The organism is Burkholderia sp. D-99 (genome assembly GCF_011605345.1).
In the GTDB taxonomy this organism is placed as follows: Bacteria; Pseudomonadota; Gammaproteobacteria; order Burkholderiales; family Burkholderiaceae; genus Burkholderia.
In genome coordinates, this window is sequence record NZ_JAAOXM010000003.1 from 171998 (window position 1) to 229668 (window position 57671).

General features: G+C 64.9%; 50 protein-coding genes (1 of these 50 cut by a window edge). 37 read left to right on the top strand and 13 right to left on the bottom strand.

The features are described from left to right. The first annotated feature begins 121 nt into the window (after positions 1 to 121). The 7 genes from HAV18_RS14735 (at position 122) to HAV18_RS14765 (ending at position 6790) form a co-directional block, all read left to right on the top strand. A complete protein-coding gene (locus HAV18_RS14735; protein WP_166957051.1) occupies positions 122 to 3175 on the top strand; it encodes a hypothetical protein in 3054 nt (1017 codons plus the stop codon). A gap of 284 nt (positions 3176 to 3459) precedes the next feature. Then, a complete protein-coding gene (locus tag HAV18_RS14740; protein WP_166957053.1) occupies positions 3460 to 3819 on the top strand; it encodes a hypothetical protein in 360 nt (119 codons plus the stop codon). A gap of 27 nt (positions 3820 to 3846) precedes the next feature. Then, a complete protein-coding gene (locus HAV18_RS14745) occupies positions 3847 to 4362 on the top strand; it encodes a sigma-70 family RNA polymerase sigma factor (protein WP_048242823.1) in 516 nt (171 codons plus the stop codon). Beyond that, positions 4359 to 5141, top strand: coding sequence for an anti-sigma factor (locus HAV18_RS14750; RefSeq protein ID WP_166957055.1), 783 nt, complete (start codon positions 4359 to 4361; stop codon positions 5139 to 5141). Before HAV18_RS14745 ends, HAV18_RS14750 begins: the two co-directional genes overlap by 4 nt. Positions 5142 to 5181: 40 nt before the next feature. Next, positions 5182 to 5601, top strand: coding sequence for a quinol oxidase (locus tag HAV18_RS14755; protein ID WP_166957057.1), 420 nt, complete (start codon positions 5182 to 5184; stop codon positions 5599 to 5601). Further along, positions 5598 to 6230, top strand: a complete 633-nt coding sequence (locus HAV18_RS14760; RefSeq protein ID WP_166957059.1) for a DUF1571 domain-containing protein — start codon at positions 5598 to 5600, stop codon at positions 6228 to 6230. Before HAV18_RS14755 ends, HAV18_RS14760 begins: the two co-directional genes overlap by 4 nt. Positions 6231 to 6274: 44 nt before the next feature. Further along, the gene (locus HAV18_RS14765) at positions 6275 to 6790 is read left to right on the top strand and encodes an SRPBCC family protein (RefSeq protein ID WP_166957061.1); all 516 of its coding nucleotides are present in this window, start codon (positions 6275 to 6277) and stop codon (positions 6788 to 6790) included. Positions 6791 to 6943: 153 nt separating this feature from the next. Here HAV18_RS14765 and HAV18_RS14770 read toward each other — a convergent pair whose 3' ends face one another. The 6 genes from HAV18_RS14770 to HAV18_RS14795 form a co-directional block, all read right to left on the bottom strand. Then, on the bottom strand, positions 6944 to 7993 hold the full coding sequence (locus HAV18_RS14770) for an ABC transporter ATP-binding protein (protein ID WP_166957063.1): 1050 nt from the start codon (positions 7991 to 7993) through the stop codon (positions 6944 to 6946). 28 nt (positions 7994 to 8021) lie between these two features. After that, entirely contained in the window at positions 8022 to 9620 is a 1599-nt protein-coding gene (locus tag HAV18_RS14775) for an iron ABC transporter permease (protein WP_166957065.1), read from the bottom strand. A gap of 2 nt (positions 9621 to 9622) precedes the next feature. Further along, positions 9623 to 10657, bottom strand: coding sequence for an iron ABC transporter substrate-binding protein (locus HAV18_RS14780; protein WP_166957067.1), 1035 nt, complete (start codon positions 10655 to 10657; stop codon positions 9623 to 9625). A gap of 65 nt (positions 10658 to 10722) precedes the next feature. Next, a complete protein-coding gene (gene efeB / locus HAV18_RS14785) occupies positions 10723 to 12021 on the bottom strand; it encodes an iron uptake transporter deferrochelatase/peroxidase subunit (protein ID WP_166957069.1) in 1299 nt (432 codons plus the stop codon). Positions 12022 to 12032: 11 nt separating this feature from the next. Then, the gene (locus HAV18_RS14790; RefSeq protein WP_166957071.1) at positions 12033 to 13166 is read right to left on the bottom strand and encodes a hypothetical protein; all 1134 of its coding nucleotides are present in this window, start codon (positions 13164 to 13166) and stop codon (positions 12033 to 12035) included. 67 nt (positions 13167 to 13233) lie between these two features. Next, positions 13234 to 14700 carry a carbohydrate porin gene (locus HAV18_RS14795; RefSeq protein WP_166957073.1) on the bottom strand — a complete coding sequence of 489 codons (1467 nt, stop codon included), beginning with the start codon at positions 14698 to 14700 and terminating at the stop codon, positions 13234 to 13236. A 1185-nt stretch (positions 14701 to 15885) separates the two neighbouring features. Between HAV18_RS14795 and HAV18_RS14800 the strand changes: the two genes are divergently transcribed. Both HAV18_RS14800 and HAV18_RS14805 read left to right on the top strand, forming a co-directional pair. Beyond that, the gene (locus HAV18_RS14800) at positions 15886 to 16023 is read left to right on the top strand and encodes a hypothetical protein (protein ID WP_166957075.1); all 138 of its coding nucleotides are present in this window, start codon (positions 15886 to 15888) and stop codon (positions 16021 to 16023) included. 2 nt (positions 16024 to 16025) lie between these two features. Continuing rightward, positions 16026 to 16190, top strand: coding sequence for a hypothetical protein (locus HAV18_RS14805; protein ID WP_166957077.1), 165 nt, complete (start codon positions 16026 to 16028; stop codon positions 16188 to 16190). A gap of 293 nt (positions 16191 to 16483) precedes the next feature. Here the strand turns inward: HAV18_RS14805 and HAV18_RS14810 are convergent, their stop codons facing one another. Then, on the bottom strand, positions 16484 to 17194 hold the full coding sequence (locus HAV18_RS14810; protein ID WP_166957079.1) for a response regulator transcription factor: 711 nt from the start codon (positions 17192 to 17194) through the stop codon (positions 16484 to 16486). A gap of 478 nt (positions 17195 to 17672) precedes the next feature. On the opposite strand from HAV18_RS14810, the gene HAV18_RS14815 reads away from it, so the two are divergent. The 3 genes from HAV18_RS14815 (at position 17673) to HAV18_RS14825 (ending at position 26169) form a co-directional block, all read left to right on the top strand. After that, positions 17673 to 17981: an H-NS family nucleoid-associated regulatory protein gene (locus HAV18_RS14815; protein WP_166957081.1), complete on the top strand. Its 309-nt coding sequence runs from the start codon at positions 17673 to 17675 to the stop codon at positions 17979 to 17981. 819 nt (positions 17982 to 18800) lie between these two features. After that, positions 18801 to 25253, top strand: a complete 6453-nt coding sequence (locus HAV18_RS14820; protein WP_166957871.1) for an ESPR-type extended signal peptide-containing protein — start codon at positions 18801 to 18803, stop codon at positions 25251 to 25253. Between the two features lie 64 nt (positions 25254 to 25317). Beyond that, positions 25318 to 26169, top strand: coding sequence for an EAL domain-containing protein (locus HAV18_RS14825; RefSeq protein WP_166957083.1), 852 nt, complete (start codon positions 25318 to 25320; stop codon positions 26167 to 26169). A gap of 167 nt (positions 26170 to 26336) precedes the next feature. On the opposite strand, the gene HAV18_RS14830 is transcribed toward HAV18_RS14825, so the two are convergent. Continuing rightward, the gene (locus tag HAV18_RS14830; protein WP_166957085.1) at positions 26337 to 27020 is read right to left on the bottom strand and encodes a GntR family transcriptional regulator; all 684 of its coding nucleotides are present in this window, start codon (positions 27018 to 27020) and stop codon (positions 26337 to 26339) included. Positions 27021 to 27780: 760 nt separating this feature from the next. On the opposite strand from HAV18_RS14830, the gene HAV18_RS14835 reads away from it, so the two are divergent. The 3 genes from HAV18_RS14835 (at position 27781) to groL (ending at position 31541) form a co-directional block, all read left to right on the top strand. Beyond that, positions 27781 to 28587, top strand: coding sequence for a response regulator transcription factor (locus HAV18_RS14835; protein ID WP_243771670.1), 807 nt, complete (start codon positions 27781 to 27783; stop codon positions 28585 to 28587). Between the two features lie 973 nt (positions 28588 to 29560). Continuing rightward, complete coding sequence (groES, locus tag HAV18_RS14840; RefSeq protein ID WP_166957875.1) at positions 29561 to 29854, top strand: co-chaperone GroES; 294 nt, start codon at positions 29561 to 29563, stop codon at positions 29852 to 29854. Between the two features lie 46 nt (positions 29855 to 29900). Next, complete coding sequence (groL, locus tag HAV18_RS14845; protein WP_128843851.1) at positions 29901 to 31541, top strand: chaperonin GroEL; 1641 nt, start codon at positions 29901 to 29903, stop codon at positions 31539 to 31541. A gap of 109 nt (positions 31542 to 31650) precedes the next feature. Here the strand turns inward: groL and HAV18_RS14850 are convergent, their stop codons facing one another. From HAV18_RS14850 to HAV18_RS14865, 4 genes are all read right to left on the bottom strand, one after another. Continuing rightward, the gene (locus HAV18_RS14850) at positions 31651 to 32100 is read right to left on the bottom strand and encodes a hypothetical protein (protein WP_166957087.1); all 450 of its coding nucleotides are present in this window, start codon (positions 32098 to 32100) and stop codon (positions 31651 to 31653) included. Between the two features lie 4 nt (positions 32101 to 32104). Next, positions 32105 to 32719, bottom strand: coding sequence for a peptidoglycan recognition family protein (locus HAV18_RS14855; protein WP_166957089.1), 615 nt, complete (start codon positions 32717 to 32719; stop codon positions 32105 to 32107). Between the two features lie 15 nt (positions 32720 to 32734). After that, a complete protein-coding gene (locus HAV18_RS14860; RefSeq protein ID WP_166957091.1) occupies positions 32735 to 33217 on the bottom strand; it encodes a type VI secretion system tube protein Hcp in 483 nt (160 codons plus the stop codon). 400 nt (positions 33218 to 33617) lie between these two features. Next, positions 33618 to 34484 carry a hydroxymethylpyrimidine/phosphomethylpyrimidine kinase gene (locus HAV18_RS14865; RefSeq protein ID WP_166957093.1) on the bottom strand — a complete coding sequence of 289 codons (867 nt, stop codon included), beginning with the start codon at positions 34482 to 34484 and terminating at the stop codon, positions 33618 to 33620. Between the two features lie 254 nt (positions 34485 to 34738). Here HAV18_RS14865 and HAV18_RS14870 point away from each other — a divergent pair, with 254 nt between their 5' ends. The 8 genes from HAV18_RS14870 (at position 34739) to HAV18_RS14905 (ending at position 41333) form a co-directional block, all read left to right on the top strand. After that, entirely contained in the window at positions 34739 to 34909 is a 171-nt protein-coding gene (locus HAV18_RS14870; RefSeq protein WP_004186709.1) for a rubredoxin, read from the top strand. A gap of 104 nt (positions 34910 to 35013) precedes the next feature. Next, a complete protein-coding gene (locus HAV18_RS14875) occupies positions 35014 to 36315 on the top strand; it encodes a hypothetical protein (protein WP_166957095.1) in 1302 nt (433 codons plus the stop codon). A gap of 182 nt (positions 36316 to 36497) precedes the next feature. Then, complete coding sequence (locus HAV18_RS14880) at positions 36498 to 37076, top strand: YqgE/AlgH family protein (protein ID WP_011351143.1); 579 nt, start codon at positions 36498 to 36500, stop codon at positions 37074 to 37076. Next, positions 37073 to 37522 (top strand): Holliday junction resolvase RuvX, encoded by a 450-nt coding sequence (ruvX, locus tag HAV18_RS14885; protein WP_166957097.1) that lies wholly within the window; start codon positions 37073 to 37075, stop codon positions 37520 to 37522. The genes HAV18_RS14880 and ruvX overlap by 4 nt, the downstream gene beginning before the upstream one ends. Further along, complete coding sequence (pyrR, locus tag HAV18_RS14890; RefSeq protein ID WP_011351145.1) at positions 37509 to 38021, top strand: bifunctional pyr operon transcriptional regulator/uracil phosphoribosyltransferase PyrR; 513 nt, start codon at positions 37509 to 37511, stop codon at positions 38019 to 38021. Before ruvX ends, pyrR begins: the two co-directional genes overlap by 14 nt. Positions 38022 to 38094: 73 nt before the next feature. Beyond that, a complete protein-coding gene (locus tag HAV18_RS14895; protein WP_006476735.1) occupies positions 38095 to 39126 on the top strand; it encodes an aspartate carbamoyltransferase catalytic subunit in 1032 nt (343 codons plus the stop codon). A 52-nt stretch (positions 39127 to 39178) separates the two neighbouring features. Beyond that, positions 39179 to 40456 (top strand): dihydroorotase, encoded by a 1278-nt coding sequence (locus HAV18_RS14900; RefSeq protein ID WP_166957099.1) that lies wholly within the window; start codon positions 39179 to 39181, stop codon positions 40454 to 40456. Between the two features lie 19 nt (positions 40457 to 40475). Then, complete coding sequence (locus HAV18_RS14905; protein WP_166957101.1) at positions 40476 to 41333, top strand: 1-acyl-sn-glycerol-3-phosphate acyltransferase; 858 nt, start codon at positions 40476 to 40478, stop codon at positions 41331 to 41333. 47 nt (positions 41334 to 41380) lie between these two features. On the opposite strand, the gene HAV18_RS14910 is transcribed toward HAV18_RS14905, so the two are convergent. After that, complete coding sequence (locus HAV18_RS14910) at positions 41381 to 42220, bottom strand: symmetrical bis(5'-nucleosyl)-tetraphosphatase (RefSeq protein WP_166957103.1); 840 nt, start codon at positions 42218 to 42220, stop codon at positions 41381 to 41383. A gap of 350 nt (positions 42221 to 42570) precedes the next feature. On the opposite strand from HAV18_RS14910, the gene rfbB reads away from it, so the two are divergent. The 14 genes from rfbB to HAV18_RS14980 form a co-directional block, all read left to right on the top strand. Further along, positions 42571 to 43632 carry a dTDP-glucose 4,6-dehydratase gene (gene rfbB, locus HAV18_RS14915; protein ID WP_166957105.1) on the top strand — a complete coding sequence of 354 codons (1062 nt, stop codon included), beginning with the start codon at positions 42571 to 42573 and terminating at the stop codon, positions 43630 to 43632. 11 nt (positions 43633 to 43643) lie between these two features. Next, positions 43644 to 44537, top strand: a complete 894-nt coding sequence (rfbA, locus tag HAV18_RS14920; protein ID WP_166957107.1) for a glucose-1-phosphate thymidylyltransferase RfbA — start codon at positions 43644 to 43646, stop codon at positions 44535 to 44537. Then, complete coding sequence (rfbC, locus tag HAV18_RS14925) at positions 44522 to 45073, top strand: dTDP-4-dehydrorhamnose 3,5-epimerase (RefSeq protein WP_166957109.1); 552 nt, start codon at positions 44522 to 44524, stop codon at positions 45071 to 45073. The genes rfbA and rfbC overlap by 16 nt, the downstream gene beginning before the upstream one ends. After that, positions 45066 to 45965 carry a dTDP-4-dehydrorhamnose reductase gene (gene rfbD / locus HAV18_RS14930; protein WP_166957111.1) on the top strand — a complete coding sequence of 300 codons (900 nt, stop codon included), beginning with the start codon at positions 45066 to 45068 and terminating at the stop codon, positions 45963 to 45965. The genes rfbC and rfbD overlap by 8 nt, the downstream gene beginning before the upstream one ends. A gap of 136 nt (positions 45966 to 46101) precedes the next feature. Further along, entirely contained in the window at positions 46102 to 47517 is a 1416-nt protein-coding gene (locus tag HAV18_RS14935) for a mannose-1-phosphate guanylyltransferase/mannose-6-phosphate isomerase (RefSeq protein WP_166957113.1), read from the top strand. A gap of 1 nt (position 47518) precedes the next feature. After that, positions 47519 to 48337 carry an ABC transporter permease gene (locus HAV18_RS14940; RefSeq protein WP_166957115.1) on the top strand — a complete coding sequence of 273 codons (819 nt, stop codon included), beginning with the start codon at positions 47519 to 47521 and terminating at the stop codon, positions 48335 to 48337. A gap of 5 nt (positions 48338 to 48342) precedes the next feature. Continuing rightward, positions 48343 to 49137, top strand: coding sequence for an ABC transporter ATP-binding protein (locus HAV18_RS14945; RefSeq protein ID WP_166957117.1), 795 nt, complete (start codon positions 48343 to 48345; stop codon positions 49135 to 49137). Between the two features lie 122 nt (positions 49138 to 49259). Continuing rightward, the gene (locus tag HAV18_RS14950) at positions 49260 to 50645 is read left to right on the top strand and encodes a phenylacetate--CoA ligase family protein (protein ID WP_166957119.1); all 1386 of its coding nucleotides are present in this window, start codon (positions 49260 to 49262) and stop codon (positions 50643 to 50645) included. Continuing rightward, entirely contained in the window at positions 50642 to 52216 is a 1575-nt protein-coding gene (locus HAV18_RS14955; RefSeq protein ID WP_166957121.1) for a polysaccharide deacetylase family protein, read from the top strand. Before HAV18_RS14950 ends, HAV18_RS14955 begins: the two co-directional genes overlap by 4 nt. After that, the gene (wecB, locus tag HAV18_RS14960) at positions 52213 to 53334 is read left to right on the top strand and encodes a non-hydrolyzing UDP-N-acetylglucosamine 2-epimerase (RefSeq protein WP_166957123.1); all 1122 of its coding nucleotides are present in this window, start codon (positions 52213 to 52215) and stop codon (positions 53332 to 53334) included. The genes HAV18_RS14955 and wecB overlap by 4 nt, the downstream gene beginning before the upstream one ends. Before the next feature lie 19 nt (positions 53335 to 53353). Next, on the top strand, positions 53354 to 54577 hold the full coding sequence (locus HAV18_RS14965; protein ID WP_166957125.1) for a glycosyltransferase: 1224 nt from the start codon (positions 53354 to 53356) through the stop codon (positions 54575 to 54577). Further along, complete coding sequence (locus HAV18_RS14970; protein WP_166957127.1) at positions 54574 to 55701, top strand: glycosyltransferase; 1128 nt, start codon at positions 54574 to 54576, stop codon at positions 55699 to 55701. The genes HAV18_RS14965 and HAV18_RS14970 overlap by 4 nt, the downstream gene beginning before the upstream one ends. A 123-nt stretch (positions 55702 to 55824) precedes the next feature. Then, positions 55825 to 56802, top strand: coding sequence for a glycosyltransferase family 4 protein (locus HAV18_RS14975; protein WP_166957129.1), 978 nt, complete (start codon positions 55825 to 55827; stop codon positions 56800 to 56802). Then, positions 56693 to 57671, top strand: partial view of a glycosyltransferase family 4 protein gene (locus tag HAV18_RS14980; RefSeq protein WP_243771650.1) — the 5' portion only. 431 nt of this gene lie beyond the right edge of the window; only the first 979 of its 1410 coding nucleotides appear in the window; the start codon lies at positions 56693 to 56695; the stop codon falls past the right edge of the window. The genes HAV18_RS14975 and HAV18_RS14980 overlap by 110 nt, the downstream gene beginning before the upstream one ends.

Sequence of the window (57671 nt, forward strand, 5' to 3'; positions counted from 1 at the left end):
AAATCGTTATTGCAGGTCAATAGGCAGACGAATCAATACGGTTCTTTGAATTGGCACACTTCGTGCAATCCGTCCCCATGCTTTATCAACGTTGTGCCAACCGAGATGGGGAAAAACAAAGATGGGACACAATCTTAAATTGACGGGTGTGGCGCTGTCGGTCGCGACGGTGTTCGGGGTACTGGCTTCGGGTTCCGCGGTGGCGGGGGCCCTTGATGTGCTGCCGATCCCGCAAGTGATCGTCAACCCGCCGACGAACAGCGTCTCGGTCGGGCTGGTCGCGACGGGTACGTCGCCGCTGGGCTCGGTCACCGTGGCGGCGGGCGGGGCGGGCGCGATCCAGACGTCCCTTGGCGATCCCGGTCAGGTGCTGTCGGGCGCCGTGGGGGCGGTGACGGGCGCACTCGGTGGTGGCGGCGGCACGGTGCAGCCGCTCGCGCCGGTTCAGGGTGTGGTGAATCAGGTGACGGGCGCGCTGAGCGGCGGCAACCCGGCTGGTGCGCTGACGGGTGCGCTGAATACGGCGACGGGTGCGTTGAGCAATGCGGTTGGCACGGTAACGGGGGCACTGGGCAATGTCGGCGGTGGGTCGAACCCGCTGGCGCCGGTGCAGGGTGTGGTGAATCAGGTGACGGGTGCGCTCGGTGGCGGTAACCCGGCTGGCGCGTTGACGGGGGCGCTCGGCACGGTGACCGGTGCGCTGGGTAATGTCGGCGGCGGGTCGAATCCGCTGGCGCCGGTTCAAGGTGTCGTCAATCAAGTAACGGGCGCGCTCGGTGGCGGCAACCCGGCCGGCGCGTTGACCGGTGCACTCGGCACGGTGACCGGTGCGCTGGGTAATGTCGGCGGCGGCGCGAATCCGCTGGCGCCGGTTCAAGGCGTCGTCAATCAAGTGACGGGCGCGTTGAGCGGCGGCAACCCGGCAGGTGCGTTGACGGGTGCGCTCGGCACGGTGACTGGTGCGCTGGGTAATGTCGGTGGCGGGTCGAATCCGCTGGCGCCGGTTCAAGGCGTCGTCAATCAAGTGACAGGCGCACTCGGTGGTGGCAACCCGGCTGGCGCTTTGACGGGAGCCCTCGGTACGGTGACCGGTGCGCTGGGTAATGTCGGCGGCGGTGCGAATCCGCTGGCGCCGGTTCAAGGTGTCGTCAATCAAGTGACAGGCGCACTCGGTGGTGGCAACCCGGCTGGCGCGTTGACGGGTGCACTCGGCACGGTGACCGGCGCGCTGGGCAATGTCGGTGGCGGCGCGAATCCGTTGGCGCCGGTTCAAGGTGTCGTCAATCAACTAACGGGCGCGCTCGGTAGCGGCAACCCGGCAAGTGCGCTGACCGGTGCACTCGGCACGGTCACGGGTGCACTGGGCGGTATCGGCGGCGGTTCGTACCCGTTGGGGGCGGTTCAAGGTGTCGTCAACCAAGTAACGACGGCGCTCAATAACGGCAATCCGGCTAGTGCATTGACGGGTGCACTCGGTACGGTGGCGGGTGAGCTCGGTGCTGGCAATCCGGCAGGCACGGTGACTGGTGCGATCGGCAACGTGACGGGGGCACTGGGTGCATTGGGCGCTATCGGCGGCGGCGCGGATCCGCTGGCGCCGGTCCAGGGCGTCGTGAATCAAGTGACGGGCGCCCTGAGCGGCGGCAATCCGGCAGGTGCACTGACTGGCGCGCTGAACACGGCGACCGGGACGCTGAGCAACGCACTCGGTACCGCAACGGGCGCGCTGGGCGGTATCGGTGGCGGCTCGAGCCCGCTGGCACCGGTGCAAGGCGTGGTCAATCAGGTTACGGGAGCGCTCGGCGGCGGCAACCCAGCAGGTGCGCTGACCGGCGCACTCGGCACGGTCACGGGCGCACTGGGCGGTATCGGTGGTGGTTCGAACCCGCTCGCACCGGTGCAAGGCGTGGTGAACCAGGTCACAGGCGCGCTCGGTGGCGGCAACCCGGCAGGCGCGCTGACCGGCGCACTCGGCACGGTCACGGGCGCACTGGGCGGCATCGGTGGCGGTTCGAACCCGCTGGCACCGATCCAGAACGTCGTCGACCAGGTCACGGGTACGCTCGGCAGCGGCAACCCGGCCGGCGCGCTGGGCAACGCGGTCAACACGATCACGGGCACGCTCGGCAACGTCGGCGGCGCGGGGAGCCCGCTGGCGCCGGTGCAAGGCGTCGTCACGCAGCTCGCGGGCACGCTCGGCAACGATCCGGCCGCTGGGCTGACGAACGCGCTGAACTCGGTGACGGGTGCGCTCGGCGGCTCGAATCCGCTGGCGCCGGTGCAAGGTGTCGTGAACCAGGTCGTCGGCACGCTGTCTGGCGCCGGTGGCGGCAGCCCGATCACGCCGATCACGAACCTCGTCAACGGCCTGCAGAACGCGCTGCCGACGGGCGGCAACGCGGCCGGTGCGCTGACCGGCGCGCTGGGCTCGGTGACGGGCGCACTCGGCAGCCTCGGCAACCTCGGCGGCTCGAACCCGCTGGCACCGGTGCAGGGCGTCGTGAACCAGGTCGTCGGCACCCTGGGCAACAGCAATGCGGTCGGCACGGCCACGAACGCACTGGGTAACGCGGTCGGCTCCGTCGTGGGCGCACTCGGCAACCTCGGCGGCACGAGCCCGCTGGCGCCGGTGCAGGGTGTCGTGAACCAGGTGGTCGGCACGCTCGGCAACCTCGGCGGGTCGAACCCGCTGGCACCGGTGCAAGGCGTCGTGAACCAGGTCGTCGGCACGTTGTCGGGCGCGGCGGGCAACAACCCGATCGCACCGATCACGAACCTCGTGAGCGGCCTGACGGGCGGCAGCAACCCGGCCGGCGCATTGACCGGCGCGCTCGGTTCGGTGACGGGCGCACTCGCGAACGGTCCGGTGGCGCTCGGGCAGGCGGCCGGCGCGCTGTCGGGCGCGGCCGGTTCGACGGCAGCGGCGGGCGGCAGCCTGCTTGGCTCGGGCGCGAACGCGGCCGGCGGCACGGCGGGTGCAGTGGGCTCGCTGCTGACGACGGGCGCCAACGCGACGGCGACGGTCGTCAATGCGGTCGGCACGACGGTGGGCACGGCACTCGGCTCCGCGCCGGGCCTGTCGGTCACGCCGCATTCGGGCAACAGCGCGCCGGGCAACCCGCTCGCACCGGTGACGTCGCTGCTCCAGTCGCTGACGGGCGCACTGCCGAAGTAACCGGCCGGACACGCACGGCGCCGCCGGATCGGCCGCCGTGCGCAACGGGTCGCGCAACGCGGCATGACAGGGATGTCATGCCGCGTTGTCTTTTGGGGCCCGCTTGCTTTCGTCGCATGAATGGCTGCTGCCGGCGCGCGTCGGCCGACATGGAATAACCGGCCGCTTTCGTCCGTTTACATACCGAATCCCGGCAGCGCCGGCCGGCGGGATAATGGTCATGACGAAGCCGATCGTCCCGGCCGGTTCCGCCGTGTCGCGATGCCGTGCCAAGGAGAAAGGGCATGAAACGGATACTCGTCGCCGCCGCGCTGACGGCGGCAATCGTGCGGCCGGCCGGCGCGGAACCGCCCCGGGCCGGCGACGGAAAACTGGTCGATGAAGATCGCATGACGCTGTACGTGTTCGATCGCGATGCGCCCGGCAAGAGCGCGTGCGACAGCGCGTGCGCGGCCAACTGGCCGCCCGCGCTCGCCGACGCGTACGACAAGGCAGCCGGCGCGCTGAGTCTCGTCGCGCGCGACGACGGCCGCAAGCAATGGGCGTATCGCGGGCGCCCGCTGTATCGCTGGAAGCAGGATCGCAAGCCCGGCGACGCGGGCGGCGACGGGATCGGCGGCATGTGGCACGTTGCGCGTCCGTGACCGTACGGCGGTGTACGAGGCATCCTGATGAGCTACGAATCGGATCTGCTGGTGTGGTTGCCGCATCTCACGCGCTATGCGCGTGCGCTGACGGGCGACCGGGCCTGGGCGGACGATCTCGTGCAGGACACGCTCGAGCGTGCGCTGAACCGCCCGCCGCGCGATGGCGGCAACCTGCGCGCGTGGCTGCTGACGCTGCTGCGGCACCGCTTCATCGACCAGTTGCGCGCGCGGCACGAGATCGCGGTCGACGACGCGACGGCACCGTGGCAGACGATGGCCGCGCCGGCCGGCGAAATCGGCGGGCTGGTGCTGCGCGACGTGCAGCGCGCGCTGTACCGGCTGCCGGTCGAACAGCGCGAGGTGCTGCTGCTGGTCGCGCTCGAGGAATTGAGCTATCGCGATGCCGCACAGGTGCTCGGCGTCCCGGTGGGAACGGTGATGTCGCGGCTCGCACGGGCGCGCGGGCAGATGCGGGCGCTGCTGTCGGACGAGCCGTCGGCGCACGGCACGGCCGCGTTACGGGTGATCGGGAAGACATGATGGATGAATCGCGCAAGCCTTCGAACGAGCGGGACGACGATGCGTCGGCACAACTGCTGTCCGCGTTGCTGGACGGCGAGCTGTCCGGGCACGAGCGAAACGAGGTGCTCGAGCGCGTGCAGGCCGATCCGGAGGAAGCCGAACGATTCGCGCATTACCGTGCGCAGCGTGACGCACTGCAGGCGCTGTTCCCGCTGCCGGGTGCCGCGCCCGCGCTGTTCGTGCAGCGCCGCGCGCCGCGTCGGCGCGGGATCGCCTATGCGCTCGCCGGGCTCGCGGCCGGGCTGCTGATCGGCGTCGCGCTGCATGCGGGCTGGGTAGCGCTCGGCAGCGAACCGGTGTTCGCCGCGCGCGCGGATATCGCGTACGCGACGTACGTGGCCGACCGCGAACATCCGGTCGAAGTCGGTGCGGGCAACCCAGAACGGCTGGTCGGGTGGTTGTCCAAGCGCCTCGGGCGGCCAGTGCGTGCGCCGTCGCTTGATGAATACGGCTACGAGCTGCTCGGCGGCCGGCTGCTCCCCGGCGAGGCGGGGCCGGCCGCGCAGCTCATGTACCAGCGCGCGGACGGCGAGCGCGTGACGCTGTACATGACGGCTTACGATGCACGGCGCCTCGCGCCGCGCTCGATGTCTGCCGGCGACCGCTACACGTATTTCTGGTCGGATCGCGGGATGGGCTACGCATTGTCCGGCCAGGGCGATGAACGGCGCCTGCGCGAACTCGCGATCGAAGCGTGCGGCGAGCTCGGCGGCCAGACCGACGCGTGGAAGGGATGATGCGCGCGGCGCCGGTACGGAGCAGGCGACGAAGATGACGATGATGAAGAGGCTCGTGCTGATCCCGTTGCTGGCGGCGCTCGCCGCGGGCGCCGCGCTTGCGCGGGCCGAGGGTGACGCACCCGTGCGTGTGCCCGTCGACGCCGACGGCGTGCAGCGGGTGGCGATCGTCGGCGGCAGCTATTTCTTCCGACCGAACCACGTGATCGTGCGGGCGCACGTGCCGGTCGAGCTGACCGTGTCGGCCGAGCCCGGCCTGGTGCCGCACAGCTTCGAAATCGATGCGCCGCAGGCCGGTATCGCGGTGCACACCGAGCTCGGCACGACGCCGAGGACGTTTCGCTTCACGCCGGCGCAGCCGGGCCGGTTCGCCTACTATTGCACGCATCGGCTGCTGTTTTTCAGGAGCCATCGCGAGCGCGGGATGGAAGGCGTGCTCGATGTCGAGGCGGCGCCGTGATCGCCGCGTTGCTGGCCGCGAGCCTGATAGGAGCGAGCATGACCGCCGATCCCGTGACCGTCGCGCAGGCGCATTTCGACCATGTCCGCTCGTACCGCGCGACGATCCGGTCGTCCGCGCGCGGCGGCGAGCACACCGAAATCCGCTACGCGTACCTGAAACCGGGCTTCGTCCGGATGGATTTCGTGTCGCCGCATCACGGCGCGGTGCTCGCGTACGATCCCGGCGACGGCAAGGTGCGGCTGCGCCCGTTCGGCGCGCATGCGCCGCCCGCGCTGACGCTGTCGCCGTCCAATCCGCTCGTGCGCGACCGCAGCGGCCACCGGGTCGACCGGTCGGACGTCGGCGAACTGCTGCGCAACGTTCATGCGCTGCAGGAGGGCGGTGCGACGGTGACCGAAGGCGAGGAGGCCGTCGGTGGCCGCACCGCGCTGCGCGTGTCGGTCACGGGCGCGCCCGCGCACGCGGTCGACGGCGTGCATCGCTACCGGCTGTGGCTGGATACCGAGGACGGTTTTCCGCTGAAGGTCGTCAGCTTCGCGGACGATGACGACGTGCCGCTCGAAACCGTGACGCTCGACGACGTCGAGATCGACGTCGCATTTCCCGACCGCTTCTTCGCGCCCTGAGCGGTGCGCTGACTCATGCCCCCGACGGGCATGCCGGAGGCTGCATGGCGGAATACCGGTTCTCGACGACCTGGCGCGTGGACGCGCCGCTCGCGGCGGTGTGGGACGCGATCTACCAGGTCGACCGCTGGCCCGACTGGTGGAAGGGCGCCGTGCGCACCGTCGAGATCGAGCCGGGCGACGCACGCGGTGTCGGCGCGCTGCACCGGTATACGTGGAAGGGTGCGCTGCCGTACCGGCTGACCTTCGACATGCGCGTGCGACGCGTCGAGCCGCCGCATGCGCTCGAAGGCCGCGCGAGCGGCGCGATCGAAGGTGACGGATGCTGGTCGTTCGCCGCCGACGGTGCCCGCACGATCGTGCGCTACGACTGGCACATCCGCACACACGTGCGCTGGATGAACCGGCTGGAGCCGCTCGGTCGGCCGCTGTTCCGATGGAATCACGACGTCGTGATGCGCGAAGGGGCGAAGGGGCTCGCGCGGCTGCTGGGCGCGGCCGTCGAGACGGAGGGCCGGACTTTCCGGCCGCTGCCGGATGCGGACTGCGCCGATGCCTGAGGGCGCGTGAACGCGTGTAAAAGCGCCGAACGCCGAACGCCGAACGCCGAACGCCGAACGCCGACCGCCGACCGCCGACCGCCAACCGCCAACCGCCAACCGCCAACCGCCAACCGCCAACCGCCAACCGCCAACCGCCAACCGCCGCGCGGCTCAGCGCGCGTACGCCATCACCGCACCATCCACCACCAGTGCGACGCGTTCGCCGACGGCCGGACACCGGTGTCCCGGCACGCGTGCGCGCACGAGCACGTCGGGATCGGCATCGAGGCGCATGACCACGTCGGCGTCCTGGCCCGCGAATTGCGCGGCTTCGACGCGCGCCGTATGGCCGCGCGCGGCGTCAGCCTGCGTGACCGGCACAATGCCGATCTGCTCGGGACGCAGCATCGCGTCGGCCGGCCCGTCGGGCAGCGGCGCAACGAGCGGCAGTTCGCCGAGCGCGCAGGCGATGCGCATGTTGCGCACGCGGCCGGCGAGCAACACGGCCTGCCCGACGAACGACGCGACGTCGCGCGTGACCGGCTGCCGGTACAGCATCTGCGGCGCGGCCGTCTGGACGAGCCGGCCGTGCCACATCACCGCCACTTCGTCGCCGAGCGTCATCGCCTCGGGCTGGTCGTGCGTGACGAGCACCGATGTCGCGCCCGCCGCGGCGAGCGCATCCGCAACCGCGCTGCGCGTTTCGTGGCGAAGCGACGTGTCGAGCGCGGAGAACGGTTCGTCGAGGATCACGAGCGACGGCTCGGGCGCGAGCGCGCGAGCGAGCGCGACGCGCTGCTGCTGCCCGCCGGACAGTTGCTGCGGCGCGCGGCTCGCATACGACGCGGGCAGTCCGACCATCTCGAGCAGTTCGTCGACGCGATGATGGCGCCGCCGCGCCGCGCGCGGCAGCCCGAACGCGATGTTGTCTGCCACCGACAGATGCGGAAACAGCGCGCCTTCCTGCGGCACGTAGCCGATCCGGCGCGCCTCGGGCGGCAGGTGCACGTCGGGCGCGGCCACACGGCGCCCGTCGATTTCGACGGTGCCGCGCTCGGCGCGCTCGAAGCCGCACAGCACGCGCAGCAGGGTGGTCTTGCCGCTGCCGGACGGGCCGAGCAGCGCGAGGCGCGAACCGCGCCGCACCGTCAGGTCGATGTCGTGCAGGACGGTATGCGATCCGAACGATTTGGACAGGCCGTGGATGCGTAGTTCGCTCATGGGCGGTTCCGGGGAAAAAGGGCGGCGCTCAGTCGCGCACCGACGCGCGGCCGAGCAGCAGGAACAGCAGTCCCGATGCGCCGAGCGACAGCGCGACGAGCAGCGCCGCATAGGGCGCCGCGGCGGCGAACGCGAGCGTTGCCGTATCGCTCCACACCTGCGTCGCGAGCGTGCGGGTGCCGATAGGCGACAGCAGCAGCGTCGCGTTGAGTTCCGTTACGACCGAAATGAACACCATCGTCGCGGCCGCGCCGAGGCCGGGTGCCGCGAGCGGCAGCACCACGCGCGTGAGCGTCGCGCGCCAGCCGAGACCGAGCGAGCGCGCGGTTTCCTCGAGCCGGACCTGCACGTGCGACAGCGCGGCACGCACGCTGACGACCGCGAGCGGCAGGAACAGGATCGCGTATGCGGCGACGAGCGCCGGCGCGCTCTGATAGAGCGGCTGCAACAGCCGCACCGTGATCGACACGATCGCCAGCGCGACGACGATGCCGGGCACGCCCTGCACGGTCATCGCCGTGCGCTCGAGGAGGGTGGCGACGCGGCCCGGAAAACGGACCAGCAGGAACGCGAGCGGCAGCGCGAGCAGCGTCGTGACGGCCGCCGCCATCAGGCCGTAGCCGGACGACGCGAGGGTGGCCTGCCACAGCAGCTCGGGCGACACGTCGGCCGGCGTGACGGCGGCGGCACCCTGTTGCGTGAGCCAGTAGCCGATCATCGCGAGCGGCACGCCGAGCGTCGCGGCCGCGATTGCGGCGAAGGCGACGGTGACGGGGCCGCGCAGGTAGCCGAGCGGATAACGCATCGCGACGCGGCGCGCGGCGCGGTGCGTATGACCGTAGCGCGCATGGCCGCGTGCGCGTGCCTCGATCGCGAGGCACAGCAGGCACAGCGCGATCAGCACGCAGCCGAGCAGCGAGGCGCCGCCGCCGTCGAACGCGGTGCGGTATTCCGCATAGATCTCGGTCGTGAACGTACGAAAGCGCAGCAACTGGAATGCGCCGAACTCGGACAGCACGCCGAGCGCGACGAGCAGCATCCCGCCGCACAGCGCGGGGCGCAACTGCGGCAGCACGACGCGGAAGAAGGTATGCCATGGCGAGCAGCCGAGCGTGCGCGCGCTTTCCTCCAGCGCGGGGTCGAGCTCGCGCAGTGCGGCGGCCACCGGCAGGTAGACGAGCGGGAAGTACGCGGAGGTCAGCACGATCAGCGCGCCGAGGAAATCCTGCAGGTCGAGGCTCAGTGACACCCACGCGTAACTCGTGATGAACGGCGGCACCGCGAGCGGCGCGGCCGCCAGCGCGGTCCACAGCGGCCGGGCCGGCAGGTCGGTGCGCTCGATGAACCACGCGAGCGCCGTGCCGAGCAGCGCGCACGTGAGGGTTGCGGCGAGCGTGATCGACAGCGTGTTGACGAGCAGTTCGCCGACGAGCGGTCGCCACAGCAGCTCGATCGCATCGTCGACGCCGAAGGTGGCCGCGCGGTACAGCGTGAAGCCGAGCGGCAGCAGGATCGCGAGCGGCCCGCACGCGGCCGCGGCGACGAGCGCGCGCGACGGGCGCCGCCGTGTCGCGGTGCGCTCGCCGTCGCGCGCGGTGCGCGCCGTGCGGGACACGGCGTCGCTCATGGTCAGAGGAGACCGGCCTGGCGCAGCAGCTTGCCGGCCTGGCTGTCGTCGCCGAGCTGTTCGAACGTCAGTGCCGGCGGGCTCAGTTCGTTGAACGGCTTCAGGATCGGATCGGGAGCGACGCCCGGATGCAGCGGATACTCGAAGCTGATATGGCCACCCGCCATCAGCTTCTGCGCTCGCTCGCTGACGAGATACGCGACGAACTTCTGCGCTTCCGGCTGGTGCTTCGATGCTTTCAGCACCGCGGCGCCGGACACGTTGACGGCACCGCCGACGTCGCCGTGGCCGAAGTGGTGGATCGCGCTGCGGGTCGACTTGTCGCCGAGTTCGGCGTGCAGGCGGTCCCAGTAGTAGTTGTTGATGATGCCGGTCAGCACGCCGCCGCGGTTGACGGCCGCCGTCACGCCTTCGTCGTCGTCGAAGATCTGCGCGTTGGCCTTCAGGCCCTTCAGCCATTGCAGCGTTGCGGCTTCGCCGTGCAGTGCGAGCACCGCGCTCACGAGCGGCAGGAAGTCCGCGTCGCTCGGCGCGACGCCGACCTTGCCCTTCCATTCGGGCTTCGCGAGATCGAGCAGCGAAGCGGGCAGCTGCTGCGGCTGGATTTTCGCGGTGTTGTAGACGAGCACGTTCTCGCGCGCGAGCACGCCGACCCAGTTGCCGTCGGCCGGGTTGAAGCGCGCCGGCACCGACTGCAGCGTGGCGCCGTCGGTCTTCGCGAACAGGCCCTTGCGGTCGAGCAGCACGAGCTCCGGCGAGTTTTCGGTGAAGTACACGTCGGCCGGCGTGCGGTCGCCTTCAGCGACGATCTGCGCGGCGAGCGCGGGGCCTTCGCCCGAGCGCACCTTCACGGTGATGCCGCTCTGCGCTTCGAAGTCCTTGACGAGCTGGTTGACGACTTGCTCGTGCTGCGCGTTGTACAGCGTGAGCGTCGCGGCATGCGCGCGCGCGGCGTGCAGCGCGCCGGTCAGCATCAGTGCGGCAGCCGCCGCGGAAATCAGGTGCCGCAGCGGGCGGCTAACGGGTGAAGTGTTCATGTCGTTTTTAGCAGGTTGCATCCGGCCGGGCCGGGAAGGAGTGCCTTGGCTTGCGTGGCGCGCCGTCATGCCTCGAACAGCACGGCGCCGATGTACGAACCAGGTTGCGCGCCCGGCGGGCACGCGAAGATCGCGCTGCCGACGTGCGTGGTGAACTGGTTCATGATGTCCAGCTTCGAGAGCTTCTCGTTGATCGGGATGAAGCCCTTGCGCGGGTCGCGCTGGTGCGCGACGAACATCAGCCCCGCGTCGTACTCGGTCTGCTGGCGCCACGGCGGCCAGCGCTCGATGTAGAAGCTCGTGCTGTCGTTGTACGAGTACGCGCGGCGCAGGATCTGCGCGCCGTTGTTGAGCTGCGGCGATGCGAGGCGCGCGTGCGCGTTGTCGGGGATCACCGGGTTGCCGTCCTTGTCGGCCGCGTCGAGGTCGAGCGCCTCGAACTCGTGCTTCTGGCCGAGCGGCGCGCCGCTGTATTTCTGGCGGCCGACCACCTGCTCCTGGAAGCCGAGCTCCGTGTTGTCCCAGTGCTCGAGCGTGATGCGGATCCGGCGCACGACCGTGTACGTGCCGCCGTTCATCCATGCCGGGCCTTCGCTGCCGGCCCACACGAATTCATTCATCGCGGCCGGATCGGACATCGGCGGATTCATCGTGCCGTCCTTGAAGCCCATCAGGTTGCGCGGCGTCTCGCCGGGCTTGCCCGACGTGAAGCCGGCCTGGCCCCAGCGCATCTGCGTCGCCTTCGCGCCGAGGCGCACGAGCTGGCGCACGGCGTGGAACGCGACCTGTGCGTCGTCCGCGCACGCCTGGATGAACAGGTCGCCGCCGGTCTTCTCGGGCAGCAACTGGTCGCCGTTGAAACGCGGCAGGTCGACGAGCGCGGCGGGGCGATGCTTCGCGAGGCCGTAGCGGTCCTTGCCCGCGAGCGCGAACAGGCCGGGCCCGAAGCCGAACGTGATGGTCAGGCGCGCGGGGCCGAGGCCGAGCGCGTCGCCCCCGTCGGCCGGCGCGACTTCGTCGCTGCCCGTCGCGGCGAGCGGTTGCGCGGTGTCGCCGCGCGCCATCCGCGCGGCGGCGTCGGTCCAGGTCTTCAGCAGCGCGATGACGTCCGCGCGCTGCGCCGTCGTCAGGTCGAGCGCCGCGAAATACGCATGGCGCTGCTGCGGCGTCGCGATGCCGCCCTGGTGCTGGCCGTAGAACGGCTCGACGCCGTCGTGTGCGGAAGCGGCGGCGGCGGCGGGTGCATCCGCCGCCTTCGCGGCCGGCATCGACGCCGCCGCGAGGCCGGCGGCCACCGCGGCGCCGCCCGCCTTCAGGAAGCCGCGCCGCGCGGGGCGGGGTGGCTGGTTGTGATCGTCTGCCATGGTCGGTTCCGTTACTTCGCGAGCAACAGCGTGTTGACGTCGTCCGCGACGTAGTAGAAGCCGTCGCCCTCAGGCGTCATCGCGATGCCGAACAGGTTGCCGTTGCCGGGGGGCGTCTGTGCCTTGTCGGTATTGATCCAGCGCGCGTAGATCTGCTTGCCGGCGACCGGGTCGATCTCGACGACCTGGCCGTTCTGCGCGTTGGTCGCGAGCAGGTGGCCGTTCGGTGCGGTTGCGAGCGCGAGCGGGCGGCGCAGGAAGCCGTCGGCGGTGATCTGGCGGCCGACGCCCGCGCTGGTGTCGCGCGTGAGCGGGTCGTCGATCTCGACGATCCGGTTGCCGATCGCGTCCGACACGTACAGCTTCTTCTGGTCGCCGGACAACGCGAGGCCCGTCGGGCCGACCAGGAATACGCCCTTGTCGGCCTGCGCGCCGAGGCCGCTCGCGACGACCGTTTCCTGCTTGATGACCGGCGGCTTGCCGGCCGGCACGTCGAGGTCGAGACGCAGCACCGTCGCCTGCTTGTAGACGGGCGGGTTGCCGTCCGCGCCGCCCACGCCGAAGCCGGCCATGCTGATGAACAGCGTCGCGCTGTCGCCGCGGTCGACCACCGCCATGTTGCCCCACGGGTCGTTGATGTTCGGGGTCGACCACGTCGATGCGATCTTGCCCTGCGGATCGAGCACGATCAGGCAGCCGGCGCCCTTGGTGTTCGTCGTGCCGTCGTTGCTCGGCGTGCTGCCGACGATCACCCAGCCGGATTTCAGCATCGTCATCGCCGTCGACAGGCCGACGCCGCCCGGGCACGCCTTCAGGTCGCGCGGGATCGACGCGAACAGGCTCATCTGCTTCGTCGACGGGCGGTAGTTGACGATCGTGCTGCCGGTGCCCTGCAGGTTCGCCGAGTTGTTGAAGTTGTCGACGAGCACGTCGCCTGCCTGGATCGTGCCGGCCGACACCGGTGCGACCGCGATCGCGTACGGGTTCTGGTCGCCGTTGTCCGGCACCGTGTTGACGAGCGTCGTGTGGCGATGCAGCGTCTCGAGGAAACCTTGCGGCTCGGCGAGTGCGCCGGCGGCGGCCGTCAGCGCGGCGGCGGCCAGCGCGCCCGTCGCGAGGCGGCGAAGCGGGGCGGATGGAATCATTTCGGTCTCTCCTGGGGGGCGTGCCGCCGGGGCGGCGCGCGAAAAACGGGTAGCGTGGGCGTGGCGATCAGAACGTGATGGTCGTACGCGCGCCGAGCACGAACGTGTTGCGCAGCGGCTGGGTCGCGTCGCTCGGGTTCTGGCCGGCGCCGGCATTGAACGTGTACTGCGCGTCGGCCTGGACGATCCACCACGGGTTGACCTGGTACTGGTAGGTCGCTTCGAGCGTCGTCTCGCGCGTGCGCACGCCGTACGGCCCGGTCGCGAACGACTGCGCGGTCTGGTCGAGGTCGGTCACGTGGCTGCCGACCTGGATGTACGTGACACCGAGGCCGACGCTGTCGTTGTCGCGGCCTTCGAACGGCGCCTTCAGCACGATGCCGGCATTGGCCGACAGGCTGACGAGGTTGCGGTCGCCCGGTGCGCCCATCACGCGTGCGAACACGCCGAGGCTGCGCGGGCCGGTCGGGTCGGGACGCCAGATCATCTGGTCGGCCACCGCGTAGAAGCTGTAGTCGCCGTGGTGTTGCTGCGCGGTGCCGTTCGACGCGGGATCGGAGAGCGACAGCCCGTCGGTGCCCACGTTCTGGTCCGCGAAGCGGCCGTTGTGATACCAGACGCCGATTTTGTACGTGCCCGGCAGCCCGTTCGAGCGGCCGGTGTCCATTTCACCGTCGGACGGCTGGTTCAGCGCGTACTGCAGCTCGCCGATATAGAGCGCGCCGTTGTGCAGGTTGAAGTTGGTGCCGCTGAGGTTGTTCGGGTTGTTACCGAGCGGATCGCCGTCGAACACGCCCGCGAGTGCGGTGACCTTCGGCGTGATCTGCGCGCGCACGCGCACGCCGAGGCCGGCGAGCGGATAGGCGGGGCCGCCGTTGGGCATGTCGTACGAAGGCAGCGCGGGCCAGCCGAACATCGTGTTGACGAACGTGTTCGCATACGTGCTGACCATGAATTCCTGGTCCAGGCTCTGCTGGCCGATCTTCACGTCGACGCGCTTGTCGAGGAACGACTGCTGGTACCACAGCTCCCACAAGCGTGTGGTGCCCTGCGCCTCGATGCCGCTCGCGGTGTTGAGCGTGCCGAGGTTGCGCGCGCTCAGGTTGGTGCCGTGGATCTGCAGCGCGCTGACGTTGAACGTGCCGCCTGGCAGGCCGATCGCCTTCTGCGTGTCGACCGTCAACGTGGCCGTCGTCAGCCCGTCGTAGGCGCCGCCGCGGTTCAGGCCGCCGCGCAGGTTCGCGAGGTATTCGCTGGTTTCGGTGATCTGCAGCGTCGCGCCGTACTTGCCGAGCCACGGGCGGATGCCGCCCATGTCGCCGAGCAGGTTCTGGCGAGTCCAGATGCCGGTCCACATGTTGGTCGGCTTCGCCTGGATCGCCAGGTCGGCCTCGGGCGCTTCGGGTTGTGCGTCGACCGGCACGTCGGCGAAAGCAGCGCCGCTCGCGAACGACGCGCATGCGAGGACGGCCGCGCAGGCGGCGGGGCGCATCCGGGCGCGGACGCTGTCTCCCTGGAACGACGCAAACTTCATATCAAATCCCTGGTTCTAATTAGTGTGGAGTCCTGCTTGTCGGTCGCTGTCCGGACACTCGGCACCGATTGGCCAGGGCGCGAAGAAAAGCGCAACGCGGCGCATCGTAGGAGCGTTAAATGGGAAAGTCAATGTAAACGAGAATGATTCGCATTAAATTACTGATTGTAATGAAATACCTTACGGATCTGGCTTCGCACGTATTCAGCGAATGAGATAACCGTAAATATCGTTGTAATGAAAATGAATGATTCGATGTGCGCCGATGCGCTCGCCGGGTCGGGTGGCACGTGGCTGACTTGCCTGCGTCAGGTACGCGGAATCGACTCCCTCGCAGGCATTTTCACGCAATGGCGTGTGGCGGGAATTGGGTGCTTACCCGGTATTCGAACGGGACGATTCCCATGGGTGCCGCCGGCCCCTCGGCCGCACCGGGCCAGAATTCATGGAGACGTGCGTTGAAAGCATTTCTTGTGACTTTTGGGTACTCACCGTTGTCGAAAGTCGCTTGCGCATAACGCTGCGCGATAGGGTTGTAGCGTTTCGGCGAACAGTGGCTCGCTGGGCGCGGAGCTTGTCGCGTATTTTTCCGATATGACCCTGGGGCGATGTGCGTCGCTGTTCCGTTCATTTCGTCCTTGATGAATGACATCGGCTCGGCCGATGTGTCCGGAAGGACGCGGGGAAGACCAACCTGCGCATTCGTGCGACGAATCGCGGCCACGGAGGTTGCGTCAATTCACGGATGTCGAAAGTCGGCAATTCGCGATATTCCCGAAAAGTGACAATCGTTCAAATCCTGTTCCATTTGGACGGGTACCATCGCGTTGCTCCTTCAGTAGAGCACATCCCCTCGGATTTGACGCCAGGCTCGCACCTGGCTTTTTTTTCTTGAAACGAGTGAGAAAACCACGCACATCCTTAAGGAATACAGATCGATATGGCGTGCGATCGAGACACGAAAGGGTTCGCGACTGGTAGGTCATGCGGTGTCCGAGGCAACGTGCTTGCGATTGGCCGCAGCCGGGCTCGACGCGGCCGTGACAAACACGCGTGGGGTAGCCGGCTATTCAGCGATTCAGTTGCCTCGGGTTTTCCAGGCATCCTTCTCCTGCCAGTGGGCACCTCCTCGTCGAAGTGGATCGATCGGCGCACTCTGGCTGACGATGTCGTGGTGACGTCGAAATGAATAAAGCGATGCTGAGCATGTTCGGTCTGCTGATCGGCGGACTCGTTGTGACGCTGGTGGTAGTCCTGGACACCACGCCGACACCGCAGGAAAGGGCCGCACACGTCGCGGCAAAACCGACGAAGGTGAAGTGACGATGCGTGTTTTGTTGACGCTATGGGGGAGTGCGATCGCACTGACCATCTGCGTGGCCTGGCTTGCCGATCGGCCCATGCATGGCCAGCCCGTGCCGCTTGCCGCTCGACTGATTCAGCGCTCGATGAAGCCGATCGCCGGGCCGCAGCGCGAGCCGGTGCGGTAACGCGCGGTTCGTGCACCTTGTGGTGTTGGTCGTGCTCGCGCGGATGCGGGATCTGAAAGACGGGTTCACGCACGCATGGTTGACGAATGCGCGGGCAAAGGTTCGCCGCGATAAACGTGTCGCGCGGCTTGTCGTCGCGGCTTTGGACCAACCGGTCCTGCGACGGCGCGCCGGAGGCGAAGACGAAAAGGCCGAGCGCGGCATCGTGCGACCGGCGCCTGGTTTGCGTGGCGGTCGGTTCCGGGCGATGACAGCCTGCTGCACGATCGCATGCTTACAGTGCGGCGATCCGGCTATTCGGCGTCGTTCGTGTGATTTGAATCGACCAGTTCCAGGCGGTAGCCGTGATTGTAGACAGCGCGAAGTCGAACACCGTTTTCGGGGCCGATACGCAGCTTGGACCGCACGCGATAGATATGCGTGTCGAGCGTCCGGGAAATGTGGTCGCTATGGCGTCCCCATATCGACTTGATCAGCGCATCTCGCGGCATTGCGCGACCGCAATTTTGAAATAGTGCGACGGCAACGGTGAATTCTCTGGAGGTCAGTTTGATCGGCTCGTCGCTCAAGAACGCGGTCTCGGTCGCGAGATCCAGACGGTAACGACCGATATTGATCGATGCCGGCTTTGAATTGATCGGATAGGCCCGTCGCAGAAGAGCACGCACTCGTGCGATCAATTCATGGCGACGGATGGGTTTGACCATGTAGTCGTCGGCACCTGCCTCGAGTGCGACGACAAGCTGGTCCTCGCGCACTCGATTCGTCAGGAACAGCACGGGGAGATCTCTGCCGATGCGTGTGCGAATCCAGGCGAGGACTTCCAGTCCGGAAATATCCGGCAGGTTCCAGTCAAGCACGACCAGATCGACGATGTCGGTTTCGAGGAAACGGATGGCCTCTGCGCCCGCGGTGGCGCTCCGGACATCGAATCCCTCGGCGGTCAATGTGTCGCGAAGAAGCGCCGCCTGCGCTGGTTCGTCGTCAACGGCAAGAATTTTCATTGGCACTATTTTTCATCGTGTTGCTCGAATCCGCGCATGCCTGCTTGCATTGGAGCTGGTTGACTTTTTCAAATTAATTGAAAGGGGATTGCAATAATCTGATTAAATTCCTCGTGGCCGGGAGGCAGGTCTTATTTACGTAATAGAGTGGCATTTATCGATAGTCTTTTTGTCAACTTTTATGAACGAATTCGACCAATTGGGGTGCGATTAATATGTGACAAATGTTGTCAATCGCCGCTCGTCGCGGATATACGATGCGTCATACGGATTGTTGAAGCAGGTGTAGGGGCCGCTCCGGATGTGCTTGTGGCAGAGATTGTGCGTAGGCAGCGCCGCGAATAATCATTGGCGGTCGCCAGTGTTGCGATTCGGCTGCGGCAAGTAGGGATAAATTGAATGGGTTGCGTGATGTTTTCGGGTTGTCGACTCGATCGACATCTTTTTTGATGACGAATGGCGGTTTGTAATTATCTAAATGAGCAAACTGGAGTCGTATCGACAGTATCTGGATGCAAAATCGAAGCTGGAGTCTCGGATTGCCGAGGAGCGGCGAATTGCCATGGAAGCGATTCTGCTCGAGATCAAGTATTGCGTTCGAGAATTTGGTTTTGCTCCGGAGGATATTTTTACTGTCGATGTCCTGCGTCACGCGACCAAGCGGCGGCCGCGCTACTTTGATCCTGTCAGCGGAGCGACATGGTCTGGGGTAGGGCGTGCGCCCGAGTGGATTCGTGACAAAGATCGCAAGCAGTTCGAGATATCCAGTTTTGATCGTGGGGATTGAGGCATTTGATTCTTGCAGTGAAGTGAAAGTCGGGGGTTCCGTGCCTCCAGGTGTTTGCATCGCTGTTGGGATCGACACTGGGAATCACGCGGTTTTTGCGCAAGCCGGTGTTACCGAAGACGGTCTTGCGGTCGCGACGTAGCGTGTTCATGCAGGATTGAGATGCGAGTGCGATGGTCACGGGCGTGTCATTGGTGTCGTAAGCGGTATCTGGCTGGGCGCAGTTATTGACGGCTCTTTTTTTAGAGGTGCGCTCTGGATCCTGAACGAGCGGGGCCGTGATGACAGTTGCGAACCTGGTGCCTCGATCATTCGCGATGTTGGAGCGCGTCTTCGTGACCGGAGTGGTGTGCAACGACGCTGACGCGTCGATATATTCCCGGCCGAAGTGAGATTTCCAGGTCTTGAGCCGCGAGTAGAACGATTTCGACGAATTGACTCGATTCCGTTTCATTTCATTCCCAATGCGCAGATTCCGGATATCCGGGGGCTCGTCGACGAATGGTTTGCGTCTCGGCTGCGCGAGTGTGCTTCCTCTTTCTTGTCGTCGTCAGCCAGATTGGGTTTCGATGGCTTGAGGGATATGCCAAAGGTTGAGTCGTGTCACAAAGGTTCGCAATGTGGGCCCGGGCGCCCGATAGACTCTTGGTGAGAGTAATGGCTGTTTGGAATTAAATCTTCCGGAAAATAATTTCGTAGTGGATTGCGAGGTGAATTATTTAATTCGTATTCCTTTTTATTTAAACAAAATTTGACCAATTGAGCCGGGTCATGAAATTCATGAGTGACCGGGTGAGTAAATCGGGCGGGGAGTGAGCGATGAATAGGGCGTATCGTTCGATCTGGAATGAATCACTGGGAACCTGGGTTGCTGTATCGGAGCTGGCCTCCGCCCGAGGTAAGCCAAAGAAATCAAAAGTGGCTCGGGCCGCCGCCGTGGCGGTATTGGCTTTGGGCGCGCAGGTGCATGATGCTCATGCGCAGTACGCTGCAAATGCTAACTCAGCTACGACACAAGGCGCGGCGATCGCTATCGGTAGCGCCGGGGGGGGAACTGCGTCGGCGGGTCAGCAATGGGCAATCGCGATTGGTGGTTACGCTACTGCCGGCAACACATATTCAGTGGCGCTTGGCGGATATAGTCTTGCTACCGGGAGTTCCGCTACTGCGCTCGGATGGGCGGCCAATGCCACTGGTACAGGCGCTACCGCAGTAGGACAGAGCTCCACTGCTAGCGGTAATACTAGCGTCGCTCTCGGGAGCGGTGCCATTGCTTCTGTCGGCAACGCCGTAGCGATAGGAGCGACGTCGACGGCAAATGTCACGAACTCGGTCGCACTCGGCAACGGTTCGGTGACGACCAGTGCGTTGTCAGCATCGAGTGCGGGTACCACCACGGTCAACCCCACGTCGATTGGCGGCCTGACGTTCGGTAACTTCGCCGGCGCCGGATCGGCAGGCGGTGTCGTCAGTGTCGGCCAACCGGGATCGGAACGCCGCATCCAGAACGTCGCGGCAGGCCTCGTCAGCGCGACCAGCACCGACGCCATCAACGGCAGTCAGCTCTATTCGGTTGCAAGCACCACGACGTCGAGCATCACGAGCCTGTCGACCTCGGCTTCGACCGGCCTGTCGTCGGCTAATAGTTCGATCACGTCGTTGTCGACTTCGACCTCGACTGGCCTCTCGTCGGCGAGCAGCTCGATCACTTCGCTGTCGACCTCGACTTCGACTGGCCTCTCGTCGGCGAATAGTTCGATCTCGTCGTTGTCGACTTCGACCTCGACTGGCCTCTCGTCGGCGACCAGCTCGATCACTTCGCTGTCGACCTCGACTTCGACTGGCCTCTCGTCGGCGAATAGTTCGATCACGTCGTTGTCGACCTCAACCTCGACGGGCCTGTCGTCGGCGACCAGCTCGATCACGTCGTTGTCGACCTCAACCTCGACGGGCCTGTCGTCGGCGACCAGCTCGATCACGTCGCTGTCGACTTCAGCCTCCACGGGGTTGTCGTCTGCTAACAGCTCGATCACGTCGCTGTCGACTTCGACCTCGACGGGTCTTTCGTCGGCGACCAGCTCGATCACGTCGTTGTCGACTTCGACCTCGACGGGCCTTTCGTCGGCTACCAGCTCGATCACGTCGTTGTCGACCTCGACCTCGACCGGTCTGTCGTCGGCGAATAGTTCGATCTCGTCGCTGTCGACTTCGACGTCGACCGGTTTGTCGTCGGCTAACAGCGCGATTTCCTCGTTGTCCACGTCAACTTCTACGGGTATCAGCTCACTGTCGACCGGCCTGAGTTCGACCGATAGCTCGGTGTCGTCGCTGTCGACTTCAGCATCGACGGGTCTGTCGTCGGCCAACAGTTCGATCTCCTCGTTGTCCACGTCGACTTCGACGGGTCTGTCGTCGGCTAACAGTTCGATCTCGTCGCTGTCCACGTCGACCTCGACGGGTCTTTCGTCGGCGACCAGCTCGATCACGTCGTTGTCGACTTCGACCTCGACGGGCCTTTCGTCGGCTACCAGCTCGATCACGTCGCTGTCGACTTCCACATCGACCGGCCTGTCTTCGGCTAACAGTTCGATCACGTCGCTGTCGACTTCGACGTCGACCGGGCTGTCGTCGGCCAACAGTTCGATTTCCTCGCTGTCCACGTCAACTTCTACGGGTATCAGCTCACTGTCGAGCGGCCTGAGCTCGACCGATAGCTCGGTGTCGTCGCTGTCGACTTCGACGTCGACCGGTTTGTCGTCGGCCAACAGCGCGATTTCCTCACTGTCCACGTCGACCTCGACGGGCCTGTCGTCCGCGAACAGCACGATTACGTCGCTGTCGACCTCTACGTCGACCGGCTTGTCGTCTGCGAATAGCTCGATCACGTCCCTTTCGACGTCCACATCGACCGGCCTGTCGTCGGCTAACAGCTCGATCTCCTCGCTGTCCACGTCGACTTCTACGGGGATCAGCTCACTGTCGACCGGCCTGAGCTCGACCGATAGCTCGGTGTCGTCGCTGTCGACTTCGACGTCGACCGGTTTGTCGTCGGCCAACAGCTCGATTTCCTCGTTGTCCACGTCGACTTCGACGGGCATCAGTTCGCTGTCGACCGGCCTGAGCTCGACCGATAGCTCGGTGTCGTCCCTGTCGACTTCGACGTCGACCGGTTTGTCGTCGGCTAACAGTTCGATTTCCTCGCTGTCCACGTCGACTTCGACGGGTTTGTCGTCCGCGAATAGCTCGATCACGTCGCTGTCGACCTCGACCTCGACGGGCCTGTCGTCGGCCAACAGCTCGATCTCCTCGCTGTCGACTTCCACATCGACCGGTTTGTCGTCCGCCAACAGCTCGATTTCTTCGCTGTCCACGTCGACGTCGACGGGCATCAGCTCGTTGTCCACAGGCCTGAGTTCAACCAACAGCGCGATCCTGTCGCTGTCCACCTCGACCTCGACCGGCATCGGCTCGCTGTCCACGGGCTTGAGCGCGACCAACAGTTCGGTGACGTCGCTGTCCACGTCGACTTCGACTGCGATTCAGGCGGCCAAGACACACTATTACAGTGTCAACGACAACGGTACGCCACAGGGCAACTACAACAACGACGGCGCCACCGGGGTCAACTCGCTCGCGGCCGGCATCAATGCGTCGGCGACAGGAAGCAGCGACACCGCGGTGGGCTACGGCGCTACGGCAAGCGGCGGTGCATCGCTTGCGCTGGGCCAGTCTGCCACCGCCAGCGGGGCAGGCAGCATAGCAGCCGGAAGTGGCGCGCAAGCTGTTGGTGCGGGCAGCGTGGCCGTGGGGCAGAGTGCGGGAAGCGGGGCGGCGGCCGGTAACTCGGGCAATACCGCGGTCGGCACGCTTGCCGGCCAGAATGTGACCGGCACGATCAACGCGGCATACGGCTTCAACGCGGGCAACAACGTCTATGGGCAGAACAATAGTGCCCTTGGAGCGGGTGCGGGCGACAGCGTAGGTAGTGCGTCCACAACGGCCAGTTACAACACGGCGGTTGGGACGAGCGCGGGCAACAATGTAACGAGCAATCACAACGTTGCCATCGGGGACAGCAGTGGCTCCAATGTCTCGGGCGGCGACAACAATTTCGCCGCCGGGAGCACGGCAGGAACCAATGTGGTCGGCGCGAACAACGTTGCGCTGGGTTTTCAGGCCGGACAGGGCGTGACCGGCAGCAATAACATCGCCTTCGGCCGAAAGGCGGGTAACGGTACCACTGCGAGCGATACGATTGCCCTGGGCAATTCGGCGTCGGCAACGCAGAGTACCGCGATTGCCTTGGGCCTGAATGCGCAGGCCGGCGCATCGGCTGGCGACGTCGCGCTCGGCGCCGGGTCGGTCACTGCCGCGCCCAATCCGACGCCGAGCGCCGTGATCGGCGGAACGACCTATTCGTTTGCGGGAACGAATCCGCAAAGCGTCGTCAGTGTTGGTGCGTCAGGCGCCGAACGGCAGATCACCAATGTTGCCGCCGGTCGAATCTCCGCATCCAGTACCGACGCGATCAATGGTTCTCAGTTGTATGCAACCAACACCGCGCTCAATTCGTTGTCGACGACGGTTGCGTCGTCATCGAGCGCGATTTCATCGCTGTCGACCGGCTTGAGTACGACCGTCAGTTCGGTGGCATCGTTGTCGACGTCCACGTCGACGGGGCTGTCGTCGGCCAGCAGCTCGATTACGTCGCTGTCGACTTCGACTTCGACCGGTCTGTCGTCGGCGAATAGCTCGATCGATTCGCTGTCCACGTCGACTTCGACCGGTCTGTCATCGGCGAATAGCTCGATCACGTCGCTGTCGACCTCGACCTCGACGGGCCTCTCGTCGGCGAATAGCTCGATCGATTCGCTGTCCACGTCGACTTCGACCGGTCTGTCGTCGGCGAATAGCTCGATCACGTCGCTGTCGACGTCGACCTCGACGGGCCTGTCGTCGGCCAACAGCTCGATCACGTCGCTGTCGACGTCGACTTCGACCGGTCTGTCGTCGGCGAATAGCTCGATCACGTCGCTGTCGACTTCTACGTCGACGGGCCTGTCGTCGGCCAACAGCTCGATCACGTCGCTGTCGACGTCGACTTCGACCGGTCTCTCGTCCGCGAACAGCTTGATCACTTCGCTGTCGACCTCGACCTCGACCGGTCTGTCGTCGGCGAACAGCTCGATCACGTCGCTGTCGACGTCGACTTCGACTGGCCTGTCATCGGCCAACAGCTCGATCACGTCGCTGTCCACCTCGACTTCGACGGGCATCAGCTCGTTGTCGACCGGCCTCAGCTCGACCGATAGCTCGGTGTCGTCGCTGTCGACGTCGACGTCGACTGGATTGTCGTCGGCGAACAGCTCGATCTCGTCACTGTCCACGTCGACTTCGACAGGGATCAGCTCGCTGTCGACCGGTTTAAGCTCGACCAATAGCACGGTGTCATCGCTGTCGACGTCGACGTCGACCGGGTTATCGTCGGCGAACAGCTCGATCTCCTCGCTGTCCACGTCGACCTCGACCGGCATCAACTCGCTGTCCACCGGCCTGAGCGCGACCAACAGCACGATCCTGTCGCTGTCCACCTCGACGTCGACCGGTATCGGCTCTCTGTCCACGGGCCTCAGCTCGACCAACAGTTCGATCACGTCGCTGTCCACATCGACCTCGACCGCGATCGACGCGGCGAAGACGCACTACTTCAGCGTCAACGACGGCGGTACGCAAGCGGGGAACTACGCCAATAACGGCGCGACGGGCGTCAACGCGCTCGCAGTGGGCGTCAACGCGAGCGCGGCGGGCGCGAGCGGCGTCGCGATCGGCGATGGCTCGAACAGCCAGTCGACCGGCGCGGTCGCAATCGGCCAGAACGCATCGGCAACAGGCGGCAAGGCCGTGTCGATCGGCTCCGGCAACACCGCGAGCGGCGACGGCGCGGTCGCGATCGGCGACCCGAGCGTCGCGACGGGCACCGGCGCAGTCGCGATGGGGGCGGACGACACGGCAACCGGCACCGGCGCAGTGGCGCTCGGCAATGCGAACACGGCAACCGGCAACGGCGCGCTCGCACTCGGCAGCTCGAGCCAGGCCACTGCGGACAACACGATCGCACTCGGCAACCAGGCCACGGCCAGCGCCGTCGGCGCGCAGGCCTACGGCTCAGGCGCCACGGCCAGCGCCACCAACGCGCTCGCGTTCGGCTCGAATGCCACCGCGAACGTCGCCAACTCGATCGCGCTCGGCGCGAACTCGATCACCGGAAACGCGGTCGGGGTGTCGAGCGTCACGGTCGGCGGCGTCGCTTACTCGGTCGCCGGCACCAATCCCGTGGGCGTCCTGAGCATCGGTTCGCCGGGCGCGGAACGCCAGATCACGAACGTCGCTGCCGGTCAGGTCTCGGCCACCAGCACGGACGCGATCAATGGCAGCCAGTTGAACGCGACGAACCAGGCGGTCAACAACCTGTCGACATCGACCGCGACGAACGTTGCATCGCTGTCGACGGGTATCAACTCGCTGTCGACGGGCCTGAGCTCGACCAACAGCAACGTGTCTGCGCTGTCCACATCGACGTCGACCGCAATCAACGCGCTGTCGACATCGACGGCGGCCGGCATCGGTTCCCTGTCCACCGGCCTGAGTACGACGAACAACAACGTGGCCTCGCTGTCGACCGGCGTGACGAACATCAACAACCAGTTGAGTCAGCTTTCCACGTTGATGACGACGAACACCACGAACACCGCCGGCGTCGCCGCCGACATGAACGGCACCGGCTCCGACAAGCCGACCGTCACCGCCGGCTCGAACTCGGTGGCGATCGGTGCGAACTCGACGGACGGCGGCCGCCAGAACGTGGTGTCGGTCGGCAGCGACACGCAGCAGCGCCAGATCATCAACGTGGCGCCCGGTACGCAGGGCACCGATGCCGTCAACGTGAACCAGCTCAATGCGGTGCAGTCGACGCTGTCGACGGCGCTGTCAGGCCAGCAGGCGCAGATCAACTCGCTGGGTTCGCAACTGCAGCAGACCGACCAGATGGCGAAGCAGGGTATCGCGGCCGTCGGCGCGATGGCGTCGATCCCGCAGCTCGATTGCGACGCCAACTTCGGGATGGGGGTGGGCACGTCGACCTTCCTCGGCCAGAAGGCGATGGCGGTCAACATGCAGGCGCGCATCACGGACAACCTGAAGGCGTCGATCAACGGCGGCTTCAGCGGCGGCCAGAGGGTGATCGGCGCCGGCATGCTGTATCAGTGGAAGTAGTCGCTGTTCATGCACTGGCCGACGGAAAGCCCGGGCGACAGAAAGCCCGGGTAACAATAAGGCCGTGTCAGCAGGCACTGAAGAATCTGATGTGCGTGCATTGGAGATCGCTTTGGACAATACGGCAATGCATCGCAACTATGATGATCTTGTCGACGACGCGGAGCTTGGGCTGGCCAGGAAAGAGTTCTTCTTTGTTTATCAGCCAAAGCTCCGCCTTGAGACCGGATTGCTGTCCGGGTTCGAGTCATTGATACGCTGGCATCATCCGGAATATGGTGTGTTGATGCCATCGATATTCATTGATCTTGTCGAAGCGTCGTACCTGACGAGCCAGTTCACTGATTACGTCATGACGGAGTCTGCGCGGGTGCTTGCTAGTTGGGCGGCTCTCGGATACGGTGGTTTGTCGCTGTCTGTCAATTTGCCTGCTCGTGAAATCACGCGGCCGGGAGTGGGGAAAAATTTGTCTTTTATTCTCGATTCTTATGCGGTTAGAGCCGAGAATTTTCAAATTGAGCTTACGGAATCAATCGACCCAGGTCCAATCGAGACACTCGCAACGGCCATAACCTCGATCCGGAACATGGGTGTGAGTGTTGCAATCGACGACTTTGGTTCAGGGTGTTGGTCACTGACAAAATTGCATCGCCTGGCAGTAGACACGCTCAAGCTGGATCGATCCTTTATGCGTGATATTCACGAGAGCATCGAATCAAGGGCTATGGTGGAAATGCTCGTTGAACTCGGGCACCGCTTGAAGAAGCGTGTCGTGATCGAAGGCGTCGAAACCGAGGCTCAGTTCGCGTGGTTGAAGGAAATGACGCAGATCGATTGCCAGGGATATTACATATCCGAGCCCATCCGGGAGGAGCAGATAGACGGGCTGATTGAGCAGCATGGCATTCCGTGTTGAACGAGGCGTGGTTGTCGGCGTCTTGCTCGGCGCTGCGGACCGACGACCAGAGGATTTCCACGATGTCTTATCGAGATTGACGGTGTTGCGCCGACATCGCTACGTGCGCGACCGAGTTTGCATCATATATACCCGGCTGCGGGTGTGCTCAATTCATCGACGGCATGTCAGACCGCAACTCGCGAGTGATGCGGTTCAAAATCAAGGGTAAAGCAGTCCCGCGTAAATGCATCAATGTAGTCCATCATCATGTCTGACGCGAGCTCGGCTTCCCGCTCGTCACCATCAGCTACTGCACGCGCGACCCTCGTGTGCTGCAGACTTGCCGACGGCAAATCATTCAACCGTTTGTGATACATGAAGTAAAAGCGCCGGGACAGCGCATGTAACGGTGCGATAGCCTCAGCGGCGAACCGATTTCGCGAACACTGCGCGATAAGCTGATTGGCCGTATATACGCTTCTCAAATAGGCGACAACGTCTTGTGATTCACCTGCCGCGTCGAGTTTTTCAACGACGCTGCGGATCTGCTCGCGCTCCTCGGGCGATGCACGCCGTGCAGCGCGCCGTGCGATAAGCCGCTCGAGTTCACGGCGCGTTTCGAGCACGAGCAACTGATCATGAATGTTCGGGACAGTGATCATGATGCCGTGACGCGGCACGATTTGAAGCAGATGCGAAGCAGCCAATCGTTGTGCGGCCTCGCGAACCGGCGTTCTTCCAGTATTCAGCTTCTCCGCGAGCGATGCCTCCGACCAGACACTGCCGGGCGCAAGCTCCAGCGTCACGATGAGTTCTTCGAGTTTTTGATGAGCCTGTTCGGCAAGGGTGCTACCCGTCAGTCCGTTCATGTGTCCGGTGATCCAGCAAAAAATATTACTAACATATTAGTCCGGTCACCCCCCGTTTTCAACTCGCGGCTAAAAGGGGCCGATGTTTGCGCACGGGTTTACCCGTTTTGACCTCCGGAAAACGCCTCGATATCCTACTGATATGTTAGTAACATTTTAGTGACATATGCACCGGGTGAGTTGGGTTGAAGACAAGGCGGCGCCGTACCAGACGCCGATAGGTCTGCCCAACTTGTTGATCTCTACCGCGGCTGGCATGAGTGCCGTTGATATAGGTGTCAGAGTACCTGGCACTCGTTGTGATGATCTGCCAGCCCGGTGGGTGCGGCTTCATCGGAATCGAATACAACATTCGCGAATTGGTGTTCACCTGCGTGATCGCAGTCGCAGGGCCCCGGGTGAATTGTCGGCAAGCAAAGTCGGCATCGCGCGTGAAATGGGGACGAAAAGATCTGCGATCTGCCCATGGGGAATTTCAATGGGGGCAGGAAGGCTTCCGCGCTCGTTGCCGAGCACGTATTGTTTGAAGTAAAGAACGTCGGATTTATTTTTATCAATATGGGAATGCACGCAGAATTTGCAGGGATCTGCGCGAGCAATGTTGTGTCGGATTGAATTTGTCGGTTGTGGGTCAGGTTGATGTTGATGTTGAAGTTTGAGTGAGGCGGATTTCAATCGCTCGGTGGTTATTAAAAAATATTATATTTGTGTTTGTATGTTCGGGCGATCGATTGGAGTGGTCCGGAAATTAATCGTGTCGATGAAGGCTGGGGGTGTTATGAGTATCTTGCTGGTGGAGGGTGATCCAGGTCAGGCGTCAGCATTTGAAAAGGCGCTGCGGGGGTCAAATTGGGAAATTTCGGTGGCGTGTGATGGTGCGCGAGCCGTTCAGTTTCTGAGAAAGAACGCGGTGGAGCTCGTGGTGCTTGACTGGCGAATCCCGGATGCCAGTGGGCTGAATTTGTTGCATTGGATTCGAGCTAATCTCGGAGACGCACCCGTTGTCTTGTTTCTGGCGGCGAGAACACTTGAGGCAGATATTGCCGCTGCGCTGGATGCCGGGGCCGATGAGTACATAGGTAAGCCATTTCGTGAGATCGAGTTGGTGGCTCGAATCAATGCGCTGCTGCGTCGAAATGGCCGCAATAAAAAGGCCGATAATAGAGTCGAGGTTGGGGCGTATGTTGTGAATCCGCTGATGCGCACGATAACCCTGCACGGTAAAAACATTGATTTGACAGCGAAGGAATTTTGCTTGGCGAGTTGCCTGTTCAATAATCTTGGAAGCGTGGTTTCCCGAGAATCCTTGTCGACGCTGGCATGGGGGCGGGCACTGGATGGCACGTCGCGGAGCCTTGACACACATATCTATCGACTTCGTCAGAAATTGGCGCTTCGTCCGGAAAACGGCTTTCAATTGAGCGCGGTGTATACGCACGGCTATCGGCTCGATATGGTCGACGATTTCTCGATGGCGGGGAATTTCATGGTCCCTGGGCAGGTCGCACGGGGTGCGATGGCTGAACTGCAGGCGCCGCTTCCGCGCTGCTTCAAAAATGCCGCGTGATTCGTCCGGCTAATGCGGGTTATGAGGTGAAAGTGATCCGAGTGGCTCCTTGTGATGGTTTTGACTTGACCTTGCTACAAGATGAATTTGACGGGTGATCTGTCGACGACCGGATCGTTCGGATCTTGCACGGCGCCAGGATTCGGGGCGGGCTGGCGAAGGATCGGTGCGAGCGCCACGATGTTGCGGGGCAGAGGTTTGATCGTGGACGCAGCAAGCTCGGCGAAATGAAGGGGGGCGACGTGCGTCGGCGCGGGACGTTCGAATCGGAGCGCGATCGGTTGGAGGTGCCCGATGTCACGACCCGGTCCGGTGCACGGCTCTCGCACGGCAGCGCATTTTGACCATCTTGCCTACAGGTGGTTTTTGGGGGGGCTTTCTCACGGTTGACCGACCGACGTCGCTCGGGAGGTGACACTCGTCTTTCCGACTACGTCTGGTCGATCGGGCAGTACAAGACTGCCCGTCAAGCGTCGACTGCGGCGTGACAAGGCGACAAACTGCTCCAATCCTCACGCGAGGGCGTCTCGACGGGCCACCTGCGCCTCGATCGGCGTCACATGCTTGCGCCCCATTTGTTCTGACGGGGTTCGCTGGGGATCTACGGGAATCCCCGAGGTGTCGCGGCCGATGCTGCGTAGCCATGGCGACGGACCAAACAGGCAACTTTCGGTATCCTCCTGAATACCGCCGTCGCCGCACGTGTTTTTTCTAAGTCATTGTTTTGGCGCAATATATTTTCACGGATCCGGCCTCTTCCGCGTCGCGTCACGTTCAATCTCGAGCGATCGAAGCTCAGCGCCGGGCGCCCCTCGCCGCCCCGAAAATTCCTCCGGCGCCCCTTCTTGAATTTGTCAAAACCCGTCCATATAATTAGCACTCGCTGCACGAGAGTGCTAACAATTCTCTGCCGGGCGATTTGCCGGGCAGATTCCCTAAGCGTTCTTCAATCTCAGTCAAGAGAGGAGTGAATATGAACCTTCGTCCTTTGCACGATCGCGTGATCGTCAAGCGCCTGGATCAGGAAACCAAGACCGCCTCGGGCATCGTGATCCCCGAAGCCGCTGCTGAAAAGCCGGATCAAGGCGAGATCCTCGCGGTTGGCCCGGGCAAGCGTGACGACAAGGGTGCACTGATCGCGCTCGACGTGAAGGTCGGCGATCGCGTCCTGTTCGGCAAGTACGCAGGCCAGACCGTGAAGGTCGACGGCCAGGAACTGCTGGTCATGCGCGAAGAAGACATCATGGCCGTGGTCAACGCTAACTAAGCGTCCACCGACGGTACATATTCCCAAGAATTCAAGGAGTTAGAAGATGGCAGCTAAAGACGTCGTATTCGGCGATTCCGCCCGTTCGAAGATGGTCGAAGGCGTGAACATTCTCGCCAACGCAGTCAAGGTCACGCTGGGTCCGAAGGGCCGCAACGTGGTGCTCGAGCGCAGCTTCGGCGGCCCGACGGTCACCAAGGACGGTGTGTCGGTCGCGAAGGAAATCGAGCTGAAGGACAAGCTCCAGAACATGGGCGCGCAAATGGTCAAGGAAGTTGCTTCCAAGACCAGCGACAACGCAGGCGACGGCACGACGACGGCAACCGTCCTCGCGCAATCGATCGTTCGCGAAGGCATGAAGTACGTCGCATCGGGCATGAACCCGATGGACCTGAAGCGCGGCATCGACAAGGCAGTCGCGGCGGCTGTCGAAGAGCTGAAGAAGATCAGCAAGCCGTGCACGACGAACAAGGAAATCGCACAGGTCGGCTCGATCTCGGCGAACAGCGATTCGTCGATCGGCGATCGCATTGCTGAAGCGATGGACAAGGTCGGCAAGGAAGGCGTCATCACCGTCGAAGACGGCAAGTCGCTGGCTGACGAACTCGACGTCGTCGAAGGCATGCAATTCGACCGCGGCTACCTGTCGCCGTACTTCATCAACAACCCGGACAAGCAAGTCGCCGTCCTCGACAACCCGTTCGTGCTGCTGCACGACAAGAAGGTGTCGAACATCCGTGACCTGCTGCCGGTACTCGAGCAAGTCGCGAAGGCTGGCCGTCCGCTGCTGATCATCGCTGAAGACGTCGAAGGCGAAGCGCTCGCTACGCTGGTCGTCAACAACATCCGTGGCATCCTGAAGACCGTCGCGGTCAAGGCACCGGGCTTCGGCGATCGTCGCAAGGCGATGCTGGAAGACATCGCGATCCTGACCGGCGGTCAAGTCGTCGCGGAAGAAACCGGCCTGACGCTCGAGAAGGCAACGCTGGCAGAACTGGGCCAGGCGAAGCGCATCGAAGTGGGCAAGGAAAACACGACGATCATCGACGGCGCAGGCGAAGCCGTGAACATCGAAGCACGCGTGAAGCAAGTGCGCGCGCAAATCGAAGAGGCGACGTCGGACTACGACCGTGAAAAGCTGCAAGAGCGCGTGGCCAAGCTGGCCGGCGGCGTGGCAGTGATCAAGGTCGGTGCTGCGACCGAAGTCGAAATGAAGGAAAAGAAGGCACGTGTCGAAGACGCACTGCACGCAACGCGCGCAGCTGTGGAAGAAGGCATCGTGGCCGGCGGCGGCGTTGCGCTGATCCGCGCTCGCACCGCGATCGCGGGCCTGACGGGCATCAACGCCGACCAGAACGCCGGCATCAAGATCGTGCTGCGCGCAATGGAAGAGCCGCTGCGTCAGATCGTCACGAACGGCGGCGAAGAAGCGAGCGTCGTGGTGGCGGCAGTTGCTGCAGGCAAGGGCAACTACGGCTACAACGCAGCGACGGGCGAGTACGTCGACATGGTCGAAGCCGGCGTCGTCGACCCGACCAAGGTCACGCGCACCGCACTGCAGAACGCAGCTTCGGTTGCAGGCCTGCTGCTGACGACGGACGCAGCCGTTGCAGAACTGCCGAAGGAAGATGCACCGATGGCTGGCGGCATGCCGGGCGGCATGGGCGGCATGGGCATGGACATGTAATCGACTTCGGTCGATGGTGTCCGGAGCGCGCAGCGATGCGCGTTCCAGCCAAAAGAAAAGACCCGCAGCGATGCGGGTCTTTTTTTATGCGTGCGCCGGGTGATCGGAATCAGAAGCCCGGCAGGTAGCACGAAGCGTCGTCGTCTTCATCGTGAAGACCGTAACTGCACGCGAATGGGTCGTGCCAGCCGTTGTGGCGGCCATTGTAGAGATAGGCCGTGTTGCCGCTCGATGCCCATGTCAGTGACGCGGTGCCGCTGGAGTAAACGCGCCACCTCGCCGAACTGCCGTCCGGGAACGATACGGTGCCGCTCGAATGGCAGGGCGAGTAGTAATCGTGGACCACAAACTTGCCGTCAATCGGCGCCGCTCTGGAAAAGAACCGCCTCAACTGGTCGACGGTTGGCGTGAATTTTCTGCATGCGTCCCTCGTCGGTGGATCGTCTGGGGCCGACGTCTGGCCGGATTGCTCGACTGTCACGGTGCTTACCCCTCTGGCCTGGCTGATGGCGAACGGGGCGCACAACGCAACGGCGAAGACACATCGCGCTAGATCCATGGCGTCACTCCCACCGCGCCGTACTTGCTTCGGTCGCGTTCTTGCGCCCGACTTCCGGGTGCCGATAGACCTCTCTCATCTCGACTTTCAGCGTCTCGGACAATTCACGAACCAGCCATTTGAGCGATGCATTTTGTTCGGTTGTGACGCTTTCGTAGACCGGTTCTGCAGTTTTTTCGTCAGGATAGTACATGCCGACAAGCTCGATTCCGATTGCGTCCGAGTTGGACGGATAGCGGTCCGGAAACGCTTTCCGGGATTCGTGGCGATGGGATGCGGCGGGGCCAGTCTGATATGCGCGCCGTGCCGCCCGGAGATCTGCGACAGCACACTTGTGTGTGGTGATGCAACGTGACTGCAATTTGCCGACGTGATTGGTGATTCTGTTCAGGGAGGCGGTTTGATAGATCGTTCCATCCTTGTCGATCAGGAAATGGGCGCCGTTCGGTACATGTGCGGTGTTGCCGTAGCTATTGAAGGTACTCGACGCGGTGGCGCCTCCAGTTTGATGGACGACGATTCCATTTACGTGTTCCAGCGGCCCTCGTTCGATGGATGAATATATTTTGAGAATCACGCGTTCGGCATCGACATGACCTTGCTTTGAAATGAAAAGCATGACTACCTCCGATACTCAGGCTGCGTTGCCGGTTTTGATGTCGTATCCCGCAGTGACCGTTCCGCCGTAGCCGCCTTGGGCGCTCTGAGCGACATACTCTTGCTGGATGCGGGCGAATGAGAGTTGGATCTCTTCTCGTGGTCGAGCCATGTTCAAATTGGCAACCGAATGGATTCGCGTGATCAGGACGTCATCCAGCGTGATCTTCAGGTATTCGAGCGGCATGCCGCCGGCCTTGCGCGCTACCAGCACGGCTTTCTCGATGTGATTCCCTTTCAGGCAATGCAGCATGAGGATCGGCGATGCGCGATCGACATAATGCTCGATGGTCAGATCGTTGGCCGTGCACTTGCTGCCGGTGCTGTCTGTACCCGAGCGTGTCGTACATGGCCGGTCGGCCGACCAATCCCACGCCAATATCTCGATCTCGTCTGGATGAGTGGCGTCTCGAGATTCGCCTCTGATGCCGGTCAGTTTCAGGAAAATGTCCTGCGCCATCGCTTACTCCTTTGCATCGGTCACTTTGAATGAAATGAACCCTAGCATTGCGCGTGGCGGCCAATCTATTGGACCAGTTCGATTTTCGGCGAGCCTGGACGTTGAAAAGTACGACGTTAATTCATCGGTCAGCCGAGAATCGATACGAGTCGGGCAGGCGCGAACGCGGATTCGGCAGCGGCGACTGAATGAGCGGGATTGCGCGGGCCTATGGATCGGCTCTCGGGCCACACGGGAAACCGAAGATTGGGAGGCGAGGGGGCGAGTCGACGGTCGTTGTCGATGTGTTGCGTGCGTCAGCGTCGATTCGCCGAGGCGGGACGTGTACTGCCGAGATGACAAGAAGGGCGGCCGGCGTTCGAGCGCTCAAATGCTCAAGCGCCGACGCGCTCCAGGTGACTCAATGCCGGTGCGACGTCCTCGGCACCGGGTCGGCCTTCACTGCCGGCGGCGTGTCCGAGTCCTCGTTGCTGCGCGCCCAGAAGAACCGGTCGGGCAGGTACGCGCCCATGCCGGGCCGAAATGCGTCACGCACGGCCTGGTACAGATATTCCTGCGCCTCACGAACCGCTTCGGGCGGCTCCTGGCCGTTCGCGAGCAGTGCCGCGATGGCCGCGCCCAGCGTATCGGTGATGCCCATCAGCCGATGCGGCGAGCGATCCCACATATCTTCACGGAGCTGACCTTCCTCGCCGTACAGCGTGTTGACGAGCCGGTGCGAGCCCGCCTCGGACGACAGGATGTACTCGCAGCCCTGCGACAGCAGGTGCGACACGGCTGCGTCGAGATTCGGCGCCTCGGCGTCGCCGTCCGGCTGCGCGAGTGCGATCAGCGTTGCGTAGTCGGCGACCAGCAGCGTGGTTTGCGGCGCGAGCAGGTCGGCGATCGATTCGCGCAGGTCGTCGGCTGCAAGCACGTGTTCGTCGTCGAGCGTGAAGTCCGGCGCGAGCACGAGCGGCACGCCGTCGTAGTCGGCGACGACCTCGGCGATCGCGCTCACGACTTCCGCGCGCGTTGCCGCGCCGATCTTGAATGCCGCAACCGGCATGTCTTCGAGCAGCATGCGCGCCTGGGCGGCGACCACGTCGGGATCGAGGCCGGTCACTTCGTCGCAGGCGGCCGAGTCGCGCACGGTGTAGCCCGTCAGGACGGACACGCCGTGACAGCCCATGCTCGCCAGGGTCATCAGATCGGCTTGGAGGCCGGAGCCGCCGGTGGGATCGGACAGGCCGAAGGTGAGGACGATCGGAGGGGCGTTGCTGGACATGTAAAAATGGGGCAAGAGAAAAACGGAAAAGCGACGGACGTGCGGACGGCGAGGCGAAATGGGCGTTTTCGGCCCTGTGTTGCCCGGCAGGCCGCACTTTTCAGCCATTATGCGGCGGAATCCGGCCCGCACGACGGATTTTTTAGCGCAGCGCAACGTAGTTGCCTTACTCCAGCGCGATTGCTAGGCAGTCCGGCCCCGACACGGTACCATCATGGCTCCCGAATTTACCGACTTTCCCGACGCGGCTTAAGATGGAATACAAGAGCTGGATGTGCCTGATTTGTGGCTGGATTTACGACGAAGAAGCCGGGCTGCCGGAAGAGGGCATTGCCCCGGGCACGCGCTGGGAAGACGTCCCGATCAACTGGACGTGTCCTGAATGCGGCGCCCGCAAGGAAGACTTCGAGATGGTCCAGATCTGACCGGACCCTCGGCCCACGGACACACCGCTCAGGCCTCGCATCGGCCCGACGCTCGCGCGTCGAGGCTTGCGCGAGCGACTTGACGATGACAGGCGCGCGTGTCCATGAGGCCCGAACCGGCGAACGTTCCCTACCCTGACGCACTGCCCAACCCGCGCGGCGGGGCTGTGCGCGCGGCCGACGCATGGCTTGCGGCGGCCGCCGACGCGTTCGAGCGTCGCGACGATGCGGCCGCGCCGCTGTCCGCCGCGGCGGCCGTGCTGGCGGAAGCCGGCTGGCTTCCGGCCGCGCGTTTCGCGGGGCAGTTGTCGGCCGCCGTGCCGCTCGTCGCCGTCGAGCCGACTTCGGCCGGCTGGCGTGCCGCGCTGCGCGATTTCCGTGCAGCCGTCGGCCGCCACAACCTGCGCGAGCTCGCCTGCTCGCCCGTTCTCCTCGGGCATTTCCGTGCGCTGCGTGCACAAAGCGCCGCCGACCTGCGCGCGAGTGCGCCGCTCGACGCGCTCGCGCTCGTCGGCCGGGCGGTGCCGCCGGCCACGCTGCGCGCGCTGCCCGACGCGTTCGCGACCCGGATCCGTGCCCGCTACGAACAGGCGCTGCTTGGCGTACTGCGCGCGGAACGCGGCGCGCCCGATGCGGCACTCGATGAACTCGATGCGATGCTGGCCGCGCTCACCGACGACGATCCTTACGATTTCTGGCGGCTCGCGGCCGCGTGCGTGCGCGCGCTGCGTGCGAGCGGCGCGCCGGAGCTGAAGCGCTTTCTCGCGCGGACGAACCTGCTGCTCGGCGAGCACGCGCAGGGCCGGCGCAGTGCGCCGCCCGAACTCGTGCGCGAGACGGTGGCGCTGCTGTGGCGCGATTTCGCGCTGTTCGGCGCCGCGGCCGAGGATGTCGCGCTCGTCGACGTGCTGCACGACTACGGGCTGACGGTCGACTGGCACGTCGCCGGCACGCCCGCATCCGAAGCGCTGTGGGAGGCCGATGCTGCCCGGGCCGAGCACGAAGCGGTTTCCGCCGCGCCAACCCGCGCGCTCGGCGTCGTGACGGTCAATGCGCATGCCTATGAGGATTTCCTGCAGACGGCCGATGCGTCGATGGCCGACCTCGCGGCCGATCCGGCCGCGGCCGACGCGGGGGCCGCATGGCATGCGTCCGGTGCCGCCTACCGGGTCGGTACGGCCGCGTGCGCGCTCGGGCTCGGTCATGCGGCGCTCCTGGCCGACACGCTGGGCCTGGCGTGGCGGCGTGCGGCGCACGGCCTGCCGCTCGGCGACGGCGGCCTCGATGCGCACGGCCACGCGTCCGACATGCTGCGCGCGGCGTTGCTGAAGATTGCGGCCGGCGTGGCGCCGCCGGACCTCACCGCGGCGTCCGGGGCGCTCGGCGCGGCGCTCGGCCGGGCCTGACGAACGAGGGGGCGAACATGCGGCGGCGGCCCTTGTCGCGCGGGCCTGCAACGCGCTCTCGACAGCGCCCGCGCGCGTGTTAGAGTGCCGTGTGATCCGCGCGCGCCGTTGCCAGCGTGGCGCGGCGTTGCTTGTTGATCGCGGCCCGGTCAGGTCGCGGCGTCTTTGCTAAAATTCAAACCATGTCAAAGCCTTCCGATCGCATCAATCTCACCAACCAGTTCCTGATCGCCATGCCGAACATGGCCGATCCGACGTTTTCGGGAACGGTGGTCTATCTTTGCGATCACAGCGAGCGCGGTGCGCTCGGCCTCGTCATCAATCGTCCTACCGACATCGACCTCGAATCGCTGTTCAACCGCATCGACCTGAAGCTCGACATCGAGCCGCTGCTGCACATTCCCGTGTACTTCGGCGGCCCGGTCCAGACCGAGCGCGGGTTCGTGCTGCACGAGCCGGTGGAGGGCGCGAGCTATAACTCGTCGATGTCCGTCGAGGGCGGGCTGGAGATGACCACGTCGAAGGACGTGCTCGAGGCGGTCGCGACGGGCACCGGCCCGAAACGCTTCCTGCTGACGCTCGGCCATGCGGGCTGGGGGGCAGGGCAGCTCGAGGAAGAAATTTCCCGCAACGGCTGGCTGACCGTGGCCGCCGATCCGCGCATCGTGTTCGACACGCCGGCCGAAGAGCGCTTCGAAGCCGCACTCGGCCTGCTCGGCGTCAGCTCGTCGATGCTGTCCGGCGAAGCAGGGCACGCATGAGTGGCACGAGCGTGCGCGATGCGACACTGCTCGCGTTCGACTACGGCGAAAAACGTATCGGCGTCGCGATCGGCAATGCGCTGACGCGCTCGGCCCGTGCGCTCGTCGTGATCCAGAACCTGAACCGCGAACACCGTTTCAAGGCGGTCGGCGACCTGCTGGCCGAATGGCGGCCGGACGCGCTCGTCGTCGGCCTGCCGATGCATCCGGACGGCACGCCGCATGACATGACTCAGCAGGCGAAGCGCTTCGGCAACCAGCTGAACGGCCGCTTCGGGCTGCCCGTCACGTGGGTCGACGAGCGCTATTCGTCGGTAGAGGCCGAGGCCGGGCTGCGCGAGCGCAACGTGCGTAGCCGTGCACGGGCCGAGATGCTCGATGCCGAGGCCGCGCGCGTCATCCTTCAACAGTATCTCGATCAATTGTCCGACCATGAGCACCATTGACGCCGAGGCGCTTTACCGCGTCCTGCTCGACCAGATTCGCGCCGCGTACGGCACGGCTTTCGCCGAACCGGGCGGCCCGCGGCTCGCCGGCATTCACAGCGGCGGCGCATGGCTGGCCGAGCGCCTCGCGCGCGATCTCGGTGCGCCGGCGTTCGGCGTCGTGAACGTCGCGCTGCACCGCGACGATTACGCGAAAAAGGGGCTGCACAGCCAGGCCAGCCCGACGTCGCTGCCGTTCGAGATCGACGGCGCGCGCATCGTGCTCGTCGACGATGTGCTGTATACCGGGCGCACCGTGCGCGCGGCGCTCAACGAGTTGTTCGACTACGGCCGTCCGGCCGCGGTCGAGCTCGCGGTGCTCGCCGATCGCGGCGGCCGCGAGCTGCCGGTCGCCGCGCGCTTCGCGGGCGGCGCGCTCGACGTGCCGGCCGACGCGACGCTCGTGCTCGCGCGCGACGATGCGCAGTTCACGCTGCGCGTCGAGGCGCACGGCGCCTGAACGACACGCGAACCGTATCCCGGGCCGCTGGTTTGCACCGCGGCCCGTTTGCATAGTTGGAATCACGCATACCATGACCACCGACACCACTGGCCGCACCGGCAATCCCGCTGCGGCCGCGAGCCCCGACCGGTTCCGCTACGGTTTCCTGAAGGGCAACCCGCAGCTCACGAAAAACGGCGAGCTGAAGCACCTGCTGTCGATCGAGGGCCTGCCGCGCTCGATCGTGAACCACATCCTCGATACGGCCGAGCAGTTCGTCAGCGTGACGGACCGTGAAGTGAAGAAGGTGCCGCTGCTGCGCGGCAAGTCCGTGTTCAACCTGTTCTTCGAGAACTCGACGCGCACGCGCACGACCTTCGAGATCGCCGCGACGCGCCTGTCGGCCGACGTGCTGAACCTGAACATCAATGCATCGTCGACGAGCAAGGGCGAGTCGCTGCTCGATACGATCAACAACCTGTCGGCGATGCATGCCGACCTGTTCGTCGTGCGCCACGCGTCGAGCGGCGCGCCGTACCTGATCGCCGAGCACTGCGCACCGCACGTGCACGTGATCAACGCCGGCGACGGCCGCCATGCGCACCCGACGCAGGGCCTGCTCGACATGTACACGATCCGTCACTACAAGCGCGACTTCACGAAGCTGCGCGTGGCGATCGTCGGCGACATCCTGCATTCGCGCGTCGCGCGCTCCGACATCCACGCGCTCACCACGCTCGGCGTGCCGGAAGTGCGTGCGATCGGCCCGCGCACGTTGCTGCCGGGCGGTCTCGAGCAGATGGGCGTGAAGGTGTTCCACAACCTCGACGAAGGGTTGAAGGGCGTCGACGTGATCATCATGCTGCGCCTGCAGAACGAGCGGATGAGCGGCGCGCTGCTGCCGTCCGCGCAGGAATACTTCAAGACCTGGGGCCTGACGCCCGAGCGCCTCGCGCTCGCCGCGCCCGACGCGATCGTGATGCACCCGGGCCCGATGAACCGCGGCGTCGAGATCGATTCGCAGGTCGCCGACGGCCCGCAGTCGGTGATCCTCAACCAGGTCACGTTCGGCATCGCCGTGCGGATGGCGGTGATGGGCATCGTCGCCGGCAACAGCGACTGAGCCCGCTTTCGCGCATCCTTATTCACGCAATCAACGCATTCACAGACAGCGCATGAAGATTCATATCAAAGGCGGCACGCTGATCGACCCGGTCGCCGGCACCGAGCGGCAGGCCGACGTTTTCGTTGCGGCGGGCAAGATCGCCGCGCTCGGCACCGCGCCGGCCGGTTTCAACGCGGAGAAGACGATCGACGCAGCGGGCCAGATCGTCGCGCCCGGCCTCGTCGACCTGTGCGCGCGGCTGCGCGAGCCCGGCTACGAGCACAAGGCGACGCTCGCGTCCGAGATGGCCGCGGCTGTCGCGGGCGGCGTCACGACCCTCGTGTGCCCGCCGGATACCGACCCCGTGCTCGACGAGCCGGGCCTCGTCGAGATGCTCAAGTACCGCGTGCGCAACCTGCACCAGGCGAACGTGCATCCGCTCGGCGCGTTGACGGTCGGCCTCAAGGGTGAGGTGATCACCGAGATGGTCGCGCTGACCGAGTCCGGCTGCGTTGGCTTCACGCATGCCAACGTGCCGGTGCGCGACACGCAGGTGCTGCTGCGCGCGCTGCAGTACGCGAGCACCTACGACTACACCACGTGGCTGCGCCCGCTCGACGCGTTCATCGGCCGCGGCGGCGTCGCCGCGAGCGGCCCGCTCGCGTCGCGGCTCGGGCTGTCGGGCGTACCGGTCGCGGCCGAGACGATCGCGCTGCACACGATCTTCGAGTTGATGCGCGTGACGGGCGCACGCGTGCACCTCGCGCGGCTGTCGTCGGCGGCCGGCCTCGCGCTCGTGCGCGAAGCGAAGGCCGAGGGGCTGCCCGTGACCTGCGACGTCGGCGTGAATCACGTGCACCTGATCGACGTCGACATCGGCTACTTCGATTCGCAGTTCCGGCTCGATCCGCCGCTGCGCAGCGAGCGCGATCGCGAAGCGATTCGCGTGGCGCTCGCCGACGGCACGATCGACGCGATCTGCTCCGACCACACGCCGGTCGACGACGACGAGAAGCTGCTGCCGTTCGGCGAAGCGACGCCGGGCGCGACGGGGCTCGAACTGCTGCTGTCGCTCACGCTGAAGTGGGCGGACGAGACGCGTACGCCGCTTGCGCAGGCACTGCGCCGCATCACGTCCGCGCCGGCCGACGTGCTGAAGCTGCCGGCCGGTCGCCTCGCCGAAGGCGGCGCGGCCGACCTGTGCGTGTTCGACCCGCGCGCGCATTGGCGCGTCGAGCCGCGTGCGCTGAAGAGCCAGGGCCACAACTCGCCGTTCCTCGGCTACGAACTGCCCGCCTGCGTGCGCACGACGCTCGTCGCCGGGCAGATCGCGTTCGAGCGCCCCTGAACCACGCCGGACCTTCGCCATGATTGCCCTTCGCAAGCTGCGTCTCGTCTTTCACCTGTTGCGCGGCATGGCGATCGTCGCGCTGCGTTTTTCGCACGTCACGCCCGCGCGGCGTGCCGAGATGACGCGCCGTTGGTCGCTCAAGCTGCTGCGGATCTGCGGGATGCGCCTCGTCGTCCATAACGACGGCGCGCGGCTCGACGCGAGCGCGCTCGTGGTCGGCAATCACGTGTCCTGGCTCGACATCTACACGATCTACGCGTGGCGGCCGACGCCGTTCGTGTCGAAGGCCGAGGTGCGGCAATGGCCGGTCGTCGGCTGGCTCGCCGAGAAGCTCGACACCGTGTTCCTGCAGCGCGAGAAGCGCACCGAGGCAATGCGGGTCATGCACGAGATGGCCGAGCGCCTGCGCAACGGCGGGCTGATGTGCGTGTTTCCGGAAGGCACGACAACCGACGGGCAGGAACTGCTGCCGTTCCATGCGAACCTGTTCCAGGCCGCGGTATCGGCCGGCTGCGCGGTGCAGCCGATCTGCCTGATGTACGAGGATGCGCAGCGGCGGCAGTCGGTCGCGCCCGCCTACACGGGCGAGCTGGCGCTCGGCAAGTCGCTCGACATGGTGTTGCGTGGCGGCCCGATCGTCGCGCATCTCTACGTGTGCGAGCCGATCGCGCCGGGCGGCGACCGGCGGACGACGTCCGCCGCGGCGCGCGACGCGATCGCGGCCGCGCTCGCGACGCTGCAGGCAAATGTCGACAAGCCGACCGCCGAATCGCTCGCGGAGCTGGCCAGGCATGCGTATCCGGCGACCGAAATCGGCGCCGGTACGGCAGGCGACGGGGCGGCCGACGCGCCCGTGCCGGGGCGCGAGGGCTGACGCGTTTGGGGCCGACGCACCTCCCGGCCCCGCGAATCAGCCTCTCATCACTCTCCGCCCGGCGCGCGGCACGCTTCGCACTGCACCTGCGTGACCGTGCGCTGCGCCGGATCGGCCGTCAGCCGCACGGCTGACAGCTGGTTACCCCATACACATCCCGAATCGAGCGCGATCACGTTATCGCGCAGCATCAGGCCGAGCGCGGCCCAGTGCCCGAACACGACCGTCACGTCCTCCGTGCGGCGCCCCGGTACATCGAACCACGGCAGGTAGCCGGGCGGCGCGCTGTCGGGGCCGCCGTTTGCCTTGAATTCCATCGCACCGTCGGGCGTGCAGAAGCGCACGCGCGTGAATGCGTTGAACGCGACACGCATCCGGTCGCGTTTCTTCAGGTCCGGGCTCCATTGATTCGGCTCGTTGCCGTACAGCTTCTGCAGCGTGTCGCGCCAGTCGGGCGCGCGCAGCGCGCGCTGGAGTTCGTCGGCGAGTTCGAGCACGAGCGCGGCATCCCACTGCGGCAGCACGCCCGCATGCACGAGCAGCATCCCGTTTTCCGCATGGACGAACGGACGATGGCGGACCCAGTCGAGGAGGGCATTGGCGTCGGGTGCGTCGAGGATCTCGCCGATGGTGTCGCCCGGGCGTTCGGTGCGCAGGCCGGCGGAGACCGCGAGCAGGTGGAGGTCGTGATTGCCGAGCACGGCGGTTGCGCGCGGGCCGAGGTCGACGAGCGCACGCAGCGCGGCGAGGGAGTCCGGGCCGCGGTTGACGACGTCGCCGGCGATCCACAGTGGGGTGTCGGCAGGCGCTGAAAGCTTATTGATCAGCGCCTGGAAAGCGGAATGACAGCCCTGGATGTCGCCGATGGCGATGGGGGTATGGGTCATGGGGCGACGTAGGTTACGTGTTGCGGCTGCGCGGGAAAAATAATTCGATTGGCGTTATTTCGCGAAATTTTATTTGCGAAAAAAATCCACAATTCGGAATGAAATTTCATTGGAGGAAGGGTTCGGAGCGCTGTATCAAGTTGTTAGCAGCATGGCTTTTGCCGGTGGCGGCTCCCTATAATTGTGCTTCTTCCCAACAAAATTAGCATTTCATGACTTTGGAGGCCATGTCGACCGGTTAAAATCCGCGGTCTGACGTAGCGGTCACAAGTTACCAGTTACGAGCACTTGTGAATTTGATACGGCGAGCGCCTCAAGGGTGTTCGCCGCGCATTACTAGAGGGAGCCTCATGATCCTGGTTACGGGCGGCGCGGGTTTTATCGGTGCCAATTTTGTACTCGACTGGCTGCGCGCATCCGACGAAGCAGTGCTCAACGTCGACAAGCTGACTTATGCAGGGAACCTGCGCACGCTGCAGTCGTTGGACGGCAACCCGAAGCACGTGTTTGCGCGCGTCGACATCTGCGATCGTGATGCGCTCGATGCGCTCCTTGCCGAGCACAAGCCCCGTGCCGTGCTGCATTTCGCTGCGGAAAGCCACGTCGATCGCTCGATCCATGGTCCCGCGGATTTCGTGCAGACCAACGTCGTCGGCACGTTCACGCTGCTCGAGGCAACCCGTCAATACTGGAACGGCCTGAGCGACGCCGACAAGGCGGCGTTCCGCTTCCTGCACGTGTCGACCGACGAGGTGTTCGGTTCGCTGTCCGCAACCGATCCGCAATTCTCCGAAACGACGCCATATGCGCCGAACAGCCCGTATTCGGCGACGAAGGCCGGCTCGGACCACCTGGTGCGCGCTTACCATCATACGTATGGCCTGCCGACGCTCACGACGAACTGTTCGAACAACTACGGTCCGTACCAGTTCCCCGAAAAACTGATTCCGCTGATGATCGCCAACGCGCTCGCCGGCAAGCCGCTGCCGGTGTACGGCGATGGCCAGAACGTGCGCGACTGGCTCTATGTCGGCGATCATTGCAGCGCGATTCGCGAAGTGCTCGCGCGTGGCGTGCCCGGCGAGACCTACAACGTCGGCGGCTGGAACGAGAAAAAGAACCTCGAAGTCGTGCATACGCTGTGCGATCTGCTCGACAAGGCTCGCCCGAAGGCGGCGGGTTCGTACCGTGACCAGATTACCTACGTGACGGATCGTCCCGGTCACGACCGCCGATACGCGATCGATGCGCGCAAGCTCGAACGCGAACTTGGCTGGAAGCCCGCGGAGACGTTCGAGACCGGCATGGCGAAGACGGTCGACTGGTATCTCGACAACCAGGTCTGGGCCGATGAAGTTGCATCGGGCGAGTATCGCAAGTGGGTCGAGACCAATTACGCGCAACGCGCTTGAGGAGAGTTGCGATGGGACGCAAGGGCATTATCCTCGCTGGCGGCTCCGGCACGCGGCTGTACCCGATCACGCACGTCATCTCGAAACAGTTGCTGCCGGTGTACGACAAGCCGATGATCTACTATCCGCTGTCGACGCTGATGGTCGCCGGCATTCGCGACGTCTTGATCATTTCGACGCCGCAGGACACGCCACGTTTCGAGGCGATGCTCGGCGACGGCAGTCAGTGGGGGATGAACATCCAGTACGCGGTCCAGCCGTCGCCGGACGGTCTCGCGCAGGCGTTCGTCATCGGTCGCGACTTCGTCGGTAACGATCCGTCGGCGCTGATCCTCGGTGACAACATCTTCTACGGGCACGACCTGGCGAAGCAGCTCGAGCGGGCCGGCGAGAAAGAGGCGGGCGCGACCGTGTTTGCGTATCACGTTCAGGACCCCGAGCGGTATGGCGTGGTCGAGTTCGACCGCGAATTCCGCGCGGTATCGATCGAAGAGAAGCCGGCAACGCCGCGTTCGAACTATGCGGTCACGGGGCTGTATTTTTACGACAGGCAGGTATGCGATATCGCAGCCGACATTAAGCCGTCGGCGCGCGGCGAGCTCGAGATCACCGACGTCAATTCACGCTATCTTGCAGCTGGCCAGCTCGATGTCGAGATCATGGGCCGCGGCTATGCGTGGCTGGACACCGGCACGCACGATTCGCTGATCGACGCCGCGACCTTTATCGCGACGCTGCAAAAGCGGCAGGGGCTGGTCGTCGCATGCCCGGAAGAAATTGCCTATCGCAAGCGCTGGATCGACGCGGAGCAACTGCTGGCACTCGCGCGACCGCTGGCGAAGAACGGCTACGGAAAATACTTGCAACACATTCTCGAAGATCAAGTGGCATGGCCATCCAAGTAATCGAAACGGCGTTGCCGGAAATCAAGATCATCGAGCCGAAGGTGTTCGGCGACGCTCGCGGGTTCTTCTACGAGAGCTTCAACGCGCGCGAATTCGGCGAACAGGTCGCGCCCGGCGTGACGTTCGTGCAGGACAATCATTCGCGTTCGGCGAAGGGTGTGCTGCGCGGGCTGCATTACCAGATTCGGCACGCACAGGGTAAGCTCGTTCGCGTGGTCGAGGGCGAGGTGCTGGACGTCGCGGTCGATATCCGGCGAGCATCGCCGAATTTCGGCAAGTGGGTCGGCGTGCGGCTGTCGGAGCAGAACAACCGACAGCTATGGGTGCCGCCAGGCTTCGCGCACGGGTTCGTGGTGCTGTCCGAGTCCGCGCAGTTCCTCTACAAGACGACCGACTACTGGTATCCCGAATTCGAGCGCAGCCTGCTGTGGAACGATCCGGCACTTGGAATCGACTGGCAGCTCGACTGTGAGCCGGTGCTCGCGGCGAAGGATGCCGCCGGCACGTGCCTGTCGGAGGCCGACGTCTATGAGTGACAGGAAACGGATTCTCGTCACGGGTGTTGGCGGCCAGGTCGGATTCGAGCTGGCGCGTTCGCTGCAGGGCCTTGGCGATGTCGTCCCGGTCGACCGCGCCACGCTCGACCTGGCCGATCCGGACCGGATTCGCGCGGTCGTGCGCGACGTGCGGCCCGCGCTGATCGTCAATCCGGCCGCGTACACGGCCGTCGATCAGGCCGAAAGCGATGAGGCGGCGGCGATGCGCATCAATGCCATCGCGCCCGGGATCCTGGCGGAGGAGGCGAAAGCGCTGGGCGCCGCGCTGATTCATTACTCGACCGATTACGTGTTCGATGGCACGAAGGCCTCGCCGTATCTGGAGACCGACACGCCGGCGCCGCAGAACGTCTATGGCCGATCGAAGCTCGAAGGCGAGCGCGCGATCGCGCAGGTCGGCGGGGCGGCGATCGTGTTCCGGACGAGCTGGGTGTACGGCGCACGCGGTCGCAACTTCCTGATGACGATGTTGCGGCTGGCGGCAGAGCGCCCCGAGCTCAAGATCGTCGCGGACCAGGTTGGTGCCCCGACGTGGGCGAACACGATCGCCACGATGACTGCGCATGTCGCAGCGCAGGCGTTCGCGGCCGGCGACGCGGCTGCGTGGTGGGCCGCGCACTCGGGCGTCTACCATCTGACTGCCGGCGGCGAGACCTCATGGCACGGGTTCGCGAGTGCGATCGTGGAGCGCGCATCGCTCGCGTCGCGTCCGTCGGTCATCCCGATTCCATCGTCGGATTACCCGACGCCGGCCAGGCGCCCCGCGAATTCGTGCCTGTCGAACGAGAAACTGGCCCGGACTTTCGGACTGGCTGCGCCGGACTGGCGTGATGCACTGGAACTTTGCCTGGCCGGGATCCGGCAGGGCTGACGACGTGCCGCCGGCCGGCTGTTTCGGCGGGGGCATCATTGATTTGGCAGGCAACGCGGAAGGACGACGCCGACGGGCGACGTCCCGATCATTCGAAGAATCCCCCCGTTGCCGGTTGTGAAACAGAGAGGTTGTCGTGAATTTGCTACCCATCATCCTGTGCGGCGGTGCCGGGTCCCGCCTGTGGCCCGTTTCCCGCGAAACCCATCCGAAACCGTTCATCCGGCTCGCGGACGGCGAAAGCCTGCTGCAGAAGGCCTTCCTGCGCGCGGCAGGGCTTCCGGGCGTGGATGAAGTGCTGACGGTGACGAACCGCGAGCTGTTCTTCAAGACCGAAGACGAGTACCGCGAAATCAATCGCGAGAAGCTGACGACCTCGTTCATTCTCGAACCGTTCGGCCGCAATACGGCGGCGGCTATCGCCGCGGCGACGCTGCACGCGGCGCGCGCGCACGGTGAGCAGGTGACGATGCTCGTGCTGGCCGCCGATCACCTGATCGCCGACCAGGCGGCGTTTGCCGATGCGGTCGCGAAGGCGGTTGCACTTGCTGCGGCTGGCCGGATCGCGACGTTCGGCGTGACGCCCGACGTCCCGGAAACGGCCTACGGCTATATCGAGGCCGACGGCGACAAGGTCGTGCGCTTCGTCGAGAAACCGGACCTCGAGCGTGCGCGCGAGTATGTCGCGTCGGGTCGCTTCCTGTGGAATTCCGGGATGTTCTGCTTCACCGCCGGTACGATGCTTCGCGAGCTCGAAGCCCATTGCCCGGACGTGCTCCGCACGGTCGAGGCGTGCATCGACGCGTCGCCTTCGTCAGGCGGCAGCGGCGGCGCGCAGATCCGTCTCGAGCCGAATACGTTCGGCGCCGTGCCGGACATTTCGGTGGACTACGCGGTGATGGAGAAATGCCGCGACGCGGCAGTGGTGCCGTGCAGCATCGGCTGGAGCGACGTTGGCTCGTGGACCGCGCTGGGCGATCTCGCGACGCCGGACGAGCACGGCAATCGTGTGCAGGGCGAGGCGCTGCTGATCGACGTGAAAGATACGTACGTGCAGAGCGATGACCGCCTGATCGGCGCGGTAGGCGTCGAGAACCTGATCGTCATCGACACGCCCGATGCGCTGCTCGTCGCGTCGCGCGAGCGTGCGCAGGACGTGAAGCACATCTATGCGGAGCTCAAGGCGACCGGCCACGATGCGTACAAGCTGCACCGCACGGTGCACCGCCCCTGGGGCACGTACACGGTGCTGGAGGAGGGGCCGCGCTTCAAGATCAAGCGGATCGAGGTGAAATCCGGCGCGAGCCTCAGCCTGCAGATGCACCATCACCGCAGCGAACACTGGATCGTCGTGAGCGGCATGGCCAAGGTCGTCAACGGCGATCGCGAATTCTTCGTCGCGACCAACGAGTCGACCTACATTCCGGCCGGCCACAAGCATCGCCTCGAAAACCCGGGCGTCGTCGACCTCGTGATGATCGAGGTGCAGAGCGGCGAATATCTCGGCGAGGACGATATCGTCCGCTTCGAGGACAACTACGGACGTGCGTGACATGGATGCTACCTTCGTCAACGACGACGCCGAACTCGGCAACCATACCGGCAGCAACGACCTGATCGTCGGCGTGATGGCGACACGCGTATGGGGCACGCTCGGATGGCATGACATCCGGCAACGTTATCGCCGTTCGGTCATTGGCCCATTCTGGTTCACGTTGAGCACCATCGTGATGGTGGCCGTGCTGGGCGCGCTGTATTCGCAGCTGCTTCACCAGGAAATTTCGAACTATCTGCCGTATCTGTCGATCGGCCTCGTCGTATGGGCCTACATCGCGTCGGTGGCCAACGAAGGCTGCACCGCGTTCATCAGCGCTGCCTACCTGATCAAGCAGATCCGGTTGCCGTTAACCGTGCACGTCTGTCGCATCGCGTGGCGCAACTTCGTGATCCTGCTGCACAGCCTGCCGGTCGTGATCATCCTGTTCGTGATCTTCGGCCATATGCCGTCGTGGGAGTTCCTGCTGGTGCCGCTGGCGCTGGCGATCCTGCTGCTGCACGGCGTCTGGCTCGGCGTCACGCTCGGCGTCCTGTGCGCGCGCTTCCGCGATATTCCGCCGATCGTGACGAACCTGATCCAGGTCGTGTTCTTCTTCACGCCGGTCATGTGGTCGCCGGAAATCCTGAAGAACCGCGCGTGGGTCGCCGAATACAACCCGCTCTATCATCTGATCGAAACGGTGCGGGCTCCGCTGACCGGGCGGCCGATTCTGTGGGAGTCGTGGGCCTGGTCGATCGGCCTGCTGATCGTCGGATTCGCATTCGCCCAATACCTGATGAAGCGTTTCCGTAACCGTGTTCCTTATTGGCTTTGATTACCGTGAGTTCCTCATCGATTGTCGCTCGTAACGTATTCGTCGAATTCCCGATCTACGAGAATTCGCACCGCTCACTGAAAAAGGCGGTGCTGAACCTCACGACGGGCGGGCGGATTGGCCAGGACGCAGGCCGTCACACGGTCGTCCGCGCACTCGACGATCTGAACTTCACCTTTTCGGACGGAGAGCGCATCGGCCTGGTCGGCCACAACGGGTCCGGCAAGACGACGCTCCTGCGTACGCTGTCGGGCGTCTACGCGCCGGTGCGCGGCGAACTCAAGGTCACCGGCAAGATCGCTTCGCTGCTCGACGTGTCGATGGGCCTCGATCCGGACGCAACGGGCTTCGAGAACATCTATCTGCGCGGCATCCTCGACGGCCTGAAACCGGCGCGTATCCGCAGCAAGATTGACGAGATCGCCGATTTCAGCGAACTCGGCGATTACCTGAACCTCCCGGTGCGGACGTACTCGAGCGGGATGATGCTCCGGCTCGCGTTCGCGATTTCGACGAGTGTCGAGGCCGACATCCTGATCATGGACGAATGGCTGAGCGTCGGCGATGCAGAGTTCAGCCTCAAGGCCGCCGAGCGGCTGGAACACCTGGTCGGCAGGGCGTCGCTGCTCGTGGTCGCGTCGCACGATCCCCAACTCGTCGCACGCGTGTGCACGCGCAAGATCTCGATGGAGCACGGCAAGGTCATCGGCGACGAGCCGGTCGTCGCACCGCCGCCGGAACCGGCGTCGCCCGCAATGGAACTGCCGCCGGCCGGCAATTCGGCGGGACTGCTGCATTGAGTGCGACAGCCGCCGGCGGGGATGCTCGCCTCACCGGCGGCTGCGCGAGAAGGTCCCTGATACATTGCCGGTCCAACGGCATTCGCATCCGTCCTGCTCGGGTGCTACGAGGTTGAATTCCCATGCGAGCTGATCATCCATTTCTTCGCCATTCCGGAGCCTTGTTCGGGCGGCAGCCGTTCCGCACGCTGAAGGGGTTCGCGGGCGGGTATATCGCCTACCCGATCGCGGAAAGCCGGGAAAAGCGCAACGTACGCCCCAAGATCGCCGAACTGCGCCAGTACTACGAGCTGCCGCTCGAAGCGCGCCGTCGTATCGCGATCGATCGCCTCGTCGACACGCTTCAGTTTGCCGGCGCGTCCGTACCTTACTATCGCGACCTGTTCGCCGCGCGGCAGTTCGATCCGCAACGCGTGCGCGAGGACGTGCGCCATCTCGAGGCGCTGCCGTATCTGACGAAGGACATCATCCGCGAGCAGGGCGACCGGCTGCTGTCGGCGCCGCTTGATAGCGTGCGGCATCACGTCTGCAAGACCGGCGGCTCGACCGGCCTGTCTTGCACGATCTTCTACGATCAGGACGGTGCGGACTATTCGTCGGCCGTGACGTTCTATGCGCGTGAGCGCATCGGCAAGCTGCGTCATCGCTTCGAGCTGCATTTCGCGTGCCGCTTTCCCGACGACGTCGTGCCGGAATGGCCGTCGCGTGAGGATTTCAAGTGCTTCGCAATGAACCGCAGCAACATCTTCTTCGATCGCATCGACGATGCGGGCCTCGAGGAAATGTGGCGCACGCTGAAAAGCCGCCGGCCTTATCTCGCCCATTCACATCCGTCGACCATGTACGCGCTCGCATGCTACGTGCAGCGCAAGTACGGCGGCGGCAATGCGTTCGCGGTGTTCGAGTCGAGCGGCGAGCTGCTCGAGCCGCACGCGCGCGAGGTCATCGCGTCCGCGTTGAAGTGCCGCGTGATCGACCGCTATGGCCTCGCCGAGCTTGGCGTGATGGCGTATGAGCTCGAGGGCCATGAAGGTGGTTTTCGCGTGATGGATTCCGAGGGCTGGCCGGAAAGCCGGCTCGTCGACGGCGGCGCGGATGGTGCGCACGAGCTCGTATTTACGGGTTTCCGGAACCGGTTGATGCCGCTCATCCGTTACGCGACCGGCGATCTCGCCCGCGTGCAGGATGATCCGGTGCAAGGGTTCGTGCTGACCGATGTCGTCGGGCGAATTCACGACGTCGTGCCGATCAACGGCATCGCGCACCCGACACACCATATTCAGGACATGCTCGATCACCGGGTCGGCGGTATCCAGGAGTTCCAGATCGATCTTCGCACCACGCCGCCGACGTTGCGGATCGTGCTCGAGCCGTGGGCCAATGCCGACGATACGACTGCGAAGCTGCGACATTTCTGGGGTGATGCCTTCACGATTTCCTTTGTCGGCCATGACGATCTCGTACGCGTCGGTCGGCGCGCCAAATTCCGCCACGTGGTGACCGCATGATCGGTGTTCTTTTCAATGAGGGTGCCGCGCAAGCGGGGCAACTCGTCCTCGCGGCGCTTCGTCGCTCCGTGACCGCGACGCAGGCGCGTCCGATTTCGCGCGGCGCGTTGCGCGCGGCGGCCGACAGCGTGATCGTGGCCGTCGACATACCCGATGCGTGGGGCGACGACCTGTTGGCATGGCTGCGTGCGCAGCCGCGCAAGCTGCTCGTGTTCGGGCGGATGCCGGCGGCGCTTGCCGCGGACCTCGGCCTGCGCGTGGACGCCGCGTTTCCCGATGAGCTGGCCAGCGCGAGCCGTAGCGAACCGGCGCCGACCTGCGATACGCGGGCGAGCCGGGCCGTAGTTGGCTATACGGCCGCCGCCGCAGCGCTCGGTGGCGCCGCGTGGCAACGACCGTTCGAGCGTTTCGACTTCACCGACGAATGGAACAACCTCGGCAACGGCGCGATTCGCTGCGACGGGTCGATCTGGTCGATCGCGCAACCGGCCCACGCTGCATCGGGCGCGGAGCTCGCGAGTGTGCGGATCGATGGTGCGCCGGCGGGGTCGTACGCGGCGCTGTGGGACGGCGATGCCTCGAGCGTGCTGTGGTTCAATCGCGCGGTCGGGCCGATCGATTCGTTCGAGTGGCGAGTCGTCGAGCGCTTCCTGTCGGCATATCGCGCGGATGCGCTGCCGTGTCATGCGGTACTCGGCGAGTTGCCCTGGGGGCACGATGCGGCGATTACGTCGCGTCTCGACTGCGATGAGGACGTCGAAGCATCGCGGCCGCTGTGGGACGCGTATCGACGTATGAACGTGCCGTTCTCGCTGGCTGTCCATACGCAGAACCTGCGCGATTCGCGGCACTATCCGATTCTGCGCGAGCTGCTCGGCGACGGCGGCGCGGTGCTCTCGCATACCGCGACGCATGCGCCGAACTGGGGCGGCAGCTACGACGCTGCGCTCGCCGAGGGCCTGCAATCGGCCGAATTGATTCGCGAGGTGACCGGCCAGCGCGTGCGCTATGCGGTGTCGCCGTTCCACCAGTCGCCGCAGTACGCGCTGCGTGCGCTCGCGGACGCTGGTTACGAAGGATGCATCGGCGGGATCATTCGCAACGATCCGGAGTTCCTGATCGCGCGCGGCGGCGAACTGGCGGGGATGCCGGCCGGCTTCGTCGGTCACAGCCAGCAGTGCATGCTGCACGGCGATTGCCTGCTGGCGGCGGGTGATCCGCTTGCCGTCTACAAACAGGCATTCGATCTCGCGTACCAGACGCGCACGCTGTTCGGTTATCTCGATCATCCGTTTTCCGAGCGCTATCAATACGGCTGGCGCGACGAGCCGCAGCGCATCGACGCACACGAGCAGCTGGTCGCGTACATCCGTGCGAAGGCGCGCAATCCGTTGTTCATGACGGAAGAGACCGCGCTGGACTTTCTCGTGGCGCGTGCCCGCGTGTGCATGGTCGAGGAGGCCGGCGGCATACGTGCATGCGTGCCGCCCGGTGTGCCCGGCGGGCTCGCGATGGGCGTCGAGTGGCGTGGCGAGCACGTCGAACTCGTCGCGGGGATGATGCTGTCATGAAGGTGATGGTCTTGATGGGCACGCGCCCGGAAGCGATCAAGCTCGCTCCTGTGATCGCCACGCTGCGCACGGAAGTGGAGACGATCGTGTGCTCGAGCGGGCAGCACCGCGAGATGCTCGCGCAGGCGTTGGGCTTTTTCGGCATTGCGCCCGATCTCGAGCTCGACGTGATGCGGCCGCGGCAGACGCTCAACGGGTTGTCGGCGCGCCTGCTGACGGGGCTCGATGCGGTGCTGGACGATGTCCGGCCCGACTGGATGCTCGTGCAGGGCGACACGACGACCGCGATGTGCGGCGGCCTCGCCGCGTTCCATCGCGGGATCGCGGTCGCACATATCGAGGCGGGGCTCAGGACCGGCGATCTGGCGAGCCCGTTTCCCGAGGAGGCGAATCGCAGCCTGCTCGGTCGCATCGCGAAGCTGCATTTCGCGCCGACCGAAGCCGCCGCTCGCAATCTGCTCGCCGAAGGCGTTCCCGCTTCGCAAGTGCTGGTCACGGGCAATACGGTCGTCGACGCGATTTCGCTTGTTCGCGATGTCTGGAAGACGCGCGACCTGGCCGCCACGCTGCCCGAATGGATGCGTGACGGCCGCCCGCAGGTACTCGTGACCTGTCACCGCCGCGAGAATTTCGGCGACGTGCTCGAGAGCATCTGCAAGATGCTGCGCGATCTGTGCGCACGCTACGACACGTATCGCTGGGTATTTCCCGTCCATCTGAATCCGGCCGTGCGCGAACCGGTCCATCGCGAACTGGCGGGCATTCCGAACCTCGCGCTGATCGAGCCCGTCGACTATCCGACGAGCTTGTATCTGATCAGCCGCAGCACGCTCGTCGTCAGCGATTCGGGCGGTATCCAGGAGGAGGCGCCGTCGTTCGGCGTGCCGGTCGTCGTCATGCGCAATCACACCGAGCGTCGCGAGGGCGTGGACGCAGGTTTTGCGACGCTGGCCGGCCAGTCGGTCGAGCGGATCGAGCAGGCGGTCGTCGAATGGCTCGACGATCCGGCCCGGCGCGCCGAGCTGGCAGCGCGTGCGAATCCGTATGGCGACAGCCTTGCGTCGCAACGCATCCTCATGAGTCTACTGGGCCGTCAAGCCGGGGTTTTCCGTGGATGAGCGTGCGCCGGACAGCTTGATGCCGCGCGACTGCGTGATGTTCTCGACCGCGGACTGGGACGAACCGTACTGGACGAACAAGCAGCACACGGCAAGCCTGCTCGCGTCGCGCGGATGGCGCGTGCTGTACGTCGAGAGCGTGGGGTTCCGTTCGCCGAAGGTCGGCAGCGGCCGCGACTGGACACGCCTGTGGCGCCGGTTGTGGCGCGGTGTGCAATCGCTCGTGCTCGGGCCGCCGCGACGTGCGCAGAATGTCTGGGTGCTGTCGCCGCTGCTCATTCCCGCGAAACATCACTGGCCGCTCGTGCGCGTGCTGAACCAGTTCCTGTTGCGGGCAACGGTCAGCCGATTCGCGCGCGGCCGGCGTTTCGACACGCCGGTCGTGTGGACCTATCATCCGTTCATGCTCGACGCGATCCGCAGCCTGCATCGCGGGCCGCTCGTCTACCATTGCGTGGACGATATCGGTGCGGTGCCGGGCGTCGACGTCGACGCATTCGGCAGCGCGCAACGCCTTCTGCTGGGCGCGAGCGACGCGGTGTTCACGACGGCGCCGGCCCTGCAGTCGCAATGCGCGCCGCACAATCCGAACACGCACTATTTCGGCAACGTCGTCGATGCCGCGCATTTCGGCACGGCGCTCGACGACGCACCGTTGCCGCCGGAGCTTGCGGCGATTCCCGAGCCGCGTCTCGTCTATCACGGCGTGCTGTCCGACTTCAAGATCGACATGCCGCTGTTGCTGGCTGCCGCGAAAGCCCGGCCTGAATGGCACTGGGTCATCATCGGCGAGGAGCGTGAAGGGCAGCGCAGCCCGCTGCTCGCGGAATTCGCGCAATTGCCGAATGCACACCTGCTCGGCTACCGGAACTACAGCGACCTGCCCGCCTATTTGCGCGGGATGCGTGTCGGCGTGCTGCCGACGCTGCTGAACGACTACACGCGCTCGATGTTTCCGATGAAGTTCTACGAATACCTCGCGGCCGGCCTGCCGGTCGTGTCGACCCCGCTCGACTTCGCACGCGATCCGCATGCCGGGCTCGAAGTCGGTGGCGATCTGCAGTCGTTCGTCGCTGCGATCGAGCGTCAGCTCGCACGCGGCAAGCTTGATCGCAGCGAAGCGCAGGCAGCGGTCGGAGACAACACGTGGGATCGCCGCCTCGACAAGATGCTCGCACTCACGTTTGGCGACGCGCGCCAGCCACCGGCGCAGCGGTGTGTGGTGGCCGGAGGCGGCGCATGAACGTCGTGCACGTCTACCGGACCTATTTTCCCGATCCGCCAGGCGGGCTGCAGGAGGCGATCCGCCAGATCGCGATGGCGACGCGTCGCTACGGTGTCGACGCGCGCATTTTCGCGCTGTCGCCGACGCCGGAGCCGACTTGCGTCGAGCGCGACGAGGGGCGGGTCGTGCGGGCCCGCTCATGGGCCGCGCCGGCATCGTGCGATCTCGGCGGCATCGACGCGTTGCGGCGCTATCGCGAACTCGTCGATTGGGCGGACGTCGTCCATTTCCATTTCCCGTGGCCCTTCGCCGACGTGCTGCACCTGCTCGGCCGGACCCGGAAGCCGGCCGTGATGACGTATCACTCGGACATCGTGCGGCAGAAGCTGCTCGGCGCTGTCTACGGGCCGTTGATGCGGCGCACGTTGAGGGCGATGTCGGCCGTCGTCGCGACTTCGCCTGCCTATGCGCGAACCAGCCCGGTGCTGACGTCGGCCGTTTCCGCGCGGCAACTTCATACGATTCCGCTCGGCATAGCCGACTATCGCGACACGCCGCGCACGTTCGCGCTCGCGCATGCGCGCCCGGAGCTTGCCGCGCTGGCGGGCAAGCCTTTCTTGCTCGCGCTCGGTGTACTGCGCTACTACAAGGGCTTTCACACGCTGATCGACGCGGCAGCGCAAATCGGCGCGCCGATCGTGATCGCCGGGTCGGGCCCCGAGCAGGCCAACCTGCATGCGCAGGCCGAACGACTCGGCGCGCGCAACGTGGTCTTCGCCGGGCAGGTGACCGACGACGAGAAGATCGCGCTGCTCGCGGCGTGCCGGGCGCTCGTGCTGCCGTCGCACCTGCGCTCGGAAGCGTTCGGCATGGTGCTGGTCGAAGCACAGATGTTCGGCAAGCCGACCGTCTGCTGCGAAATGGGCTCGGGCACGTCCTACGTGAACGAGGATGGCATCACCGGGTTCGTCGTCGCGCCGGAGCAGCCGGCGGCGCTGGCGGACGCGGCAGGCCGGCTGCTTGCCGACGATGAACTGGCCGCCCGGATGGGCGGTGCGGCGCGCGCGCGGTACGAACGGCTGTTTTCAAGCGACGCGCTGGGACAGGCGTATGGCGCGCTGTACGAACAGGTGCGGCGCTGAACGGGCCGGGCGTGCCGTCATATGTCATTTCGGTGAATTGACCGACGGCCCGCTCCGGTAAAATCGTCGGTCAGGTCCACGACGGTGATTCGTGCCCTTTTTGTTGCAATCGAGACAAAATCTATGAAGGTACTCTTTGCCACTTATCCGATGGCATTTCATACGCCCGGCGGCGGAGAGGTCCAGCTGCTCGCGTATCACAAGCACCTGCCGGCGCATGGCATTGACGCGACGCTGATGAACATGTGGGAGCCGCGGTTTCTGGAACACGATGTCGTGCATTTCTTCTCGTGTATCAGCGGTTCCTATCATTTCTGCCATTTCGTGAAGCGACTCGGCTTGCCGCTCGTGATCTCGGCCAGCCTGTGGATTACCGACGCGACCCGACATCTGTATCCGATCGACGAAATCCGTGCGCAGCTTGGCCTCGCCGACGTCATCGTCACGAATTCCGCCGTGGAGAGCGACACGCTCGCCGAGGTGCTGGACCTACCGCGCGAACGGTTCGCGCACGTCTACAACGGAATCGACGAGCTGTTTCTGCGGTCGGTCCCGCCGGAGGCATTTCGCCGCCATTTCGGCCTCGAAGGGAAGTTCGTGCTCAACGTCGGCAACATCGAGCCGCGCAAGAACCAGCTCGCGCTCGTGCGCGCGATGAAGGCGCTGCCGGACGTGAAGCTGGTGCTGGTGGGCGCGAAACGCGATACCGCTTATGCCGATGCGGTGCTGGAAGAGGGGGGCGGGCAGGTCATCTATCCCGGCGTGATGCCGCACGACGACCTGCTGCTGTCCGGCTATGCAGGCTGCGATGCATTCTGCCTGCCGAGCACGCTGGAGACGCCGGGCCTCGCTGCGCTCGAAGCCTCCGCGCAACGTGCGCCGCTGCTGATCACGTCGGAAGGGTCGTGCGCCGAATACTTCGGCGCGCGGGCCGACTATGTCGCGCCTGACGCGATCGACACGATGAGCATCAAGCTGCGCGCGCTCATCGATGCGGGCCGCGACGCGCAACTCGCCGAGGCGCCCGGTTTCGACCCGGCCGCATTCACGTGGACCCGCACGACGGGTGTGTTACGCGACATCTATCGTCAACTGGTATGAGCAACGCAACGGTCCACGCCGTTGGCCCGGACCGTTGTCTGCCGCATGGCAATGGGAATATATGAAACCTGACCTGTTCGCACCCGCTCGGGTGCAGTCGACACCACACGTGATGATGGTCACGCACGTGTTGCCGTATCCGCCGGCGGCCGGCAACGAGATTCGCATCTACAAGATGTTGTCATGGTTCCGTCAGCGCGGGTACGGGATCACGCTCGTGCTGAAGCCGCTTGGCGATACCGAGGTGCCGAACGAATGCATCGTCGGTTTGCGCAGTGTCGTCGACCAGTTGCACGTTTTCGACAATCGTTTCGTGCCCGGTGCAACCACACGTACCGTCGATCTCGGGCTCGACGATCCGGCGCTGGCGCAGATCCAGGACGGTTTCTGTCCGGCATGGTTCGTCGACGAGGTGGCCGCGATCGCAGCCGATCTGCAACCGGATGTCGTGATCGCGCAATACGTGTTCATGAGCCGCATTCTCCAGTTGCCTGAATGCGCCGACATGCTCAAGGTCATCGATGCGCACGATCTGTTCTGCCGCAAACAGGCGACCGTCGAGCAGTACGGCATCAAGAACTACGGCCTCAGCCTGACGGACGACCAGGAGCGTAACTTGTTGCAGCGCGCCGACGTCGTTCTCGCCATCCAGCGTGTCGAGCAAGACGAGATCGCCGAACTTGTTCCGTCGCGCAAGGTGCTGCTGACGAGTTTCGATCTGGTGCCGCAACAGGCGGACGCGGCCGCGGTCGTGCCGGGGCGCGTGCTGATCGTCGCGTCGGGCAACGAGTTCAACGTGCGCGGCACGCAGGATTTTCTCGACTATACGTGGCCGCTGGTCCGGCAGGCCTGTCCGGACGCGCGGCTGC

Coding starts and splice junctions, on each gene's coding strand:
- efeB (WP_166957069.1), bottom strand. CDS start 12,021: ATGGCAGACGATCACAACCAGCCACCCCGCCCCGCGCGGCGCGGCTTC.
- HAV18_RS14855 (WP_166957089.1), bottom strand. CDS start 32,719: ATGCTTTTCATTTCAAAGCAAGGTCATGTCGATGCCGAACGCGTGATT.
- HAV18_RS14735 (WP_166957051.1), top strand. CDS start 122: ATGGGACACAATCTTAAATTGACGGGTGTGGCGCTGTCGGTCGCGACG.
- HAV18_RS14775 (WP_166957065.1), bottom strand. CDS start 9,620: ATGAGCGACGCCGTGTCCCGCACGGCGCGCACCGCGCGCGACGGCGAG.
- HAV18_RS14965 (WP_166957125.1), top strand. CDS start 53,354: ATGCCGCGCGACTGCGTGATGTTCTCGACCGCGGACTGGGACGAACCG.
- HAV18_RS14865 (WP_166957093.1), bottom strand. CDS start 34,484: ATGTCCAGCAACGCCCCTCCGATCGTCCTCACCTTCGGCCTGTCCGAT.
- HAV18_RS14975 (WP_166957129.1), top strand. CDS start 55,825: ATGAAGGTACTCTTTGCCACTTATCCGATGGCATTTCATACGCCCGGC.
- HAV18_RS14740 (WP_166957053.1), top strand. CDS start 3,460: ATGAAACGGATACTCGTCGCCGCCGCGCTGACGGCGGCAATCGTGCGG.
- ruvX (WP_166957097.1), top strand. CDS start 37,073: ATGAGTGGCACGAGCGTGCGCGATGCGACACTGCTCGCGTTCGACTAC.
- HAV18_RS14860 (WP_166957091.1), bottom strand. CDS start 33,217: ATGGCGCAGGACATTTTCCTGAAACTGACCGGCATCAGAGGCGAATCT.
- HAV18_RS14815 (WP_166957081.1), top strand. CDS start 17,673: ATGAGCAAACTGGAGTCGTATCGACAGTATCTGGATGCAAAATCGAAG.
- HAV18_RS14955 (WP_166957121.1), top strand. CDS start 50,642: ATGATCGGTGTTCTTTTCAATGAGGGTGCCGCGCAAGCGGGGCAACTC.
- HAV18_RS14805 (WP_166957077.1), top strand. CDS start 16,026: ATGCGTGTTTTGTTGACGCTATGGGGGAGTGCGATCGCACTGACCATC.
- HAV18_RS14755 (WP_166957057.1), top strand. CDS start 5,182: ATGATGAAGAGGCTCGTGCTGATCCCGTTGCTGGCGGCGCTCGCCGCG.
- HAV18_RS14835 (WP_243771670.1), top strand. CDS start 27,781: ATGAAGGCTGGGGGTGTTATGAGTATCTTGCTGGTGGAGGGTGATCCA.
- rfbA (WP_166957107.1), top strand. CDS start 43,644: ATGGGACGCAAGGGCATTATCCTCGCTGGCGGCTCCGGCACGCGGCTG.
- HAV18_RS14850 (WP_166957087.1), bottom strand. CDS start 32,100: ATGGATCTAGCGCGATGTGTCTTCGCCGTTGCGTTGTGCGCCCCGTTC.
- HAV18_RS14900 (WP_166957099.1), top strand. CDS start 39,179: ATGAAGATTCATATCAAAGGCGGCACGCTGATCGACCCGGTCGCCGGC.
- HAV18_RS14750 (WP_166957055.1), top strand. CDS start 4,359: ATGATGGATGAATCGCGCAAGCCTTCGAACGAGCGGGACGACGATGCG.
- HAV18_RS14770 (WP_166957063.1), bottom strand. CDS start 7,993: ATGAGCGAACTACGCATCCACGGCCTGTCCAAATCGTTCGGATCGCAT.
- rfbD (WP_166957111.1), top strand. CDS start 45,066: ATGAGTGACAGGAAACGGATTCTCGTCACGGGTGTTGGCGGCCAGGTC.
- HAV18_RS14880 (WP_011351143.1), top strand. CDS start 36,498: ATGTCAAAGCCTTCCGATCGCATCAATCTCACCAACCAGTTCCTGATC.
- HAV18_RS14875 (WP_166957095.1), top strand. CDS start 35,014: ATGAGGCCCGAACCGGCGAACGTTCCCTACCCTGACGCACTGCCCAAC.
- HAV18_RS14830 (WP_166957085.1), bottom strand. CDS start 27,020: ATGAACGGACTGACGGGTAGCACCCTTGCCGAACAGGCTCATCAAAAA.
- HAV18_RS14895 (WP_006476735.1), top strand. CDS start 38,095: ATGACCACCGACACCACTGGCCGCACCGGCAATCCCGCTGCGGCCGCG.
- HAV18_RS14910 (WP_166957103.1), bottom strand. CDS start 42,220: ATGACCCATACCCCCATCGCCATCGGCGACATCCAGGGCTGTCATTCC.
- HAV18_RS14820 (WP_166957871.1), top strand. CDS start 18,801: ATGAATAGGGCGTATCGTTCGATCTGGAATGAATCACTGGGAACCTGG.
- HAV18_RS14970 (WP_166957127.1), top strand. CDS start 54,574: ATGAACGTCGTGCACGTCTACCGGACCTATTTTCCCGATCCGCCAGGC.
- groES (WP_166957875.1), top strand. CDS start 29,561: ATGAACCTTCGTCCTTTGCACGATCGCGTGATCGTCAAGCGCCTGGAT.
- HAV18_RS14800 (WP_166957075.1), top strand. CDS start 15,886: ATGAATAAAGCGATGCTGAGCATGTTCGGTCTGCTGATCGGCGGACTC.
- HAV18_RS14870 (WP_004186709.1), top strand. CDS start 34,739: ATGGAATACAAGAGCTGGATGTGCCTGATTTGTGGCTGGATTTACGAC.
- HAV18_RS14745 (WP_048242823.1), top strand. CDS start 3,847: ATGAGCTACGAATCGGATCTGCTGGTGTGGTTGCCGCATCTCACGCGC.
- HAV18_RS14790 (WP_166957071.1), bottom strand. CDS start 13,166: ATGATTCCATCCGCCCCGCTTCGCCGCCTCGCGACGGGCGCGCTGGCC.
- HAV18_RS14795 (WP_166957073.1), bottom strand. CDS start 14,700: ATGAAGTTTGCGTCGTTCCAGGGAGACAGCGTCCGCGCCCGGATGCGC.
- groL (WP_128843851.1), top strand. CDS start 29,901: ATGGCAGCTAAAGACGTCGTATTCGGCGATTCCGCCCGTTCGAAGATG.
- HAV18_RS14950 (WP_166957119.1), top strand. CDS start 49,260: ATGCGAGCTGATCATCCATTTCTTCGCCATTCCGGAGCCTTGTTCGGG.
- HAV18_RS14780 (WP_166957067.1), bottom strand. CDS start 10,657: ATGAACACTTCACCCGTTAGCCGCCCGCTGCGGCACCTGATTTCCGCG.
- rfbC (WP_166957109.1), top strand. CDS start 44,522: ATGGCCATCCAAGTAATCGAAACGGCGTTGCCGGAAATCAAGATCATC.
- wecB (WP_166957123.1), top strand. CDS start 52,213: ATGAAGGTGATGGTCTTGATGGGCACGCGCCCGGAAGCGATCAAGCTC.
- pyrR (WP_011351145.1), top strand. CDS start 37,509: ATGAGCACCATTGACGCCGAGGCGCTTTACCGCGTCCTGCTCGACCAG.
- rfbB (WP_166957105.1), top strand. CDS start 42,571: ATGATCCTGGTTACGGGCGGCGCGGGTTTTATCGGTGCCAATTTTGTA.
- HAV18_RS14905 (WP_166957101.1), top strand. CDS start 40,476: ATGATTGCCCTTCGCAAGCTGCGTCTCGTCTTTCACCTGTTGCGCGGC.
- HAV18_RS14940 (WP_166957115.1), top strand. CDS start 47,519: ATGGATGCTACCTTCGTCAACGACGACGCCGAACTCGGCAACCATACC.
- HAV18_RS14765 (WP_166957061.1), top strand. CDS start 6,275: ATGGCGGAATACCGGTTCTCGACGACCTGGCGCGTGGACGCGCCGCTC.
- HAV18_RS14810 (WP_166957079.1), bottom strand. CDS start 17,194: ATGAAAATTCTTGCCGTTGACGACGAACCAGCGCAGGCGGCGCTTCTT.